The sequence below is a fragment of the Acinetobacter sp. TY2 genome, assembly GCF_046269225.1.
Taxonomy (GTDB): Bacteria; Pseudomonadota; Gammaproteobacteria; order Pseudomonadales; family Moraxellaceae; genus Acinetobacter.
In genome coordinates this window covers 114,887-172,557 of the sequence record NZ_JBJZOR010000001.1, presented here as the reverse complement: position 1 = coordinate 172,557, position 57,671 = coordinate 114,887, and the positions used below count along the sequence as shown (strand labels likewise).

Genomic DNA, 57,671 nt, shown 5'->3' with positions numbered 1-57,671 from the left:
CTCAGCGCTGAAATTAGCGTAAGATGTCCCATATCTTGAAAATCACTTCATCATTACGCCCTGTGTTTAGGTCGTTTTTCGCCTTTATCTTCATCATAGCAAACAGGGAATAATCGATGAATATCAAAAAATTTAGTACCATCACCCTCCTTTTATGGAGCTTTGTGATTGTATTTTTAAGTTCTGTCAGCACTACTGTTTTTTCTGAAAGTGCATTTAATGATAATTTTGCTTTTACCACGATGGCGATTGGTGTAATTGGCTTTTTAGTCAGTGGACTGTTTTTATTAGTCGATACCGTTCAAGATATCTGCAATCCGTAATTTTATTTTCTCACCAAGTTTTTCTGTAAATCTATAGTTCAGGCTTTAGTCATTCTGTATTCTGTCGTATATTGAAGCTCATTTTCACCACATGGATGCTGTGCAATGAGCAAACAATTCGCGGTCATTGGTAATCCCATTGAACACTCTCGCTCACCTGAATTACACCATCAGTTTGCTGAAAAAACTCATATTGATCTAAGCTACAAGAAACGTTTGGCTGAACTTGATGACTTTGAAGTCAGCGTCAAAGATTTTTTTTCCGATGCCAATGCCGTAGGGATGAACGTTACAGTTCCATTCAAAGAACAAGCCTTTGCTTTATGTACACATTTATCTGAACGTGCCACCATTGCTAAAGCCGTCAATACCTTATGGATGGAAAATGGTGAATTACATGGCGACAATACAGATGGTCAAGGTTTGGTTGAAGCCATTCATGCACTCGATTGGTCACTCCAAAACAGTCGCATCTTAATTATTGGTGCAGGTGGTGCAACGCGTGGTGTCATTTATCCACTTGCTCAAGCAGGCGTAACACACATCACTATTGCCAACCGTACACTTGCTCGTGCAGAACAATTGGTCAGTGATCTTCGGGATGCTGTTCCGCATATAGAACTTTCAGCTTGCGGACTAGATCAGTTACATGGCGAATATGATCTTATTATCAATGCAACCTCTGCAAGTTTAACAGGCGATACGCTTATCCTGCCTGAAACACTACAATTTAAATATGCTTATGAAATGGCATACGGCAAACCTTCAACTTTTATTGATCAAGCCAAAGCACGTGGCGTACCCACATCGGAAGGTTTTGGCATGCTTGTTGGACAAGCCATTGAGGCATTTTATATTTGGAATGGTGTTAAACCTAATTTAAAAGACTTTATTTAAGTTTTAAATTCCAATGAATAAAAAAGCACCTCATTTAAGGTGCTTTTTTATTCAATACTTCTATTTTGCTTTACTTAAATGAAGCACCCACCTTTTCAAAGGTTTTACGATATAAATCATAGTCAATAAACCCAACATCATCTTCTTTTAAGTTGTGAATGGTTTTCGCTGTTAATTGATTTTTACGTGTATCTTCATAAGCTTGAGCAAGAATTTTTGCAGTTTTATGCAGACTTGCTTTTTGCTCAGCATCTAAATCTCCTTCTTCAAAATCAGATAGAAATTCAGAAACATAATATTCAGTAAATGCGCTTTTCGCTGTTTTATGCTTTTGAACAAAAGTTTTCCACGCTTGGCGATCTTTCTGCCCTTCAATAGCATCGACAACAACACTATACACCGACTCACCTACGCGATCATTATATTGATCATTCAGCTCTAAATGATGCTTTTTCACCAAACGATCAAGTTCTTCTTTGACTTTGCCTTGTGGATTGTAAATCGATTCATCCGCATAGGCATAGGCATAAACACTGCCAATCTCATTTAGCTCGCTTGGGCTAAATAATTTAACAACATTAGGTTGTTCCGCACTCATTTTTACAATAAATACAGCCTGATAAGTTTTGCTATAAGATTTTGTTGAATCATAGACTTGAATTGCAAGATCATTCAGTTGTTGTTTTAAAGACAATGGGGTTACAGCACCTGAGGCTTGAGTTGTATCTACACCCAAAGATTTACTGAAACCGTTCACCATATTTTCAAGTGGTGAACCTTTACCAACTTCTTCAATTGATTTTGCCTGATTTAATTCAGTACGATTAATAGTTGTAGCATTGCCATAATTAAGAATATTCATATCTGTTTTAAACTTGAGTATCCCTGATGCCTTGGTTTTAAACTGAATATCATAATCAATACGAACTGCACGACCCTGCTTGTCTAATGCAACATCCATCAGCACAGGGTTATGACTGCCCTGACGTGCTAACTCTTTTTTCACATCAGCTTGATGCTGATCCCACAACACTTTAAAGGCTTTAGCATCTTTAAATTCTTTAGATGCATAAGATTCAAAGCGTTGATCAAGTTCTGTTTTTTCAGTCGAAAAAACCGTGTTTATAAATGATGGTGCATCTTCAGAGGTTACGCTTTGTGGTTTGTTCACTGTATTATGAACAAGTAGATCAATCTCATGCTCTTCCATACACGATTGAATATCTCCAATGGCAGGGCGTTTTTTCTGTACAGTCATTGCCTGACATTGCTCAGCACTTAAAGTACCTTCATCATCGGAAGAATCAGCTTCTTCTGTATCTGTCGAAGCAGCATTTATTGCTTCATTACACTCACTCGTACACATTGCAGCAGCATCGACAGCAGCACTACTTGCTGCAACAGCGCATTCACCTGCCGTTTCACAATCTGCCTCTTCATCATCTGCTGTACGATCATCATCAGAATTAAACTGTGCATTGACTAATTTATAGAGGTTTTGACTTGCACGGTATGCCTCAGCTTCTTGTGCACTCATCCCATAGGTTGACAATGAATCTGCGTCATCTGAAGAAGCATCTGCATATTCGGCAATTACATCACTAGAGGCTGCATCTGCTGTAACGTCGTTATTAGGAAATACACTCGACATTTTAGCTTGAAAATAGGGTTTATTTATTTGCTCATATAAACGTGCTTGTAAGAGCCATTCCTCAAGTGAAATTTTCAAACGAATTTTATCGACTGCACCTTGAGCCTTATCTTGTGCATTTAATGAAACTGTTTCGATATTTTGAGCATCTGCCAATAAATAAGGTAAAGCCGATGATTCTTTTAAATAGGAAACCAATGCTTTTACATCGAGCTTTTCAAGATCTTTTTTATATTTTGAAAAATCAATATAAGCGAGTGAATTCTGACTGTCTTTATTGACCATAAAAGGCATCAATGCAAAATAATTGGTGTAAAACTTATATGCATTAAAGTCGACGACCATGGGTACTTTGGCTTGTACCAATAAGGTTGGTTTTTCATACCTAACCGTCAAATTCATCGATGCCATTTTTTGCTTATAATGTACCGAACCATCATAGCTAAATTGCATTTCACTCAGCAATTTCATGACAAAACCTTCAATTTTTTTAGAACGTGAAGATGATGCCGAAGATGATTCGCCTAATTCTTCTGCTGCAATAGCTTGATAAAGCTGTTGCAATTGTACCGAACTTAAATTGATACGCTGTGCTCTGAGTACTGCTTGTACCTGTTTTTCAAGCTCAGGATCGGCAACTCTAGATTGATTTGAAATATTTTCTTTGCTTACGCTTGCATTATCAACCGCAAATTTAAACGTGCCATTATAATCATAACTTGGATAGTCAAACATGGCATTAAGACCATCGCTTGCCCGCTGATCAAGAGCATTGGTTGTTGCATTATTGGATTTAATGACGTGAGATGAACAAGCAGTTAAACTGAGTGCAAACAAACATAAACTTAATTTTTTTAGGCGCATAATATTCTTCAAATATCTTGTTTCTTTATAATTAAAATCTAAAAATAAATTTAGATCCACAATAAAAATCATTTTAATTTTATCAAAAAAGTTAAAAAAAACACTCTACATTTTGTATCTAATTCGCTTTTCTGACATTTTTTTTAGTTACAGTTATCAATGCATTCAACTCATTTAAATTGAATAATAAATCCATTGCTTAAAAGCCCATAACTATATTTGTATTCAGGATTACGACACATGCCAGCATATAAAGCGCCCGTACGAGATATCCGCTTCTTAATGAATGAAGTATTTGACTACGCATCACATTACAAAACACTGTCTAACGGTGAAAATGCCGATGCAGACACCATTAACATGATTATTGATGGTGCAGCAGACTTTTGTGAAAATGTACTTTCACCACTCAACCAATCAGGTGATGAAGAAGGGTGTCATTTTAAAGATGGTGAAGTGACTACACCAAAAGGTTTTAAGGAAGCTTACGATCAATTTGTTCAAGGCGGATGGCAAGGTTTGTCTTATCCTGAAGAATTTGGTGGTCAAGGCTTACCGATGTCTTTAAACCTCGTTAAATCTGAAATGATGGGGACTGCAAACTGGTCTTTCACTATGTATCCAGGTTTAAGTATGGGCTGTATGAACACCATCATGCAGTTTGGTACAGATGAGCAAAAAGCAACGTATATGCCTCATCTCACTGCGGGTACTTGGTCAGGTACAATGTGTTTGACTGAACCTCAGTGCGGTACCGACTTAGGACAAGTGAAAACTAAAGCAGAGCCAAATACAGATGGTACTTATGCTATTACAGGAACGAAAATTTTCATCTCTGCAGGTGAACATGATTTAACAGACAATATTGTTCACATTGTTCTTGCCCGTCTTCCAGATGCACCTGCAGGCACAAAAGGTATTTCATTATTCATCGTACCTAAATTCATTCCAACTGCAGATGGCGGTGTAGGTGAACGTAATCCTGTAACTTGCGGTTCAATTGAACATAAAATGGGGATTCGTGCTTCAGCTACTGCTGTGCTTAACTTTGATGCTGCAACTGGTTACCTCATCGGTGAAATCAACAAAGGTCTACATGCAATGTTTACCTTTATGAATACCGCACGTATCGGTACGGCTGTTCAAGGTTTGGCACATGCTGAATTGTCTTTCCAAGGTGCATTACCATACGCAAAAGACCGTATGTCTATGCGTGCCCTTTCTGGTAAAAAAGATCCTGAGCGTGTTGCAGATGCCATCATTCACCATGCTGATGTCCGCCGTATGTTGTTGACGCAAAAAGCATTTGCTGAAGGTGGTCGTTCAATGATTTATCACGCTGCACAGCTAGCGGATAAAATGACCGATGCCCTCCTTCAAGGCGATCAAGCGAAATATGATGAATATGATGACAAACTTGGTTTCTATACCCCAATTTTGAAAGGCTTCTTGACTGAAATGGGTTTAGAGTCTGCAAACTTAGGTATGCAAGTGCTAGGTGGTCACGGTTATATCAAAGAGCATGGCATGGAACAAATTGCCCGTGATGCACGTATCTCAACACTCTATGAAGGAACGACAGGTATTCAAGCATTAGACTTGATTGGTCGTAAAGTTTTACTTTCTTCTAAAGGTAAGGTAGTTCGTGAATACACTGCTGAAATTTTGAAATTCTGTGGTGTTCATGCACGTAATAAATACATGCGCCGTTTTGCATGGGATTTAACTAAAATCTGTGCACAGTGGAATGCTTTAACTGTACGTATCATGCTTGCAGCACGTAAGGACCGTGACATCGTATCTTCTGCTTCTGTCGATTTTTTGATGTTCTCTGGTTATGCGATGATGGCATACTATTGGGCACAACAAGCTGCTGTTGCTTCAGAAAAATTGGCATCGGGTGAGGGTGCTGAAGTTCCTGAATTCTATAAAGCAAAAATCAAACTTGCTGATTTCTATTTTGAACAATTGCTTCCACGTTCACAAGGTCATGCTGAATCTATGGTGAATCCATCTAAAACAATGATGTCTCTTGATGCTGAACACTTTAGCTTTGACTACTAAGTTGTAAGTTTTTAGAAAAAGCAAAAGACCGCCTAGGCGGTCTTTTTAAATTTAATAGATGAGCATTTAATTTAATCACATTATGAAATGGCAGCCCACAACATAGAAAGACCCGCAAAAAGTAACATTCCATCAAGTAATAAATTAAACACCCGTTCGGAAATATTCAAAACAAATAACTTCCCAAAATAATTTCCGAACATTAAAGATAAACCCACAAGAAAACCCGCAAGAATCACTTCTGATTTTAAAACGCCTAACGTACCAAAGGCTATACTTTTTGAAGCATACAATGCAAAAGAAGATGCTGCCTCTGTTGCCAGTAATGCTCCCTTGGTTAAACCAAAACCACTAAAAACTGGCAACAACAATGGACCTGTAGAAAATACCAAACCCGTCAAATAACCGAGTAATGCACCAGCAAGAACTAAATGAAAATTATTTAATTTTAAACCTTTACGTTTTGCAAAATGTCGCAATGGAATCAATAATATAAAAAACAATCCTATACATATATTGGACACTTTCGCAGGCATAACCCACAGTGTATTTGCGCCCAATACAGCAGCAGGAATACCGACACTCGTAAACAGCAAAAAAGCTTTTATATTTAGTTCATGTCGCCATAACATCACACGTGAAATATTTCCCATAATCGCAGCAATTGCCATGATTGGTACTGCCAATTTAGCCCCGAAAATATAAGCAAGTATGGGTAATAAAATAATAGATGAGCCAGTTCCGACAATACCGCTAATCATGCCTGAAAGTACACCAATCAGTGCCAACACCACATAAATCATGATCTGATTTTTTGTCCAAATATATTAAAGAAACTCTTCCAATACTGAATTTAGGAACACATGTCCTTTCTCGGTACATGCAATACGATTTGGATCATTTACCATCAATTTACGTTGTTGCAATGATGCCACTAACTCAGCAATTTCTGACAAATCCGTACCTGTACGCTCAGCATACAGTGAAGCGTCTACGCCATTGTTTAAACGTAAAGCATTCATCATAAACTCAAACGGCATGTCATCATGTTCAAGGCGTTTAAATTGCAGATTTTCCGCAGGTACTTTAGCTAAATAATCTTTTGGTAAACGCGTTTTTTGAAAACGATATACACCATCAACTTGTGTCACTTTTCCATGTGCACCTGCACCAATCGCCAAATAATCACCAAATTGCCAATAATTAAGATTATGTGCTGACGGTTTTTCCTTACGCCAAGCTGACACTTCATAATTGATAAAACCATTGGCTTTTAAATAAGTTTCACCCAGTTCTTGAATGTCTTCCAACACTTCATCGACAGGTAAAATTGGTTGTGTTCGGAAAAATACTGTATTCGGTTCAATGGTCAATTGATACCACGAAATATGCGTTGCTCCACTTTCTACAGCCAGTTTTAAATCAAGCAATGCCTGCTCTAAAGTCTGCTCAGGTAAGCCATGCATCAAGTCAACATTGACCCGCTTAAAGCCAGCTTCTTTTGCATTTTTAATGGCAGAAATAGCATCATTATTGCTATGAATACGACCAAGTTTTTGTAAATGTTCGGTGTTAAAACTTTGTACACCAATCGATAAACGGTTAATGCCTGCTTCTAAATAACCTGCAAATGGATCATGCTCTACTGTCCCAGGATTAGCTTCTAAGGTGATTTCGCAATCTTGCTCAAAAGATAATAATGCCTTGAGTTTAGCAAAAAGCCATTGATAACCTTTAGCAGAAATTAATGATGGTGTTCCCCCACCAATAAATACACTATGAATTTCTCGCCCTTGGGCAAAGTCAATTTGCGTTTTAAAGTCTTCGACCAATGCCTGTAAATATTCTTGTTCTAAATCCAGTGATAACTTTCCGTCAGGCACGGCATGTGAATTAAAATCACAATACGGACATTTCCGCACACACCATGGCATGTGAATATATAAAGAAAGTGGAATCAGTGCAGGATTTAAATCAGCCAAAGGACAGCTCAAAACAAAGAGATAATGCACAATTTTAACATGAGTTCTACATTCACATTCGCTCAACTTTCTATTTTGCTTTAGACTGAAAGCAAAATGATAAAAAGCAAAGGTATAAAATGATGAAAATTGCGAGCCAATTATTTTTCCTTTTACCCTTAGCCATGGGGATTGGGATTGCCATGACCTTTCAGACAGCAATCAATACACAATTACGTGAATATTTACATTCTCCACTGCAAGCCGCCCTTTTATCATTTTTAATTGGTACAATAGTGCTCGCCGTTTTAGTGATCATTCAAACGACCTTGCAAGCCGTATCTAAACCGAGTTTGCATGAATTAAACATGATCCCTTGGTACTTATGGCTCGGTGGCTGTTTGGGTGTATATGCAATTAGTATTAGCATTTACACTGCTCCAAAACTTGGATTTTTAACACTTTCTGGCTTAATTATTTTTGGTCAAATTTTAATGTCGATGTTGATCGATCACTTTGGGCTTCTAGGTTCAGAGAAAACCCCGATCAATTGGCAACGTTTTTTAGGTGGCGTGGTGATTTTTATTGGTGTGCTTCTCACTCTACAACGCTAACCCATTTATTTTCTAAGCACATTTAAAACGAGTATTTTCTGTGTCTGCATCGACCAAAGCCACAACTACCCGCTTTGAATTAAAGCAACTATTTCATCTAATGCTCCCTATTTTAGTCACTCAATTTGCCTATGCAGGTTTTGGACTAATTGATACCATTATGGCAGGACATATGTCCGCCGAAGACCTTGCAGCTATCGCAGTCGGGGTTGGGTTATGGATTCCTGTCATGTTGTTATTTAGTGGCATTATGATTGCAACCACACCTTTAGTGGCTGAAGCCAACGGCGCACGAACCCCTGAAAAAATCCCTTCAATTGTCCGTCAGTCACTTTGGATTGCCTTGATTCTCGGCATTATTGCAATGCTGATTTTACAAGCCACACCCTTACTACTCCCGTTATTTGGTGTCCCTGATTCTTTACTTCCTAAAGCAAGTCTGTTTTTACATGCGATTGCATTCGGTATGCCCGCAGTCACCATGTATTCAGCTCTACGCAACTACTCTGAAGCCTTAGGTTTTCCACGGCCTGTAACCGCCCTGAGCTTAGGGGCTTTAGTGGCACTTATTCCGCTAAACTTTATTTTTATGTATGGTTTGGGTCCTATTCCGCATTTGGGCAGTGCTGGCTGTGGTTTTGCAACGGCAATTTTACAATGGCTGATGCTTATTATTTTAGCGATCTATGTATTTAAAGCAAAACGCTATCAAAAAACTCAACCGTTGACGCATTGGGAAAAAATGAATCCCGTGCTAATTAAGCGTATTTTGAAATTAGGCTTACCAATTGGTTTAGCTATTTTCTTTGAAGTGAGCATTTTTAGCACAGGGGCAATTGTACTCAGCACACTGGGTGAAGTCACCATCGCCGCCCACCAAATCGCCATTTCCGTCACCTCTCAATTGTTTATGATTCCAATGTCTTTGGCACTTGCATTGACTATTCGAGTCGGAACTTATTATGGTGAAAAAAATTGGGTGGCTATGCGTAAAGTACAAAGACTCGGCTTACTCACTGCAACGGGTTTTGCATTTATTACCATGCTTCTGATGTGGTTACTACGTGCTGACATTGTCGCAGTTTACACCTCTAATTCTGAAGTAACACAAATCGCAATTTATTTAATTATCTTTGCGATTGCTTATCAACTCATGGATGCATGGCAAGTCAGTGCAGCAGGCTGTTTACGTGGCATGCAAGACACCAAAGGTCCAATGTGGATTACCATGCTTGCCTATTGGATTATCGCCTTCCCTGTCGGAATCTACTTGGCACGTTATACTGAAATGGGTGCAGCGGGTGTTTGGATTGGGTTGATTGTCGGTTTAAGTATCGCTTGTGTTTTACTACTCACACGCCTACGTATGAACAATCAACGCTTAATACAATCATCAAATTAAAAATAAAGCATTTAGCATTTAGCATTTAGCATTTAGCATTTAGCATTTAGCATTTAGCATTCAGCATTCAGCATTCAGCATTCAGCATTCAGCATTCAGCATTCAGCATTCAGCATTCAGCATTCAGCATTCAAGAATAGATAAGCTCAAAATTACTCCGCCTCCTTTTAAAAAATTAGAGGGAGGTAATTTTGAAATACTTTACAACTGACCTATTGCTACTTTTAAACCTGATGGAATGTCCGATTCACTTTCAACATCTTTCACAATCACTTGACCTACAATCACATCTACCCCATTAAACGTCATGGTGGGAGAACCATAGAGTTCATAGCCTTCATTTAAAGCTTTGGTCACTTTGGCACAGAAATTCACATCATCTTTACCTGTTAAATATCGGTACACTTTTGTCATTTGATTTTCCTCAGACACAATATCTGCTTATTCTACGCTTTTCTGCATGCTACATCTTTCGACTAAATACAATCAAAATATTGAAAAATAGCCAATGCGAAACAATATCTTAACAATTTGAAGTAGGCAGTCATGTAAATGTCACCTATGATCAAAACAATCATTATATTCTTCTTGTCGAAGGGCGCATCAGCATGTCAAAAAATGCAAGTACACCAGGCCGCCGCTTTATGAAGCTTGCGAGTATGACTGCAAGTATTGCGACAAAAACTGTTTCCAACTCCATTCGTAATTTTAATGCCGATGAAGACAAAAAAAATGAAGCTCGTAGTCAGCTTTTTCAAGATATTGGACTACAAATTGCTGATACCTTAGGCGAGATGAAAGGTGCGGCAATGAAAGTTGGGCAGATTGCCTCACAATATAAAGATATTTTCCCACCTGAAGTTGCAAGCGCGATTGCTAAACTACAACGCCAAGCACCAGCCATGCCCTTTGCTGAAATAAAACAACAAGTTGAAAGTGAGCTCAGACAGCCGATCAATAAAGCATTTACCCATTTTGAAGAGCAACCTTTTGCCGCAGCCTCGATTGGTCAAGTCCATAAAGCGATTTTACCCAATGGCACACCTGTCGTAGTAAAAGTACAGTATCCTGGTGTCGATACTGCCTGTGAAAGTGATCTTAAACAGGTTCGTTTAGCCTTACGCTTAATGGGTGTTTTAAAGGTCGATAAAAAACTCCAAGATCGCCTATTTCAAGAAATTCAACACAGTTTACATGAAGAACTCAACTACGAAATTGAAGCACAAAATCTTGAGGTTTTTCGTACCTTTCACCAGAGTTTAGACAGTAAAATTATTATTCCCAAAGTCTTTCCTGAACATTCAACACGGCGTGTTTTAACCTTAAGTTTTGAACAAGGTGAAAGTATTGAAACGGCCAGTACGTGGGACTTAACAATTCGTAATGATATTGGTCGTCGTTTGATTCAGGCATTGGGTCAACAAATGTTTTTCTTAAAGCGATTCCACTGTGACCCACACCCAGGTAACTTTGCTTTTCGTGAAAATGGCAGTGTAATTATTTACGATTTTGGTGGCGTAAAAACCTTATCGACTGACATTATTACTCACTTTAAATCATTGGTTAATGCTGCACGCAAACAAGATATTCCACGTATTGAAGATGAATTAACTGCACTTGATGCGCTCGCTGAAAAAAATAAATTTCCTGAAGATTTATATCAGCAATGGTTAGAAGTTTTATTGCGTCCACTGACCACACCTTATGATTTTGCAGAAAATTCAGCTCACCATGATGGGATGAAGCTCGTCAAGAAATCCTTCAAATATTGGGATGTTTTCAAACCATCACCAGATACATTGATGGTCAACCGAACCATATCAGGACAATATTGGAATCTTATTCATCTTAAAGTCAATGATGATTTAAACGATGTATTTGAAAGTTTAGTTCCATCCGAACAACTTAATTAAGCATATTTAAATAGATATATTTACATACCTTTTACAAAATGTTTGTACAACAAAACCTTATTTTAATATTTTTTTAAGTTAGCGAGACTAAATTATCTACATAGAAAGTCGTTATCTCATTCGACTTTTACTTAACACCTCTTAGAAGTCTATGCAAATATATCCTCCTGCTAGACTTCTTTTTTTATGTTTATTTTGATGCAACACTCTTCAAAATTATTTATTTTTCTTTTGAATACAATCACTCAGAAACCAGCTAAGTAACATCTCTTGACACATATATTGTTATATTATAACATTACAAAATCAACCCAATAAGAGATAAGAAATGCGTACAAATATCCATCCCGAATACCGTGAAGTTTTATTCCATGACACCAATGCTAATGCTTATTTTATCATTGGCAGCACACTCAACAGCAATAACACTCGTGAGTATGAAGGAAAATCATATCCTTACGTCAGCTTAGATATTTCGAGTGCTTCACATCCATTTTATACAGGTGAACAACGCCAAGTGAATAATGATGGTCGTATTGCAAACTTCAATAAACGCTTTGCACGTTTTAAACGCTAAGTATTATTCGATGTAAAGACAGAATACGATGAGTGAAATGAAGCATTCATTAAAAATATAGTTTGACTTTAAAGCCTGAATATCTCCCCAGATTCAGGCTTCTTTTTATTATTAAATATTGATTTTATAAAAGCGCTAAGCGGACTTTAAAAATATTTGAAATAAATAAAAACCCATCGCCAAACACAGCACACCCACGATCATACTCGACAGACTATACATGACAGCTATGTTCATTTGCCCTTGTCTGATTAACTGAAAAGTTTCCAAACCAAAACTTGAAAATGTAGTGAATCCACCAAAAATACCAACCATGACAAAAAGTCGAGTCTCATTTTGCAGTATAGGGTAGCGTTGACTTAAGGCAAAGAAGACGCCTGCAAGAAAACAGCCCAACACATTAATAGACCATGTTGCCCAAGGAAATAAACTCATTGGTCGCACAATGAGTAGCCCTGCACCATAGCGTAAGCAAGCACCTATTGCTCCACCACAAGCGACAAATAACCAATTCATTATATTCTCCACTTCATCAATTTCAGTTCAGCGGATAAGTCTTAATTTATCCACAAGTGATCAATTTCCAAATGCTTTCTTCAATTCCATCATTATGATTTTGTACAATTGAATCTATAGTTCATCACCACATTCAGCTATGATTCTGAGTGAAAAATAAAGGATGATGATTCAATTCATCTTCTCTCATCATAGATCATTCACTGGAGTATGCACATGTCACAGGAATTACTGAATCAACTTCAATCGGGCGAAGCTAAATTTTCCGATGTCATTGCTTTTATTGAAGCTCGTTATACACATACACCAACCGCATTTCAAAATGGTCAGCAACATAATGCAGCCACTGAAAACCAAGGTAGCGCAAAAGTATTTTCATTTGCTCAACTTAATGGACTTGATCAAACACAAACTTTAAGCCTATTTGCAGAACATTATGCGTCTGTATTGGCGACACCTGAAGCAACCGATCACCAAAACATTCGTCAATTTATACAAAATAGTTGGAATGGTATCAAGTTTGAAGGCACGGCTTTAGTTGTAAAATAATCTCATGCTGCTCCTCCCTTTGTTAAAGGTGAGCAGTATGACTGCGCAAGGGGAGGAATTAATAAAATTTATAACTTGATACAGCCACTTAAGGACGCTCCTTGTACTGAGGCAAACCATCACAAATAGTATCCCACTCTGCCTTATAGGCTGTGAAAATATGCATAACAGGCTTGTGTTCTAATGGTGTATCCAATGTTCCAATTCTTAAACGATAAGTATCGGGTGTCTCTGCTTTAATACTGATGATGGGCGAAGCACATTCACTACAAAAACAACGTGCTGTAGTTGGTGTTGATGCAAATTTTTTCAATAAATGTTCACCTTGAACAATTTTAAAATCTGCTTTTTTAATCGGAGCATTGGTAGCAAATGCCGTGCCATTGGCTTTGCGACAACGCTTGCAATGGCATTGAATTACTTCGCCAATTTCACCATGAATTTCATAGCGAATCGCACCGCATAAACAACTGCCTGTATAGATTTTTTCTTCGGACATTTTTATTCCTTCATCAATTGCGAACGCTTTTTAGGATACTAAAAAATATTCTACGCTCCATTACGATATAGATGATGATTGATCCAATTGTAAATATTGCACCACACCCTCACCTGCTGCACGACCTGTCGCAAAACATGCCGTCAACAAATAACCGCCTGTCGGTGCATCCCAATCAAGCATTTCACCACAACAGAAAACATAAGGATTCAATTTCAGCTGTAAATGTTGATTCAGTGCATTTTCACGTACACCACCTGCACAACTAATCGCCTCTTCAATTGGGCGAAAACCATCTAAAGTAATAGCTAAATTTTTAATTTGAAACGCTAATTTTTCAGGCTGTTGCCAAATGGATTTATCGACTAACTCTCGGACTAAATTGGCTTTTGCACTATCTAAACCAGCCTTACGCCAAACATTACTCATCGACTGTTTCTTTGAAGATTGTAATTTTTGCGTAAGCTGTTCAATACTTTGATCGGGCAACAAGTCCAAATGAAGTATCATCGGCTGCCCTACTTTTTGCAAAGTGCGCAATGCTCGACCTTGTTTATAAATCAGCCCACTTTCAAGCCCATAATGTGAGATGACAATATCACCTTGGGTTTTCTGTTGATGGTCAAGCCATGCATCTACACGCTTTAAAGGTTGCCCAAATACAGGCTGCATATAGCTTGACCACTTGCGCTCTACGCCAGCATTACTTGGTTGAAAATTTTCAATGGCATCAGCATTTAACCATTTTTGCCAAGCACCATCACTACCCAAGCGTGACCAAGACACAGCCCCACATGCTAAAACTATCGCATCAAATTTCTGCTCAAATTGTTGCTGATTTTTTTGATCTAAAATAGTGAGTTGATTGTCAGCCAAATTCATAATTTGATGCCTATAATGGAATTTTACGCCTTGTTCCATCAAGCGTTTTAACCAAGCTCGAAGCAGCGGTGCAGCTTTCATTTCAATGGGAAAAATTCGTCCTGAACTGCCTGTATATGATTCAATACCTAGACCTTGCATCCACGCTTGAATCCATTTTGCATCCCATTGTTCAACCCAAGGCTTTAACCATTCCACGTGGTCATAACGTTGAATAAACTGTGTAACAGGTTCTGCATGAGAAATATTCAAACCAGTTTTGCCTGCCATCAAAAATTTACGTGCAGCAGAAGGCTTTTGTTCAAAAACATGAATCTCTAGTTGAGTACTCTTAAGCTGACTCAATACTTCTGCAGTCATCAATCCAGCAGGCCCTGCACCAATAATGGCAACTTTTTTAATTTGCATCTGCTGGCTCAGAAGCTTGTGCATTTTGACCTTGTATAGGCATGAAATCATCAAAACGCGTGGTGTAACTTTCAGGTTTTGAAATAATCAATTGCTGACACAGCTCACCACGTTCTAAATATTTAATTTCAAAATGAGTTCTTGCCGATGTCGCAGGAATGACCTCTTTGACATAAGGTAATTTCCAAACATCAATGAGTTGCTTTTCTGCCTCGGCAATATATTCAGGAATATTACTCGCCAATGTCACCGTGCCATTCACCCGTAAACGTGAAACCAAAAACTCAAAAAATGGCATATTCAACCAACGCTGAGCGGGATTATGTGGCTCAGGGTTTGGATAAAGAATAAAAAACTGTTCGACTTGTGCAGGAAAAAGTGCATGAACAACCCATGGCACAGCATCCGCATGCATAGGTATTAAATTTTTTTGACCTTCAAGTTGATGTTGTTTTTGCATCGCTACAAATTTTTCACGTGTTCGCTCAATTGCAATCAATTGCTGTTCAGAATTTTGCTCTGTAAACAGTAAGGCATGCTTACCTTTTCCTGCACCAATCTCCACACAAATCGGCTGATTTTCAATAGAAATAAAATCACGAGGCGCATGCATACGCTGTGCTTGAAATTGACGAATCGGCATAATCAGATCAAACTAAGAGAAATCAAATGTAAGTCTAACAATTCCTGACTCGCTTTCCTATTTTTTCACTTATTTTTGGAGTATTTCATGTCTGTTCCACGTACATTTCCTTGCCCACGTTGTGGTGAACCATCTACTTGGGAAGGTAATGAATTTCGCCCTTTTTGCTCAGAGCGTTGCAAGATGATTGATTTGGGTGCTTGGGCAAGTGACGAATATAAACTTCCAACTGAAGATGCCCCGCAAGCAGAAGACAATTAGATTTTTAGTGATTTAAATTAAACAAATATACAAAAAACAACAATTCAATCACATTCTTAATGTAGTATATTTTACAGTTACATTAAAAAGTAGCTTTAAACTTTTTTGAAAAAGTTCATATTTTCGTCATCATTATAATTTATAACTCATTTTAAGCTGTATTAAATCTAATTCAAAAACTGCTTAAAATGACTTTAGGAGTATTATCATGCATATAAGTTTAAAAATTTTACTTTCCACTTTCATGCTACTTTCTATTTTTTTTGTAACGTTAGGTCTGTATAGCCTTGATCTATTGTTACTTAGCGTTGCTATTCTATTTATCGTTGCTTCCATATTAATTGTTCTTGAAGCAAAACAATCGTTACATAATCCATTTAGTCACTAAAAAAGATACAATCAGATGTACAAGATAAGCGATAGATATAAAATAGAAAGTAACAATATATAAAAATATACGTAAACATTTTTAATGTTGCCTAAGGACAAAAAACTTTTCATTAAATTGACAAAATACTTTTAGCTTTGTAAAAACAAAAAAAATAATAAAAAATATAATATCGCCCCTGATCTAAAAAGATTAAGGGCTTTTTAATTTTAACCCGCTTTTCCTGCAACAAAAGGGTTATGTTGTTTTTCAAAACCAATCGTACTCATTGGCCCATGCCCTGAAATAAACTGTGTTTCATCAGGTAAACTAAAACATTCACGATGTATTGATTCAATCAGTTGAGCATGATTACCTCGTGGAAAATCAGTACGACCAATAGAACCTTTAAACAACACATCACCTGTCCATAGAACACCATAATTTTTATTGTAAAAAACTACATGACCTGGTGTATGACCTGGTGCAAAACGAACTTCAAATTCTTCTTGCCCAAGTTTTAAGACTTCACCACCCTCTAGCCACTGATTGACAATGACAGGTTCTGGAATGGGGAAGCCATAACGAGCGGAGACTTCTTGAATCATATCCAACCAAAATTGATCTTCTTTATGTGGCCCAATCACAGGAACATTCCATATTTTAACCAATGCACCCACAGCTCCAGCATGATCTAAATGACCATGTGTCAACCATAGCGCTTTCACTGTTAAGCCCAATGCTTCAACTTCAGCTTGAAGTTTTTCAGCATCACCGCCCGCATCAATCAAAACAGCTTCTTTAGTTTCTGAATCCCAAATAATCGAACAATTTTGTTGAAATGCCGTGACAGGTACAATTTTAACTTGCAGCATACATTTCTCCTGCCACCTTGAAATAGAAAATCTTGAAATAAAAAATTTATGAAATGAGTGTCTGTTTCAATGCATCAAGCTGTGCTTGAACCAATGTACTCAATAATTGAATATGATCTGCTCGATCATTCAGTGCCGGAATATACGCATAGTGCTTTCCGCCCGCATGCATAAAAAGTTCAGCATTTTGTAAAGCAAGCTCTTCAAGTGTTTCCAAGCAATCTGCTGAAAATGCAGGACTCAAGACTTGCACAGAAGCCACACCTTGCTCAGCCCACTCTTGCAGTATTCGATCTGTATAAGGCTTAACCCATTCCTGTTTCCCAAAACGCGATTGAAAGCTAATAGCCCATTGCGTTTCATTTAAACCGAGTGCCTGTGCAACTTTTTTTGCAGTGATACGACAGCGCTCAGCATAAGGATCGCCTTTATCAGCATAAGGTTGTGGAATACCATGAAATGACATCAACAATTTATCAGCTTGACCATGTTCGGACTGATAATCTCGCACACTTGCAGCCAATGCTTCAATATATAAAGGATGTTGATAATAATCACGAATCAGACTTAGACCCGGTAAATTACGCTGAGTCTTCACCCAATCCGCTATCGCATCATATAACGGTGCTGTCGATGTTGCAGAATATTGCGGAAATAAGGGCAATAAGATGACATGATCATATTGAGCTTGTGTCGCATTCGCCAAAATGGTTGAAATCCCTGGCGTACCATACGTCATTGCAGGAACAATATTTATTTCAAATTCAGGATATACAGAAATAATTTGCTGTTGAAGCGCTTGAACCTGTTGATTTAAAATTAAGCGCATTGGAGAATCTTCAGTCCAAATCTGCGCATACGCTTGCGCCACTTTTTTAGGACGAAAAGGTAAAACAAAACTGTACAGAATGATCTTCCACAAAAATTTAGGAATCTCAATTACTCGACCATCTGACAGAAACTCTTCAAGGAATCGGCGAACACCAGAAGTGGTTGGTTCATCTGGTGTTCCCAAATTTGCAATCATCACCAAAATTTTAGGCTTTACAGACATTCTCTTAAATTCCAACACACTTTTAGACATCTAATATAGTACCTGATGCTCTATGGAACACGTACTTTATCAATATGATGTTTTCATCATCCCCGATTGATGAAAAGTTCAAAGAATCGGTGTGCGACGCCCAATTTGGCCATCACCTTCAATTAATTTTAAAGCTTTTGCGGTCATTTGCCAAAGCATACGTTGACGATCATCACGTCCTACAGGTACAACCCATTCATTTTGACGCATTTGTTGTTTAATGGTATGTAATGCGCGAATATTAATCTGTGCACGAGAAACAGCGTGCGCTCGAGGCATGACCCTCAAAGCATCATTGAGACCTGTATTATTCAAATGTTCATTGAGTACTTTTGAGAAAAATTCTTCAGGCATTTGTTCACGAAATTCGCTAGAAAGTACTTTCACCAATTCAAGCCAACTCATCTCACGCATTGGCGTTAATTCTCTAAAGTTACCATCCTGATAGGCATGCATGCGGTAATCAAAGCTAAAAATTTCATTGCTATACACTTTTGGTAAAGTCAAAAATGGATCAACTTCTTTTAAGCCATGTACGGTAGTTTGTTCTGAGCGAGCTTTAGCAAGTTCTGATTTTAACTTATCAATCTCATCTTGTAATACTTGTAAATTTTGTGGACGCACCCAACCAACAACTGGATAACGCTCTAACATTTGCGGCATATAAGAACGAACTGCTAACTCTAGATCACGTAATGTTTTATAAGTTACGACTTGTTCGACTTCTTTTTGTAGCTGATGACGGAATTCTTTAAACTTATCTTTCAATGCAGTCGTCTGATCTTGTAGATCATTTTGCCGTGTTTCAGGTGCATCATGCATAAAGACAATTATTGGTTTTTGTTTGGTGACTGCATAAATGTATTCAAGATGCATATAACCTACACCTGATACAGATTGCTCCCCATACTGGCTACCCAAGAGCAATAAAACATAATCGCAGTCATCAATTTGACGACGTGCAAAAGCAGTACTCAATGGCGTCCGTTGTTCAAGCCCCCATGAAAAAAAGCCCATTCCAATCAGAGTCTGAGTCACCACCATTCGTTCAGGCTGCATTTCTTTGCCTGATGTTGTAATAAAAACTTGATAACGCTTATCGAGCATAGGTAAACCCTTTTCTCTCTCACATCCTTAAAGTTCAAACCTTCCCCAAAGTCGATTTGATGGTTACATGCCCTACACTTATGAAAAGTAAAAACAAACATATGACCGAACTATTTTAGTTCAGTTTATCAACAATATTTTCAATTGACCACGTAATATTTTGTAAAATCATATGCCTAAGCACAGGTTGTAATACTGAGGCATTATTTCCACTCGTAAAACATCTTAATCTAATTTGATTATTTTGTAGCTTTTCTGATACTAAACTATTTTTAATTAAAATTCTTGAAGTTTGTCTTGCAACAGCATGTCCCGAATCAATCAAAGTGAATTGCTCAGGATACAACTGCTGAATTGTTTGTTTTAAAAATGGATAATGCGTACAACCTAAGACCAAATAGTCTGCGCCTTGATCAACTACAGGTTGTAGTATTTTTTTCAAACTATTAATACATGCTTCACTACTCTGCTCTCCTGCTTCAACAAAAGGAACTAAATCTAAGCAAGTGACAGGTAAAACTTGTACTCCCAAAGGCTCCGCAAAATGATGTACAACTTCTTTTATTAATTGACCACGAAATGTTGCAGGTGTTGCCAATACTGAAACAACCTTACTTTTACTCTGTAGAACCGCCGGTTTTAAGGCAGGTACTAAGCCGATGATTGGGAAATCATCGCCATAATGTGAACGCAAATAATCTAGGCTAAATGCTGAGGCGGTATTACATGCCACAACCGCAACTTTACAACCTTGTCGATAGAGCCATTCAATTGCATGCGCAGTCAGTTCACGAATATTTTGATCCGTCCGTGGGCCATACGGTACATGTGCTGTATCTGCATAATACAAAATACGTTCATTTGGCAGATATGTCGCAATCTCCTGAGCAACGGATAAGCCGCCTATTCCAGAATCAAAAATACCAATCGGTGCATCTGCTGAAGCCCGAGGCATTGGATTTTCTAAAGGATATAAAGGAAGAATAGCGCTCATTTGATCCACTGCATTTATGAGTCAACAATAATAAATTAAGCTTAAACCTCATGTGCCTAATTGCAAGTGCAAATCACCACTTTGTAACGATAATATGGCTCCACCTTGTTCATTTTCTAGTAGGCTTCCATATTCAACTAAATGAAAGAATACATTGCGCTGAATTAAAGCATTGATGCCAAAACGAATATGTACATAAGGTCGAAGCTCACCTTGATACTCACGCATAAAAATTGGATGCTCAGCATCAACTATAACAATGTCTTGATTGGTTGTCGTAACTTGTAAATACGTCTGTCCTTCAAGCTCAACTTGATCGACTTGATTAACCAACAAAGGCTCGTCTTCAACCTCAATTTCAATTTGCTCAACAGGCGTCTTTAAATAGAATATTCCATCTTCTTTCCAAAGTACTTTGGTGAATAAGTCTAGTAAAGGCTGACGCTTGATCAATTGACCTTCGTGCCACCACTCTCCATTGGCTTTTACCCTCAAATCCATTTTGCCACAATGCTTTGGCTTCCAGTCTGCTATAGGCGGTATTGACCTTTTGTGACTGACGTGTACATCTTTTAAGTATTGTGCAATGTTCGTTAAATTTTTATGATCAGAATCAGACTGATATTGCGCTTCTGAGCTTGAATTATTTTGATTTACCATGGTTTATACCTTGCTGACTTAAAAATAATACGACTCAGCCAATTGGCTAGATCAAGGTTTATAACTATACTAGCGCAAAATATATGAATGATATGAATATATATTCATATCAGTGAAATTTAGAACACTCACGGCAGCACCGATTTATTGTTTTTCAACTTAATAATCAATAAATGCATACGGTTGCCACCCCTTGAAATATGAGGAGTCCTACATGGAACACATCGAACGTGAAGCGATGGAGTTTGACGTAGTCATCGTAGGCGCAGGCCCTGCAGGTCTTTCTGCTGCGATTAAAATTCGTCAATTGGCTATTGAAAACAATCTTCCAGACCTTTCTGTCTGTGTGGTTGAAAAAGGCTCTGAAGTTGGTGCGCATATCCTTTCTGGTGCTGTACTTGAACCTCGTGCAATCAATGAACTTTTCCCAAATTGGAAAGAAGAAGGTGCACCTTTAAATGTGCCTGTGACTGAAGACAAGACTTATTTCTTAATGTCTGCTGAAAAGTCACAAGAAGCGCCACATTGGATGGTGCCTAAAACGATGCATAATGACGGTAACTATGTTATTTCATTGGGTAATGTTGTTCGTTGGTTAGGTACGAAAGCTGAAGAATTAGAAGTCTCTATCTTCCCTGGTTTTGCTGCATCTGAGATCCTTTATCATGCGGACGGTTCTGTAAAAGGCATCCAAACAGGTGATATGGGTATTGGCAAAGATGGCGAACCTACGCATAACTTTACACCAGGTTACGAACTTCATGCGAAATACACCATTTTTGCTGAAGGTTGCCGTGGTCACTTAGGTAAACGCCTACTTGCTAAATTTGATTTAGACAAAGATGCTGATCCGCAACATTACGGTATTGGTATTAAAGAACTTTGGGAAATAGATCCTGCAAAACATAAACCTGGTTTAGTGATGCATGGTTCAGGCTGGCCTTTAACTGAAACGGGTTCTTCAGGTGGTTGGTGGTTATATCACGCTGAAAATAACCAAGTGACTTTGGGTATGATCACGGATTTATCTTATGAAAATCCAAACATGTATCCATTTGCAGAAATGCAACGTTGGAAAACACATCCGCTGATCAAGCAATATCTTGAAGGTGGTAAACGTATTTCTTATGGCGCACGTGCAGTGGTAAAAGGTGGTTTAAACTCTTTACCTAAATTGACGTTCCCTGGTGGTTGCTTGATTGGTGATGATGCAGGTTTCTTAAACTTTGCAAAAATCAAAGGCTCTCACACTGCAATGAAATCAGGCATGCTATGTGGTGAAGCTGTATTTGAAGCAATTGCTGCTGGTGTAGAAAAAGGTGGTGATTTAGCTGTTGCTCGTGTCACTGAAGGCGAAGATCTCTTTGCTAAAGAATTGACTGCGTACACAGACAAATTCAACAATAGTTGGTTAAAAGAAGAGTTACACCGTTCACGTAACTTCGGCCCTGCAATGCACAAATTCGGTTTGTGGATGGGTGGTGCATTTAACTTTATCGATCAAAACATCTTTAAAGTGCCATTCACTTTGCATGATTTAGCACCTGATTTCAGCGTGTTGAAAACTGTAGATACTGCGACATTCAAACCGACCTATCCTAAAGCAGATGGTAAAATTACGTTTGACCGTTTGTCTTCGGTATTCGTCTCAAATACCGTACATGAAGAAAATCAGCCTGCGCATTTGAAATTGACTGATGCTTCTATTCCTGTAAACGTAAACTTACCAAAATGGGATGAGCCTGCTCAACGTTATTGCCCTGCTGGTGTTTATGAAATCATGGAAAATGATGATGGTTCTAAGCGTTTCCAAATTAACGCTGCAAACTGTGTACATTGTAAGACTTGTGATATTAAAGACCCATCGCAAAACATCACTTGGGTAACACCTGAAGGTGGTGGTGGTCCAAATTATCCTAACATGTAATCTTTATTGAGATAAAAATAAACCCGCTGAATGCGGGTTTATTAATTTCAATTCTGACTTTTTATAGATATTGACTCAATATCAAAGACAATCTAGCCTTTCTGTACCAAATAATGAAATTCTTTATTACCCTGCTCATCTAGTTTTTCTTCTTGCAATAACAACTCATGTCCAAGATGCATACAAAATTTAGGAATATCCCAAGACGTTGAATTATCCGTTGCAAAAACTTCAACAATATCCCCTGATTGAGATTTACGAATTGCCTGATGCAACATCATCACAGGTTCAGGACAACGTAAACCACGTGTATTTAACTGAATGCTCGGTGCAGGCAATTGTTCAGACATCATCAAACTCAAACTCAAACTTAATTTAGACTTTGTATATTTTAACACAAAGTCGATTTATGATGATCTGCTTATGATCTCAAGCACCAGGATGACGCAAGCATTCATCTTTCTCCTGTTTATTCGATAGACATCTGTATTTTCTTCGGTATGATAAAATTTACATTTTTGAAATAAGTATCTTCAGGAAAGATCATGCAAGACGAATCAGGCCCATCGTGGGGTATGCGCGGTTTACGTAAATGGTTAGGAACTGCGCCCGAAACCCGCGATGAACTGCTCAAATTGGTTCAGGATTCTCGTCGTTTTTTAGAACCTGATACTGTCGCAATGTTAGAAGGCGTATTAGACCTTCCTGCAACAAAAGTTCGTGAAGTGATGACGCCACGCACATCTATGGTTAGCTTACAAGAAGATGACCAAATCCTTGATATTTTACATGTTTTAGTTGAATCAGCGCATTCACGTTTTCCAGTCTTTTCATCAGACCAACCAGACAATGTTGTTGGTATTTTACTTGCTAAAGATTTATTACCATTTATGACTGATCCTTCAGTCAATGTCGACATTCGTAATTTAATGCGTCAACCGTTGTTTGTCCCTGAAAGTGCGCGTTCAGACCAACTGTTACGTATGTTAAAAAACACTCAAACGCATATTGCAATTGTGATTGACGAATATGGCACAACGTCAGGTTTAGTCACCTTAGAAGATATACTTGAAGAAATTGTCGGTGAAATTGAAGACGAACATGACAATGTCGATGAAGAAGCGCAATTTATTGTTCCTGACAATGACCATACCACGGCAAATACATGGATCGTTCAAGCACTTACACCAATTGAACACTTTAACACAGTTTTAGATGCAGACTTTTCTGACGATGAAGTAGAAACTGTCGGGGGATTATTGCTTCAGGAAATTGGATTGGTGAGTGATTTACAAGGACAAGTGATTGAACTTGAAGATTGGCAATTTACCATCATTGAAGCAGATGCCCGCACTATTCATCTGATTCGAGCTGTACGTAAATGAGAGCCTACTTTGACAAGCTGTTAAATTCTTCACAACAACAAAAACAGTTACCAATGATTTATCCCCTGATCATTTCATTGATCGCAGGTGCGGTGTTTAGTTTAGCACTAGCACCTTTTCATTGGTGGTGGCTTGCCATCTTGTCACCTGCTTTGCTCTATGCATGTTTGCATCAGCGTACACCAAAACAAGCCTTTGCGATTGGTCTAAGCTATGGCTTCGGCTTATGGTTTGTCGGTGCTTTTTGGCTATACACCTCTATTCATGTATATGGCGATACCAATGCATTCTTAAGTGTGTTGATGATTGCGATCATGGCATTGGTCATGGGTTTATTCAGTGCAGTTCAAACATGGTTTTACCGCCGTTTTTTCCCTGAAACCCCACTCACCTTTGCGCCAATTTGGGTTTTCTTTGAATGGGCTAAAACTTGGGTCTTTACAGGATTCCCTTGGCTCTTTGCAGGCTACGCCTTTACTGAACGCTTACTCGACAATTATGCGCCGCTGTTTGGTGTATTCGCCGTTTCATTTGTGGTAATTATTTTTGCATCTGCTTTGGTTGAGATTTTACGACGTAAATGGTTTTGGGCAATTCCTTCCGTACTGTTAATTTTAGGTGCTTGGGCTGCATCATCTATCCAATTTGTACAACCCAAAGCTGAAAAGCCATTATCGGTTTCATTGGTGCAAGGTAATATTCCACAAGATCTTAAATGGCTGACCGAATACCAAGTCAAAACAGTTCAAATTTATGTCAAACTCAGTCAAACGGAATGGGGACGTGATCTCATCGTTTGGCCTGAATCGTCTATTCCTATGTTTCAAACTGATGCGCCCGTACCTGAGCTCATTGAATACATGAAACAAATGGGGCAAAAACACAAAACTTCATGGGTTACAGGCATTCCATATTGGGACTTAAAAGAGTCAGAGCAAAATGGCTTCCCAATGTATTACAACAGCATGATGGCAATGGGAGATCAGGCTTCAGGTTTATATAAAAAACAACGTCTGGTACCATTTGGAGAATACATTCCTCTTTCAGGTTTACTCAGTTGGGTACTTCCTGCTTTGCAAAATGATCCCTCTATGAGTGGTTTCTCTCGTGGCGACAGCGATCAAAAACCTTTTAAAATTAAAGGACATAATCTTGCTGCCGCAGTTTGCTATGAAGTGGCATATCCTAATTTAACACGGCGTAATGCAGCACAAAGTGACTTCTTGGTGACCGTATCGAATGATGCATGGTTCACAGGCACCGCAGGTCCTTTACAACATCTGCAAATGGTACAAATGCGTGCCAAAGAAAATGGTCGTTGGTTTATTCGTGCCACCAATACAGGTGTAACTGCATTTATTGATCACAATGGTCATATTGTTAGTCGTGCGCCAATGGAAAAAGAAGCTGTACTACGTGGTGACTTACCTGCAATGCAAGGACATACTTGGTATACTCGTTTCAGTGATTGGCCGATTTTAGTATTCTCATTCTTATTACTTCTTTTAGGTTCATTCTATCGTCCTAAAGTGGTCGATGTTAGCTTTAAATCTAGACGCTAATAAAATTAAATTCTTAAAAAAACAAAGCAATGCTTTGTTTTTTTATACTTAAAATATGAAAAAGCTTTCAATAGACCTCAATCCTAAAGTAGTTTCGTGCCTAAGGGGACTATCGTATCGGGCACACATAATACAACATGCCCATCTTGATTATGAAAACCCGTAACTAAACATTCTGATTGAATCGATCCAATTTGTTTTTTTGGAAAATTTATCACAGCAACGACTTGCTTACCGATTAAATCATCAAGTTGATAAAAGTCCGTAATTTGCGCACTTGATTTTTTGACCCCAATATCTTCACCAAAATATATATGTAAAATATAAGCAGGCTTACGCGCTTTTGCAAAAACTTCTGCTGAAATAATTTCCCCGACTCGTAACTCTACTTTTAAAAAATCATCCCACTCTATATTTTGCATTATTTTTCGACCTTTTCATCTACCTGTTTTTTATACTATAAGGTGAGTACTCAATAAAATCCTGAATGAAAAATGACAAACAATCCCACAAAAAAGACAGTTTTTATTTTTCTAAATTTTAAACTCTTAGAATCAAAAAAGCCGAGATATTGCTCGGCTTTTGGCATCTTCCATCGAAAAGATTATAATTGTACAGCCAAATAAGAAACCATCACCGCAAGAAAAAGCATCGGAATATGGCGGTATAAATGAATAGAATATTGTTCTATTTTAGAGCTTAACTTTGTTTGAAGTTGCACGCTCATCATATTCAAGGCGCTATAAAAACTTAAAATCGCTAATGCACTAAATACGCTGACTGCCATAAATCCAATCATGATTTGGCTACTTGCATCTGCACCGTGTAACAGGTTTAAAAAGACCTGACTCACAGGCAATAAACTTAAGATTAAGAGTACAGATTTCAGCATTGACCAATGAAAAATGCTGATTTCATCTGATAATATTAATGCTTTCATCATATTCTCCCTGCCAAAGTGACTGTATTAATACTATTATGCAAGCTTTAAATTAAATAAAAAGTCTATTTTTATCCATACTTTAAGTTTCTTGTAACTATTAGCTATGGGAATAATTCTTATTATAACTATCAAATAACAATTTTTTAAATTTTATATATTTTTCAAAACTTTAGGATTATTTTGTGAATTAAGAAAGATTATCACTTCACTCTGCATTGATTTACTCAATTAAGCCAAGTGATAAATATTCTCTTATTTTTAAAATCAGTCCCTCTGCTATTAGGAGAAAGTTAGGAAAATGTTTTTATTTAAAATACTCGCATCTTCTTACTGAGCTTAATCTTCACCCTGAGTTATATATCGTACAAAAGGAGAAACTTAAAATTTAAATGAACTTAATATTCAAGTTTTTCCTTTTACACAAACTCTAATTATTACGGCTGATAATAAATATCAGCATCATTTCCTTCGCCACCTTGTTTACCGTCAGCGCCAAAAGAATATAAATCGAAAGTACGTCCTTCAGAACCTGGGATGACATATTGCAAATCATTTTCCCAACTGTCTTTTGGATATTTTCCACCTTTAATATAACCGCCTTGCACCCAATTTTTCGCTGTTGCAGGCTGAGTAATCAAGGCTTCTAAACCGCCTTCTTGCGAGTTTGGATAATGCCCATTGTCCAATTTATATTGATCTAGTGAACCAGCAATATTTTGTAATGCAATTTTTGTGGTATCGACTTTGGCTTTTTCACCACGACCCATTACGTTTGGCACAATCAATGCCGCAAGCACACCCAAAATAACAATTACAACCATGACTTCAATTAATGTAAAACCTGATTGTCTATGTGACACTTTCCGTTGCATTCAAATTCTCTCTTACACAATTCATTATAGGAATAGTTGGCTAAATCATATTATTCATATTGACGATTGGCAACATTACTGCAATCACAATCACCAAAACAATACCTGCCATAAACACGAGCATCAATGGCTCAAGCAATGCCAATAATGTTGAAATAAATGTGGTCACTTCACGATCTTGCATCACCGAGGCTTTATCGAGCATACGGTCTAGTTCACCTGAAACCTCACCACTTTTAATCATCTGTACCATCATTGGTGGGAAATAACCACAACGCTCAAGCTGTGTAGCCAAATTTCCGCCTTCTGTGACTTTTTCTGCTGCCAAATTAACGGCATCTCGAATGATCCAATTACTACTCACCGCAGCACCAATTTTTAAAGCATCAACCAAAGGTACACCTGAGCGTGTCAAAATAGACAAGGTACTTGCAAAGCGTGCAGCATTTATACCACGCGATAATTTACCAAATAATGGCAATTTGAGTGTTAAACGATCAAAGGTATAATGCCCTGCTGAAGTTCGTAGGAAACGCACCAATACAAATAGTCCAACAACTGAACCAACAATCAGAAATGGCCATGCTGCTCGAATGAATGCGCTGGTTTTCATCATCGCCACCGTAATCCACGGCAATGCTTGTTTACTTTGATCAAAGGTTTTGACAATGTCAGGCACGACATAAGTCATTAAGCCCATAATAATACCGAAAGACATCAGCATCAAAATAATCGGATAAATCATTGCACCCTGAATTTTTTTTTGCATGGCATAGCTATTTTCAGTGTAATCGGCAAGCTGATCTAAAATCAGATCCAAATGCCCTGAACGCTCGCCTGCGGCAATGGTTGCCAAATACAAATCAGGAAAACGTCCAATTTGTTGCATCGCCTGTGCGAGTGAATGTCCTTCTAAAACCTTTGATCGAACGGACAATAATAAATTTTGTACGTTAACTTTTTCACTTTGCTTAGCGACCGCTCGTAAAGCTTCTTCAAGTGGAATAGACGCTGCCACAAGAACAGATAACTGACGTGTCATTAATGCAAGATCATAAGCAGAAAATTTTTTTTGAAAAAAACCTGATGTTTTATTCTTATCTTTCTGTTCGACAGCCTCTACACTGACAGGAATCCACTCCTTATCACGAAGTTGCTGACGAATTTGACGTGCGGAATCGCCTTCCAACACACCTTTTTGCTGCTTGCCTGCAGCATCCATGGCAGTAAATTGATATGCGGGCATTACAATGCTCTAATTTTCCAAAAATGTAGGTCTAGCTGTTGCACTTGACCCTTAAAATCATTCATATTTGTATATAAATAACAGTTACACTCTAACATAAGCCCCAGCTGATCACTAAATATTTAAATAGGTACAATCGAAATTTATGCCACAGCCACGCTCTGATTTTACATCACCCATTTACCGTGTTCGAGTCGCTGTTCCGGTCTATTTACATGACTGTTTCGATTATCAAGTTACAGCTGATCAATATGATCAAGCTCAAATTGGGGCACGTGTAGCAGTATCTTTTGGTCGTCAACAACTCACAGGTATCATTACCGAAAAACTGCCCTTAGATACACCAATTAATCCCGCATTTAAACTCAAAATGATTACTGAGTTACTCGATGATCAGGCATTACTAAATGCGCCTATGCTAAAGCTTTTGACATGGTCAGCGCAGTATTACCAATTTCCGATTGGTGAGGTGATGCATGCCGCTTTACCTGCTATTTTACGCCAAGGTAAACCCTATAATTTACTTGCACGTAATTGGAAAGTGACCGATTTAGAGGCTGAAAATAAATTATCTAAAAATGCCATTAAACAACGTGAAGCCTTTAAAATCTTAAAGTTGCATCCTAAAGGCACACTCGAAAATATTTTAAATTTAAGTGGGATTGAAACTACAACGCTCAAAGCCCTTGAGAAAAAAGGCTTTGTACAATGTATACTTGAAGCACAAGACTTTACCCCAGAACCTGTACAACTTTCGCAAATGCCACTCACAGCGAATGATGAGCAAAAGAAAGCCATTCATAGTATTTTAAAAGCACACAATAAATATCAAGCTTTTCTACTTGATGGCTTAACAGGCAGTGGTAAAACTGAAGTTTATTTACAAATCATGCACAAGGTTTTAGAGCAAGGTAAACAGGTTTTGGTACTTGTGCCTGAAATCGGACTGACTCCGCAAACCATTAGCCGTTTCCAATCTCGTTTTCATTGTAATATCGCCTTGCTACACTCAGGTTTAAATGACACTAAACGCCTACAAGCATGGCAATATGCACAAACAGGTAAAGCCTCAATTATTTTAGGCACACGCTCTGCGATTTACACCCCAATTGCTAATTTGGGTTTAATTATTTTAGATGAAGAACACGACCTTTCGTTTAAACAACAAGAAGGCTTTCGCTATCATGCCCGTGATGTGGCTTTGTACCGTGGCTATTTAGAAAATTGCCCTGTTGTTTTAGGCTCTGCCACGCCAAGTATTGAGTGCTATCATCTTGCTGAGCAAAACAAACTCACGCGTTTAGAACTCAATCAGCGTGCTGGAAATGCCGTGATGCCAAAAATGCATTTGATTGATTTAAAAATTGCGAAAAAGCAACATGGCATCAGTGAGCAACTTATTTCAGAAATAAAGAAGCGCTTAGAGAAAAAAGAGCAAGTACTTATTTTTCTCAATCGCCGTGGCTATGCCCCTGTTGTGCTGTGCGAAAGCTGTGCGTGGCAAGCCAATTGCCCGCATTGTGATGCGCACTTTACCTTACACATGAAGCCTTATTCACATTTACATTGTCACCACTGCGGAACCATTAATCGTGTGCCTGATGCGTGCCCACAGTGCAATCAAAAAAATCTCAAACCGATTGGTTTAGGTACAGCAAAACTTGAAGAAGGTTTAAATGAACTGTTCCCCGATTTCCCTGTACTACGTGTTGACCGTGACTCCACCAGTAAAGTCGGGAGTTGGCAAAAAATTTACGACCAAATTCAAAAAAGTGAACCGACGATTTTACTTGGTACACAAATGCTCGCCAAAGGACACCATTTTCCCTATGTCACCTTAGTGGCTATTTTAGATATTGATGGCGGTCTACTCAGTGTTGATTTTCGTGCCCCTGAACGTACAGCACAACTGATTACTCAAGTATCAGGTCGCTCAGGTCGTGGCGATAAAAAAGGTGATGTTTATTTACAAACGTTAAGACCCGATCACCCCATGCTCAATTTATTACTCGAAAAAGATTATCGAGCATTCGCCAAACAGACTTTAAGTGATCGACAATTGGCACTCCTACCACCCTGTCGTTATGCCATTTTAATCCGTTGTGAATCTCGCAGTCAGGATGAAAATCAAAACTTTCTGAGTACGATGGCACAACAACTTCGACAGCAATCTGAAGAAGGTTTAATTGATATTTGGGGACCAATTCCTGCTCCAATGGAACGTAAAGCAGGACGTTTTCAAGCACATATGGTGCTACTCTCAACGCATCGGGCGAAACTACATTTTTATGTGCAACCATGGTGGCAACACCTTTTACACATTAAATCATCAACAATGAAAATTACCATTGATGTCGATCCGCAAGAGTTCAGCTAATTTTTTATGTTTAATTTGTAAAAATACAGCTTATTTTCTCCATAAATTAAATATGGTCTGAATTATTTTCAGGCTACAATCCTTCTTAATTTAAAAATAATATCAGGACACACTGCATGTCTTTGTTACTGCAAATTACGCTATTTCTTGGCGCTGCCTTGATCTTTGTTCCACTTGGTAAAAAACTTGGAATTGCCACCGTTCTAGGCTATCTCTTTACAGGTATTCTCCTTGGTCCAAACGTACTGAATATTGCCAATGATCCTGAATCAATTATGGAACTCGCTGAATTTGGTGTAATTCTATTGATGTTCCTCATTGGACTGGAGCTACGACCACAACGTCTATGGGAAATGCGTCAATCCATTTTTATCACGGGAACCTTGCAAGTGGTTGCAACAGGACTTGTACTGATGGGTACGGTCTTTTTGTTGTTTCAGCAATCGCTCTCTGCTAGTTTTGTCATTGGCTTTGCACTCGCTTTGTCATCAACAGCATTTGTCTTGCAATTACTCAATGAAAAACAACAACTCAATACCACATATGGTCAGCAAGCATTTTCAATTTTACTGTTCCAAGATATTGCGGCCATTCCATTACTTGCTGTCATTCCAATGCTTGCGGGTGCAAATGGTAACAGCACCCATCATGGTATCGCTTACTTTGCCTTAATTATTGCGGCATTTAGTGGATTATTCCTATTTAGTCGTTACATCATGCGCCCTTTTTTCCGTTTTGTTGCCAAAAGCGGTGCGACTGAACTCATCACCGCCGCAGGTTTATTTATTGTTCTAGGTGTCGTTTTATTGATGGATACCATTGGTATCAGCACAACACTCGGCGCATTTCTAACAGGCGTTTTACTTGCCGATTCAGAATTCCGTCACGAACTTGAAGCAAGCGTTGCTCCCTTCAAAGGCTTACTACTCGGTTTATTTTTTATGACTGTGGGCATGACGACTGAAATTTCATTATTAGTCGAACATCCATTGCTAATTATTGGTGGGGCAGCTTTACTGATTCTGATCAAAGCCATCGTAATGACCGGCATTGCACGCTATAAGAAGTACAATTGGAACACAAGTCTCATGATCGGAGCATGTTTGGCACAAGGTGGGGAGTTTGCCTTTGTGGTACTAAATGTAGCTCGGAGTGAAAAAGTTCTAACGACTGCTATTACTGAACCTGCAATACTGATTGTGACAATTTCGATGGTACTGACACCCATTGTCTTTTGGCTCGTTTCCGACAAAATTGTGCCTTATCTCAATAAAAATAATACACCTAAATATGATGAAATCCCCAACAGTCATCCTCTAATGATTATTGCCGGTTTTGGTCGAGTTGGACAAATCGTGGCACGTTTGGCACATATGCAACACTTCCCTTTTACCGCCATTGATAACAACCTACAACGCATTGATTTTGTCAGACGTTATAGTGGTACATTATATTATGGTGATGTTACACAACCAGACCTACTACGTTCAGCAGGGATCGAACACGCTAAAGTTTTTGTTTTAGCCATTGATGATGTAGAAGACAGTATCAATGTCGTGCGTCATATCAGCTTAAATTATCCAAATCTAACGTTATTGGTTCGTGCTCGTGATCGCTATCACATGCATTTACTACGTGATTTAGGCGTAAAGCATATTTGGCGTGAAACTTATCTAACCTCACTCGGTATGGGATATCGTGCACTCTGTGAATTGGGCATCAGTAAAGAAGCCGCGTATGACAGCGTTGAATTATTCCGTAATTACGATGAAGAATTACTTTCACGCCAACAACGTATTTATACAGATGAACAAAAAGTCTTTGAAAGTTATCGTGATTTTCTTTCTGAACTTGAACATTTATTTGAAAGCGATGCACAAGCCTCACAACTTGATCATGAAAAATTTGAAGACAATGTCGATTTAGATGAGTCAGGTTTAGAACGTAAACCCCCTGAACATTATCAAAAAGATCGTATTGACGTGACCCGTGAAACTGAAGAAAAACGCAATAATCTGAATTAATTCAATTTAAATATTGAAATGGGGTTCGGCGAAGTATTTTGCTGAACCTCATTTTTATATGCACAGATTTTCACTGCAATTTCCTCTATTATGGAGGCTTGTGATTTATAATATCGCCACCATCTAAACAGGGATTTGGAGAATTTTATGACTGATTTACGTCAACGTTTTTATATTGATGATAGCCCTGTGCGTGGTGAAGTTGTTCACTTAGAAGAGGCTTTACAAACCATCCTTGCACAGCGTGATTATGCCCCTGCCGTTCAAGTATTATTGGGTGAAATGCTCAGTGCAATTGCCTTACTAGCAAGTACTTTGAAAATCAAAGGTCGTGTAAGCTTACAAATTCAAGCGCAAGGGACGTTTAAATGGGCGATGGCTGAATGCAGCCACTTGGGCGAAGTTCGTGCACTCGCTGACTATGAAGAAGATCTTCGTTTTATGCAGGGTGATACAAGTCAGACTGTTCTATCATCACTCATGAATCCTGTATTATTCATCAATATTGATCCTGAACACGGTGAGCGTTATCAAGGAATTGTGGCCTTAGACAAACCGACTTTGGCTGAATGCTTGGTTCAATATTACGATTTATCTGCGCAAATTCCGACTCGTATTGTTTTAGGCAGTACTGCACAACGTGCAGGTGGTTTACTCATTCAATTGTTACCGCGCAACAATGAAGAAGAGCAACAGCAAATTGATGAAGATATTTGGCCGCGTTTAAAACTACTCACTGAAACGCTTAAAATTGCAGAATTAACTGACTTAAGTGCAGAAGAAATTTTATATCGTTTATATAACGAAGAAGAAGTTCGTTTGCCTGGCGTTGAAAAACTACAATTTAGTTGTACCTGTTCACATGATAAATGTGCAAATGCACTGATTCAAATTGGACTCGATGCTGTGAAAGAAACACTTGAACATCAAAACCCAATTGAAATGGATTGTCAGTTCTGTAATGCAAAGTATTCGTTCACTGCCAAAGAGTCTTTAAGCTTATTTGGTGAGCATTTAAGCTAATCTAAACAATTACTTATAGATATTTTTCTCAAAAGAAACATTGCATTCCCCCAAAAAAAGAGTGATCCTGTAATCACTCTTTTTTATTAAAAATGAATAAAAGACAAAAAATGGGGAAAATAATGAAACAAATTTACGCACTACTTATTAGCTCACTTTTTTTCAGCTCTGCTTTTGCATCAGATTTAGCTGGAAAATGGAAAACCGTAGATGATAAAACAGGTTTTTCACGTGCTGATGTGATGATCACAAAAAATGCCGATGGTACTTATAATGGAAAAATTATCACGATTCGTCCACTACCCGACAAACCACTTGAACCACGCTGTGTGAATTGTAAAGGCAGCCTAAAAAATGTACCGCTTGTAGGCTTACAGATTTTAACTGGCTTTAAAGCCAATCCTAAAACACCGAATGAATTTACCAATGGCACTGTACTTGATCCACTATCAGGTAATGTCTATAACGGCAAAGCCAAAATTACACCAAGAGGCAATCGTTTAACCATGCGTGGATATATTGGTGTGTCTTTACTTGGTCGTTCAGCAACATGGATTCGTATCGATTAATATATAGGCTTAGATATTCATCATCAAAAGCGCTTCGGCGCTTTTTTATAGCGGTCAACCAACTTTGAGTCAGCCGATCATGTGAAATATAAAAATAATTCCAAATAGTCAATCACTTTGACTTTTGATAATTTTATGTGATGTTTTAACTTATTATTTTTAAACATAAAATTGAAAAACATTCCTTTGTTGTTATAAAATTAGACTTTTTACTCTAATCTTATTTCATCAGGGAAATATGAAATGATTATACGAAATATCATAATGGCGAGCTTACTCACTTCTCTTTCAACATGGGCACTTGCAGAAACCGAAGACCTAATAATTGGCAAGTGGAAAACCATTGATGACCGTACTGGCTACTCACGTGCAGATGTCGTTGTGAAAAAGAATAGTGATGGCACATACACAGGTACAATTGTTGAAACTCGTACCGTACCAGGTCGACCAAAAATGGAAACCTGTACCAATTGTCCTGGTCATCTAAAAAATAAACCCTATATTGGCTTACCCTTTATTTATGGTTTCAAACAGAATCCAGATAATCCTTATGAATATATGGATGGTAAAATTCTCGATCCAATTGGTGGAAAAATATATAAAGGCAAAGCACGTATTGCTACAAATGGTAAGCATATGACCTTACGTGGCTATGTCGGTGTGTCAGTGATTGGTCGTAGTGTGACTTGGATCAAATATTAAACTTTATTCGAATTTCTCTTATCATAATTTATGTTATGCCCTGTTCATCAGGGTATTTTTGTTGTCATTATTAATCACCATCACTTAATTAAACTTTGAAACAATTTATTAACGTTTTAGCACTGTTTTCTTCTGCAAAAATCGCTTAAAACTTAAATAAATCAAAACAATCTATGGTGTAACGATGGCCGAAAATTTTTATGATGCATTAGGAGTAAAACGTGATGCGACGCCTGATGAAATAAAAAAAGCGTATCGTAAACTTGCCCGTAAATATCATCCTGATGTTAGCAAAGAAAAGAATGCCGAAGAGAAAATGCAGGCGATTAATGTCGCTTATGACACACTCAGCAATGAAGAAAAGAAAAAACAATATGACTTTGAACTTGATCATCCACAAGGATTTGCTCAAGGGGGCAATCAAGGCTTTGATGGTGCACAGTTCTATCGACAAGGTAGCACTTCGGGCTCACAAGATTTTAGTGGCTTTGAAGATTTATTTGGACGTTTTGGTGGTGGCTTTGGTGGTGGACGACAACAAGAATATAGTCAACGAGGCAATTATCAAAAACGAAGCTATCGCGGCGAAGATCAACATGCATCGATAGAAGTTGACCCTACTGTTGCCTATGAAGGCTCAACACAACACATTTCACTGCAAATTCCTACCTATAATGTTTATGGTGAACCAGAAGTTCAACGTAAAACTTTGGAAGTTAAAATTCCAAAAGGCATGAAAGCTGGTCAACAAATTCGATTATCGGGACAGGGGCAAGCGGGCAGTAATGGTGGTGAAAATGGCGATCTCTATATTGAAATTCAATATCGTCATACTGATAAGTTACGTATTGAAGGCGCAGATGTCTATTACACTGTGAATATTGCACCATGGGAAGCGGCATTAGGGCAAGCCATTGAACTGAATACCCCTGCGGGTACAGTCAAAGTGAATATTCCAAAGAATGCACGTAACCAACAACAATTGCGCTTAAAAGATAAAGGTATTCCAGCCAAAGTCCCAGGTCATTTATATCTCGTTTTAAATATTGTTCAACCTCTAGCAAATAGTGAAGCTGAACAACAAGCGTATCAAGATTTTGCACAAGCATTTTCAGACTTTAATCCACGTACATAAATATCGTTTGAAAACGAAATTTAAGATATATAGCCATATTTGATGATGACAAAAATTGCTCAGAAGGAAGAATATTATGACTACAATTCATTATCGTGAAATTATCTGTGAAGGCGCTCAAGATGTAGAAATTATTGATGAAACACTCAGTTTTGATCTACAACATTTTGCGCAAGCCTGCGGTCAAAGCCCAACATGGATACTGCAATTGCTTGAATATGAAATTTTACCTGCACGACCTGATGAACGGATCCATCAATTTTTTGGTGATGATGTCCTTAGAGCACGCCGAGCATATCGTCTCCAAAGGGACTTTGATGCGAGCTTTACAGCAGTTGCTATGATGATGGACTTACTTGACGAAGTTCAACTTTTACGTAAACAAGCTAAACAGATGCAGATACAACACCACTAATTCTTTTCAAATTGTTAAAGTCGGATGACAGTTCAATATTTAACCGTCATGATGTTTGTTCTGTCTTTCAGGTCTTATTTGAAGAGGTTACTCCGCTCCATGAATTCCAAGGTAGTGAATAAAAAAATTAAACATATGTTTCCTGAATATCAGGATCTTGTTACCACACTGCGCCATGATGATCCGCATTTTGCTCGGCTCTTTAACGACCACCATGAACTTGATCAGCATATTGCGCAGCTAGAACTCAATCCACTCAGTCATATTCAAGAAGATATTGAAATGCTGAAAAGGAAAAAGTTAAAACTGAAAGATGAGCTGTATCAAATCTTACAAAAAACAGCACCTCAGTAAAAATATACTTTCGATCCTCTACAGACGCTCATTTTAAGCGAGTCATTTTTTCGACTTCTTTGAGGGTCTGTTTAATGGGTTCATAATCAAGAAACCAGAGTAAATTGACATGCTGATTTTTATGTTGTTGTGCAAGCATGTCTATTACACTGCGCTCCCCACGCCCCATCAAATGACGTCGATAAAAATAAAGAATCAGCATTGCTGTCGAAAGAAGCATAACGATTAGCATAATCCAAAAACCAATCGGGTTTTTAAGTCCTGGAATAAATTCAAAATTCATTCCATACACCCCTGTGAGTAAAGTCAGTGGAGCAAATACAGCTGTAATTATTGCTAAAATACGCATATTTTCATTGGTTTGATTGGAAATAGCGGAGAAGTGTAAATCTATCGCAGACTGAATTGCATTATTTAAGCGTGCTGTATATTTTTGAATACGTTCCACATGACTGACTAAATCATTAATTCGAACTAATATGATGTCTTGTTTTCCGACTTTTTTTTTCGACTTGGCATGCCCGTGATTTTCAATAATTTCACCACGCAATTCTTGTAATACATCAATCTGCTCCTCACACAGATTTTCCACCTGTTGAAAAGCCATATTTTCTTGAAACAATTGTTGCCAACGGGTAAAACGACGATTACCCTGCAAAAGTTCTTGTTGCCAAAATTCAACGCGCTTACTCAGTGGTGCACGTAAATCAAGATAATCATCGACCATACTATTGAGTAGACGTAACTGTAAATCCAAAGCAGAAGCTGCCATTTTACGCGGCTTATTTTGCTCATCTACGGGTTTTGCAGCAATCGTTTGCACACGCGTTAAATAATTTTCTAAAGCACGATTTCCACGTTCTCGAATGGTGATTAAAATATTATTTGTGGTAATAAAACTTACAGGTGTTGTGGTCAACCCAAAGAGACGCTCATGTTCTTCAAGTGCATTGTCACCACTTATAATCTGATCTGTCGGTGTAATCAGTTTACGAAAGATTAATAAATCATAATCATCCATGGTATCAAAAGTACATGGATGCTCAATATTTTGAATGTCCTTGACATGTAATTCATTCAGTCGAAGTTGAGTGCAGTCATACACATCTTGTTGCCACTGCTCTAAGCGATGAATAACATCATCCCGATAACAATCGACCCATGTAAATTCAGGTTCAACGTTTACGATAGGCTGCAACTGAATATACATCTGTTGTGAAGCAGCATGTACGTAAAAATAATAAATCTGCATAAAGATACTCAGGTCATCGGTGGTCTTTTTTTTATTGAGTCATTATTCGTAAACAATTGCTCGTCTGCATTGTACTGTGATTTTGAAGTCAGCGTCACGCCCAAAGAGTAATGCTATTTATCATGATGCTTTCTTGTTTTGAAAAATAAAAAAAGCCTGCTTAATGCAGGCTTTCCTCTACAAATTAAAACAACGAACAATTAAAGTTGTTCGATGTCTTTCATTGTCAATTTAATACGACCACGGTTATCAACATCAGCAACTTGTACTTGGATGTCCTGACCTTCAGATAAAATATCTGTTACATTCGCAACACGTTCATTTGAGATTTGAGAAATGTGAAGTAAACCATCAGTACCAGGAAGGATGTTTACAAACGCACCGAACTCAACGATACGAATCACTTTACCTTTGTAAATTGTACCTGGTTCAATTTCAGCAGTAAGCGCTTGGATTTTAGCAACCGCAGCCATCGCAGCCGCTTTAGTTTCACCAAATACACGAACTGTACCGTTATCTTCGATATCAATTGCTGCTTTAGTTTCTTCAGTAATTGCACGAATTGTCGCACCACCTTTACCAATCACATCACGGATCTTATCAGGGTTGATATTGATCACTTGGAATGTTGGTGCATGCATTGAAATTTCAGGACGAGCACGTGAAATCACTTGGTTCATTTCATTGAGAATGTGCATACGACCTGCATACGCTTGGTTCAATGCAGCTTCCATGATTTCTTCAGTGATACCTTCAATCTTGATATCCATTTGAAGTGCAGTAATACCGTTTGCAGAACCTGCTACTTTAAAGTCCATGTCACCTAAGTGATCTTCATCACCCAAGATGTCAGAAAGAACTGCGAAACGTTCACCTTCTTTCACTAGACCCATTGCGATACCCGCAACTGGTGCTTTAAGTGGAACACCTGCATCCATAAGTGATAGTGAAGCACCACATACAGAAGCCATTGAAGATGAACCGTTAGATTCTGTAATGTCAGAAACGATACGAATTACATACGGGAAGCGATCAGCTGGTGGAAGAACGGCTTGAACACCACGACGTGCTAGACGACCATGACCAATTTCACGGCGCTTAGGACCAGACTCACGACCTGTTTCACCTACAGAGTATGCAGGGAAGTTGTAGTGCAACATGAAGTTGTCAGTTTTCGTACCCGATAATGTATCAACCATTAACGCATCACGAGTGTTACCCAGTGTAGTCGTAACCAATGCTTGAGTTTCACCACGTGTGAACAATGCAGAACCGTGTGCACGACCCAATACACCGACTTGTACGTCAATTGCACGTACAGTTTTAGTATCACGACCATCAATACGTGGCTTACCAGACAAGATGTTGTCACGTACTGTACGATATTTAAGGTCTTCAAATAATTCGTCAACTTCAGCAGCAATGCCTGTTTCGTCATTTTCAGGAACGAACTGAGCAACAGCTTCTACATGAAGTGCATCTAATGCTGCATAACGGTCTTGCTTAACAGCAATGGTATATGCTTCAGAGATCTTAGCTTCAAATGCATCTTTTAATTGAGCAAGAAGCGCTTCATTTTTAGTTGGAGCAACCCAAGTTGATTCAACTGCACCAGCAGCAGCAGCAAATTCTTTAATCGCTTGAATCACAATTTGCATTTCGTCATGACCGAAAAGCACTGCGCCTAACATTTGGTCTTCTGAAAGCTCTTTCGCTTCAGATTCAACCATAAGTACAGCCGATTCTGTACCCGCTACAACAAGATCAAGATCAGATTCTTTCAATTGTTCATGGTTCGGGTTAAGGATGTATTCACCGTTGATTAGACCAACACGTGCACCTGCGATTGGGCCTGCAAATGGAACACCCGCAATAGACATTGCAGCTGAAGCACCAATCATTGCTGCAATATCAGCATCCATAGTTTTATCAGAAGAGATAACCGTTGCTGTTACTTGGATTTCGTTATAGAAACCTTCTGGGAACAATGGACGAATTGGACGGTCAATAAGACGTGAAATTAAAGTTTCAGATTCAGATTGACGACCTTCACGCTTACCATAACCACCAGGGATACGACCCGCAGCATATTGCTTTTCTTGATAGTTAACAGTCAGTGGGAAGAAATCTTGACCCGCTTTTGCTTTTGGTTGAGCAACGATGGCAACCAATACAGTTACGCCGCCCATTGTGATTACAACAGTATTTGCTTGACGAGCAACACGACCTGTTTCAAGTACAACATTGTGTTGACCGTATTGAAACTCTTTACGAATAATATTAAACATTGACATATAATTTTCCTGTTTTTTCTTCTGGTGGAGACCCCTAAGGTTTGGCATTCATTTCACCCACTTTAGTGGACTTACATATAAATGACAAAGCTTAGAAGCCGACCTCACCAGACAAAATATATGATTTTTAAACACAAAGAAGGAGCGAATAGTCGCCCCTTCTCATTTATCTAGTCAAAGCTAGATAGACTTTAGTTTCCAGTAATACAGCACTTAACATGCAATAATCCGAAAATAAAAGTTTAAATCGAATTAACGACGTAAACCTAAAGCAGCAATCAATGCAGCATAACGAGTCGCATCTTTACCTTTAAGATAATCAAGAAGCTTACGACGTTGGTTAACCATACGGATTAAACCGCGACGACCGTGGTGATCGTGTTTATGTTCTTTAAAGTGACCTTGTAAATCATTGATTTGCGCAGTTAAAAGAGCAACTTGAACTTCTGGTGAACCTGTGTCGTTTTCAGCGCGAGCGAATTTTGCAACGATCTCTGCGCGATCTGTATTTGTTAAAGCCATTCGATTTCTCCGAGATGCTTATATAAAGTTTTGATACAAATCAAACCAATTCTTCAAAATTAATTTGACTGCCGTGCATCACTACAGCAGCGGACTATTTTAAAGGAAGTGCTCCTAGATTGCAAAGGATTGCATAAAATCTAGCTCAATCTCCCATAATTGATGCCGATAAAAGCATTTGCCATAATGCTATGCCATCGGGGCAATTCAGACACTGACTTTCTCTGTTCTGGCAGGCAAACTAACGATCAATAAAAAAAATGACATCGGATGTAAACGTGAAAATATTTTCAAGCAATACCTGTTATGTGCCCAAAGATTTGAGTGCTATTACCGATATTCAACATGAAGTTTCTGCAGAAGAAGGTGGAATGACTGTAAAGCAAGTTGAAACCATTTGGCGCAGTGTGGAGGATCTTTATAAAACAGGTAATTCACCACTCATTAGTCTGTGTCTACGCCGTCAAGGACAAATCATTCTTAATCGTAGTTTGGGCTATGCACAAGGGAATACATTAGATGGACTTTCCAATAATGCTCAAATTGCCAATGTAGATACCCCTGTTTGCTTATTTTCTGCCTCTAAAATGATTACCGCCATGCTTATTCATCTTCTTGATGAATCTGGTGAAATTAATTTATTGGATCCTGTGAGTCATTATATTCCTGAATATGCACAAAATGGAAAATACCGTGCAACCATTTTCCATTTACTCTCACATCGTGGTGGTATTCCACGTGTAGAAACTGAAGTTACGCCCGATTTACTCTTTGATAAAGAAAAAATTTTGCAAGAACTATATGCATCCAAACCACTTGCACCTGCGGGAAATCAGCTTGCATATCATGCCGTCACAGCAGGCTATATTTTAGGAGAAATCATTGAGCGAGTGACAGGACAAGATATTCGTCAGTTTTTACATGAAAAAATTGAAAAGCCAATGGGTATGCAATATTTCAATTATGGCTTAAAACCTGAATTTCGCCATTTGGTATCACAAAATGTGTCTACAGGTCTACATCCAACTTTAGGTACAGATCTGTATTTGAACCGTGTGCTCGGTGGCGGCTTACAAATGGCAGTCGATGTGACGAATGATCATCGCTTTATGGATACGATATGCCCAGCAGGTAATATTTATACGAGCGCTGAACAAGCTAATCGTTTTTTTGAAATGTTACTCAATGGTGGCAATTACCAAGGTCAACAAATCTTAAGTCCTCAAACCGTATTCCGTGCGACTTTACCCACATCTAAAACCACCATTGACCACAGTTTGCTTGTTCCAATGCGCTATGCACTCGGTCCAATGCTTGGTAGTAATCCTGTCGGTATTTTTGGTCCAATGACAGGTCAAGCATTCGGGCATCTCGGATTTTCAAATGTATTGTGCTGGGCTGATCCTGAACGGGATATAAGCGTATCGTTTTTAACAACAGGTAAATCTGTCGTCGGTACACATTTAGCAGCCACAGCAAAAGTACTGTATCGAATCGCTCGCGAATGTCCTAAAATTGAGAAAGATCAACGCCGCTCATTATTTGGTACGCATCATTTGGAAACAGACCCCGTTTAAAAATGGTCTTAAAATTCGATCATGTCCAATATTATTGAGCATCAAACGAAAAGCCCCTAATATTTCTATCAGGGGCTTTTCTTTGCGCTGTAGTTTTTTCTATTATTTTTATAATTGTTTAATTTATTGTTATTTTTATCGTTTGTGATTGTTCACATTATTTTGAGACATTCCATGTTCTTACTATGGCATTTCCTTATGTCTCTTATATTGCCATAAATAATTTTAGACGAAAGTCGTATATTACGTATCTTTGTGTAAGCAAAATCGTACAAAATGTAAAACCCATCACACTTTATGTAAATTTATAGCGAAATAATTCTAGACATAAAAAAGCCCTGTAGTCTCTCCCAAAACTACAAGGCTTAGCGGCTGTAAGTTTCCTCTTTCCTGCTTACTTGCAAGTTCGCAGTCTCACGACTTTAAGTTATTTTTATTGTGCGATTTATACTTAACATTCCGTGTTAAGTTCTTTATGAGATTGATCATCTCAAAAATGCTCAATTCGCTCTAGCGCCAATCGCCTGAATCCTTGTAAGCTATTTCGTACACAAGTGCATGACATTAAAAAAAACTTTATGGTCAATTTAGTTCTTTAATTTTATTAACCAATCCACTCAATCTTGATGTTTCAACATTCAGTGATTGTACAAAACTTTTTTTATCAACCAGTAAACTTACTGCCTTTTTTGCCCGTGTAATTGCAGTGTAAATTAGTTCCTGACTCAGCAATTTTTGTGATGCTTGATCTAAAACCACAGCCGTATGGGTAAATTCTGATCCTTGTGATTTATGAATTGTTAAAACAAAAGCTGTTTCGATTTCTTTTGGTAAACGTGTCGCAGCAATCCACTTATCTAAACTAGGAAAATATACTTCAAACTGATCGGCTTGCTCACGATGTCTGAAACAAATACCAATATCTCCATTGGATAGTCCAAGTTGGTAATCGTTATACCCCATCATCACAGGTCGTCCAACATACCAATCACCTTGTCGAGATAACGTTGGCAAGTATGCAAATAACGCTTTTTCCATCTCCTGATTTAAACTTCTCAGCCCCAATACACCATGACGAACTGCGGTTAAAATACGGTATTCATCAAAAGCTTTGGTAATCGTATTGAATAAATTATTTGTATCATCTTCTGTCTTTAAATAAGTAGCGATGCTTTGAAAGTAACTATGAAAACCTACACTTAATTTTTGATAATAACTCGCAACATCTAAACCTGTAACTTGATCAGGTAAATATTCAAGCTGAATCGTATCTTTTTGAATTGTATTTAAATCAATCTTTTGAATTTCACTTGCCACGACAATCCTGTTCTCAAACTGAGCCAATAATTCATTTTCATCTACATTGACTTTTTTTTGTCCTTTTTGCGCTTGAATAAATTTTGCCATTTTTCCAATCAAAGCATCATCACTAAAACGGCGACTTTTCACCAAATTGACACGATTAACGTGTAAGGCTTCAACGTGTTGTAAATCGGCAAGCACTGAACCAACATCAACCGAAGCCAATTGATTGGCATCGCCCAATAAAATCAAACGGCAATGATTTGGTACAGCTTCAAATAATAATGTCGCTAGACTTAGATCAAGCATAGATGCTTCATCAACCACGATTACATCATAAGGCAAAGGTTGACGTGCATTAAAACGAGGCATTTTTTGATTGCCTAAACCCAATAAGCGATGCAAAGTCATCGGGTTAAAAAGTTTAGGGTTTAAATTAAATGCCTTTAATTTTTCATCTGTTAATGAATTTTGTAATGCCTCACCCATACGTTGTGCTGCTTTTCCTGTTGGGGCTGCCATTGCAATCCGAATATTTGGAATGGCTTGATTTAAAACAGCAATAATTCGGGCAAGCGTATAAGTTTTCCCAGTACCAGGCCCTCCAGTAATGATACTGAAGGCTTGTTCTGCAACCATCGCCAATGCTTTTTTCTGTTGCTCTTCTTCTAATAAATCACTATTTTCAGAAATATTGACTGACTCAATTTTTTGTTGTTTTAATCGTCCGACTTGAATTGCTAAACGATGCTCAAGTTGCCAGTAACGGTACAAATAAAGAAATTGGTTATCTTCAATAAAAGGTGCAACTTGAACACGACCATCAAAGCTGCTTATCTGCGTATTTTTAATCATCAATGATTTGAAAGATGATATATCTCGCCCCGCAGCTGCAATACAGCTATCCCCTTGAGTCGTTGCCAATAAGATGTCTTGTGCCAACCGTATCGCTTCTGCATTTGGGTCTGTACCTGTGGAATACTGCGTTAAAACATATTTACTCCATGTCTCAATCCATTGTGGGACTTGACTCTCTAAATCTTGCTTATTTTCCACACAGTTATCCTCAGAGTTATCCATAAAGTTATCAACACACTTACCCACAAAACATATAAGTCGTAACTTTTTGTTTATTCAACCTTTTAAACCACAAATTATGCAGTTTCAGCCCGTTTATTCTCAATAAAATAACCAAGAATTGCATCGAGGCGTAGAATAAATTCTGTACTTGGTCTCCAATAATGATAGCCCTGCTCAGACTGCCCATTCATACCACGTAAATATAAATAAGTCGCTCCACCAAGATCTCGCTCTATTTGATAATCTTCAAGTTGAAGTTTCAAATAACGATGTAAAGCGACCAAGTAAAGTGATGCCTGCAACCAATAACTCGCTTGTGACATACTGCTTTTTACTGCCTCATCTTGATAATGCAGTTGGCTTGTACCCAAAAAATTACTCTTATAATCGGCGATGTGATACTTCTTGCCATCAAAAAATACCAAGTCAATTGAGCCTGTCAAATAACGTGCCGAATTGGCATGATTAAACTCAGGCATTGCAATATTTTCTTCTGCAAAGAGCTGATGAATCCGTTGAACAGTCAAAATATGATCTGACAGTGCCAAATAAAATGGGAACTCGGATAAGTGTTCATGTGCTTGCAATTGTCCCAGTTTAAAATCAGGAAAAATAGGCGTAGAGAGCACATCCTGTAACCATACACCAATCCACTCAATGATGATGTCCTCAAATTGCTCATCATTCGGGAATGCAGTTTGATATTTTTCAATCAACTCCGTTCGTAAAGACGCATAATTGTTTTTAAAACGGCGATGTATTTCTAGATGCCACAAGGCTTGATCATTAAAATCAATATGTTCAAAAATTTCATGTAAAAAATTCCCTGCCACTGTCCCTTTAGGAAAATTTGCTTTCATCCATGTAATAGGTTCAGAAATATGGTCTTGTGTAGCGGATAAAATTATAAATGCTTGCGTTTCAGTCTCATCATCTGCACTTCCCATTTTCTGTTCAGCAACTGCTAGAAAATCTTGCACTTGTGAACGGTTTAAATGCTGTGCCAAAGCGCTGAAACTCGTTTTACCCCGTGCATAAAACCGTTGTTTTGGAAATTCTTCCGCATGTAACTGAGCAATAGCTTCTGTTTTTTCTTTTTCCAAACGAAATGGACGCTCTTTCAGTAAAGGCTCAACAGCACTACCCACATGCTCAAATGCTTCTAGAGGATGACCTCGCCAAAATGCGAGTCCTGTAGTCGATTTAGCTTTAGTATCACTAAGCATGGCATACACACGATAACTCGCACGCGTTAAAGCCACATACCAAAGTCGATGATGTTCAGCTAAAGCACGTTCATTGTGCTGCTGAATGGCTTCAGGAGATAAAATACTGCTGTCATTGATCGCAACTGCACGTTGCTTTTGAGTCTGACCTGTTTGTGCATTGACGTGTTCAATAGTCGAAAAGTTCAGTGTTTTATTGATCTCTTTAAAATCTTTATCGGCGCCGAGTAAGAAAACAAATTTAAATTCTAATCCTTTCGATTGGTGAATGGTCATCAACTGGACGCCTGCCTCATTCGACAATTTACGCTCCATTTCCCATTCACGCTCCATTGGAGAAGTGAGTTGCTTTAAATACCAATGATATAAATTTTGTGCACCTTGATATTCCTCACTGTGTTGACTGAGCAATTCTGTAATATGGCGTAAATTCACTACTACACGTTCATTATCACGGCTTTGTGTTGCGACTAAGTTTGTCCATACCGCATATTGATTCAGTAAATATTGCCAAGCGGTGAGAAACCCTTGATTCAACCAAATTTCACGAATTTGATCGAACTGTTCAATATATTGACTCAAACCATCAGCATTTTGTTCTAATACAATCAATGCCTGTAAATTAAAACCAAAGAGTCGACTAAGCAAAGCTCGTTTAATTTTACCTTCATGGTATGGATGTAAAATTGCACCTAATACAGCACCAACATCCTGCGCAATTGAGCTTTCAAAAACACTTTTTTTCGATGGACGATTAGTACGAATACCTAGAAATTGTAAAGCCGATTGTGCCTTATCTAAGCCATCGTGATTTTTTGAAAGAATAGCAATATCACTTTCATCAATCGGGTGTTGTCCTGACTTTTCAGCAAAATATAAATGTCCTTGAACCCCTTGATTCAATAAATCACATATCTTCCAAGCAACTTGTTCTGCTTCATTTTTTTTATCTTCAAGTTGTAACCATCTTAATGGTTTTGGATTTGCAATGCCTTGATCCATCAAATCAGGATGTGGGCGACTACCTGCCTGTACAGGGGTATAAAAAACCTGTTCACCAAAATCGAGTTGTCGCTGAAATAATGTATCGACTACTTCAACTAGAGGCTCAACTGAGCGATGGTTATAAATCAGATTATACTCATGCCCATCTTTACCAAAAACATCCTGATGCGCCTTTAAAAAGGTCAGCATATCACCACCACGGAAGCCGTAAATCGCTTGTTTACGATCACCGACCATAATCATACAACCTTTTTTTACACGGTTTGGATGTCGCCAAATTTGCGCCAACATGTCATCTTGATCTTGGTTGGTATCTTGGAATTCATCAACAAGAATCAAAGGATATTTGGCATGTATAAAACTTGCAAAACGTTGCCCTTGCTCATCTTGCCCTTTTCCACTGTTTAACGCTTCAGCAAGGGTACGAATTTGTTGTGCAAACGTTGTTTCACCCTTTTGTTGCAAGACTTGTGGTAAACGTTTTCTGACTTCTTGCGCTAAGTAGTATTTTAAAAATGTATTGGTGCCATGCAATTGATTTTCGAAGACCTCAATATCTTCATAAATTTTTAATAATTGTTGTATAAGTGGATGATTATAAAAATCTGATTGTATATTTTCAGGTGCTGCTTTTTTAAAAATTTGTTCTTCTCGTAGAACTTTGATTAGTGTCGCAAAATCTTCTTTTGCCGAATTTAAATGCGTACTTAAATAATGTTTTGCATCATGCTGTTGTAAGGTTGCAATAATTTCAGGAAAACTTTTGGCAAAAATTCGATTGAAACGTCCACCGCGAAATTTCGTTCCATTAATTTGCTTATAGTATTCGCCATTTTCCAAATAGTACGCTTCTAAAGTTTGCAATTGCTCAGGCTGAATCTGTGCCAATTGCACCATTGCTTGCTGAAAAATATCAGCATCTGCACTGGAAAATTGCGGTTCAATAAACTGTGCTGAAGCAAAATTTAAAGTTTGCTCAACCGTTGCAACATAATAGTCAACAGCATGCAGTTCTCCTGCAAACATTAAACTATCGATAATATTTTGCGGTTGTGCCTGAATCCATTCACGCAATACATCATGAATGAGCTGATGACTATAACTTTTTGCATCATCGGTAATTTCAGCACGTTCAATTTTGCCACTTTCAAAGGCAAACTCACGTAACAACTTCTGGCTAAAGCTATCTAGCGTCCCAACAAATAAATCATCAAGTTGATCAATCACCAACTTTAAACGCTCACAAGCGTGAGCAATTTTCGTTGCAAATGTTCTCAGTAATTTAGAAAATAATGGATCAGATTCTTTCGCTGCTTTGGCTAAAACTTCTTGTTCGGTTAAATCGCGACAAGCCTCAAAATAACGTAAAGATTCTTGTAAACGTATCCGAATACGACTTTTTAATTCAGCCGATGCTTTACGGGTAAATGTTGTTGCAATAATATCTTTAGGCAAATATTTTTCTAATAATATGCGCACCATTAGGCTCGATAAGGTATAGGTTTTACCTGTCCCCGCCGATGCCTCAATCCAATGTAGACCTGTAAACGTCATGTCTTCAATGGGCTGAATAGATACCTTTTTATTCATCTTCATTTGTGAATTTACGGAAGATACGTGTTCGTTCATGATTACTCCTCCGCAACCTGTTGATACTGATAAATAGGGCTATACAATGCATATGCGAAATGATCACACGCATGTTTTAATAATGCTGTTGTATCTTGTTCTTGTAAAATAAACTGCCAATCACGATGTTTACGACTCCACTCCATTTCAGTCAAATCGTAAGGTAAGAAGGCATCACTTTTCGTCCATTCATTTTGTAAATCGGAAAAATTTTCCATCGTCATATTTCCAACATCACCATCTGACCACTTTGGCTCTTTACCCACCTCAGCTAACTTCAACATGAGTGCCGACGGTAAGACTAAAGGTTCAGACTGTCCGTAAGCATAGGCTTTAAACCAAGCCAACAGATGTATTTCAGCCTCTTTGGAGCTCAAACCTTCATTAATGAGAGTGACATCACTAAACACCGCAATTCTTTTTAATACTCGTGATTGATCATCATCCAAAGCCAAATAACTTAGCCACAATAAATATTCCAACCAAACTTTAGTACGACGTTTTCCACGGGCACTTGACGCATCTAAACTGACCCAATGCTGTCCTTGTCGTTCCAACTCGTTTTGTTTAGGAATGGTAATATTCATCACTAAACCATCTTTAACAGTCCATTGACGTTGCGTAGTTTCAGTCACTTTTTCAGCATACCGATATAAACGATCTTTAAGTCGATCTTGTTCCACCACACTCATTTGCCATGCGCTGTTTTGAACTTTCCCTATCGGTAATTGGTCTTGTAACAGTGCTTGATCTGCTTGGTGAAGTTGATCTTGAGTATCTTGTTTTTGTAAGAAATCACGAATTTGATATTTGGCTAAACCATCTAAAACTAAAGGTTCATTCAATGCAGGTAAATCTTGGGCACGCAAATTTTCCACGCCTAAGGTTTTCAAATATAAACGGGCAGGAAATGTCACATCCTGAATCCATTGTCCTGCATCCAAAACCGTAATGCTTTCTTGCTCGTCTAAACTTGGATAAGGGACATTTGCCCATGCTTGTCGCTCAGATAATTGTTCAGCCTGACGAATTTGCTGTGCGACGTTAAACCACTGATCACGATATCTTTGCTGTTCAACCGTTTCAAAGCCTTTAAGATCAAATGGTTGCAAAGTATGGATTTGATATAACGATTGTACCTGTTCAGCCATCTCCACGCCTTGCGGTTTAATCATTTGATAAGGCTGAATAGTTTCTTGATCAGATTCTGCTTGAGCATGAGTTTCTTGAATAGCTATTTCTTGAACAAGACTTTCTATAGTGCTCGCTTCTGTCCGCTCAGATTTTGTAATAAACGCAATATGGTTGATCAACTCTTGTAAAACACTCGATGGATCACGTACTTCGCCATCACTGACATCAAAGCCATTATAAAACAGCCATAAATTTTCTTGTGCCAACAATAAGGCATCTAAAAATGCACCTTGATCATCATCTAAACGAGAACGATCACCCAACTGTGGTTTTAAAATTTCCATTAAATCGAATGGTAAATGCACACTTCGATTTGGAAATTTACCACCATCTAAGTTCAACATCACAATGAGCTTGTAAGGCAATGGACGAATCTGTCCAATTTGGCTAAAAGTAATCTGACCTGTCGGCAAAGCTTGATCCATTTGCCCATCAAGTAAATTTTCAATTTCATTAAGCAAATAAGGCAAAGGTAGATAGAGCTGTTTGAGTTCTTTCGCCTCAGTTTCATCTTGTGTATTTCGATACGCCAATGTCAGCATACGTTCTTGTTTTTTGACAATTTCACGTACTGATTTTAAAATTTCAACACCCGATTGTTCAAATTCAGCAAGCTCTTTCATCAGTAAATTCAACCATGCTTCAACATGACATTGAATGGTCGTATTGTTAGCCAATTCATGCGCAATCATCCAATCACGGCGATGATCAAAATCATGATAAATCTGAATCAGTTTTGCAATCAGTTCAAAATCACTCGGCATCACTTGTGCATAACTAAGCGTTTCATCAAAAATAATATGTTCAGGAATAGCGATACCCAATGCCAAACGATCTAGCGCATATTTAAAGGTAAAACGAAAATCTTGATCGTCCTGACTTAAACTGCGTTGTAAATGTGCTGCATCCAAACCTCGTTTAAAGCCTGCGCTAATTAGTAAGTCAACCATGCGATCTGTATTGTTTACATCTAACTCATAACGAATTTGTGTGGCATTTAAATTCAGCCAATCTGCAAAGTCTTCAACACTGAAACGTCCATCAACCAAAGTCATACGACCTAACACAGCTCGCCATGCATTGCTTGCATCAAGTTGTGTTACGCCTGCAATTTTCACAGGTAAATACACACTGTCCTGATTAGGTATATGTGGAAATACACTGCGAATGAGCGGTTCTATCTGTTTTAAATCAGGTGCTAAAATTAAAATATCACTGGGTCTACGAGGCTGTTCTGTTGTGCCTTGGGCAAGCCAATGAATCATTTGATCTTTGAGAACTTCAAGCTGACGTAATCCTGAATGACAAACATTGATTTGAATGGAATGATCAGTCGGTGCAATCCTATATGCATGCTCTTCAGGTTCAACTAAATATAAAATATCGGACTGAAGTTTGGTGAGCAAATTGATTGGTTCTTCATCGACAAAGGCATCGACCCACTGCCCTTCCTCACCTGAAGAAAGATTGGATAAAATTGAAAAATGGTCACGAGCTTGTTTACCAAACCGTGTCAGTAATGGATGACGAGATTCTCGTGTCTCAGCATTAAAGTTAAGCGTAAATTGTTCGAAAAATTGATTGATCTCAACATCTGTTGCTTTTGGATTTTTGGCAATAAAACGCTCTTTCACTCGTAAATCGTATTGTTTTTTCCAATTTGGATCGACACTATCTGCCCAATATTCTTGTGATGGGTTGTAGTGTAAAATCACCACATCAATATATTGTCCAAGTCGTCTTAAAAATTGTAATTGGCTCGGTGGCAAGTCCAATAAAGTAAACACTGTCAGCCGACTCGGCAATTTTTTTAATGCCTGTGGACGTTGTAACTCATCATCTAAAGTCGCCCAAAAATCAGTATCAATACTGTGTATATCAATAAAATCATCATGAAAAGTATGTTGCCATAACCAGCGTTGCCAACTTTCTAATTCTTCCGCCTGATTCAGCGTAAATACCGAGATTTCATCTTTTTTAAAAAATTGGTTTTCTAAATTTAAAGCTTGATTACGCCCCCACTGACCTAGCCAATTGCCTGTACAAGTACATTCATGACCTTCATTTGCACAATTTTTCTGACAGCCCCCTCTATAGAGCATGTAATTGCCGAATAGTTTTGATACTTGCTCCGACACCCAATACAACATACTTTGTTTTTTCAGTTGCTTTTTAAAGCCATGCTCAAGTGCTGAAGCTGAATCATAAATCCGTTTCACAATGCCAAACAATGGATGATCTAAAGGCAATTGGTTTTCATCGCTATCAATATGATTTTTCAGCGTTTGATAAATACGCCACTTCATAATCAGACGAGGAATATTTGCTTTACGGACTTTGTCTTTATTTTCTAATATTTGTTGATAGGCAAACCATTGAAAACCACGAATACGATGATGAAACTGATTATTGGCACTAATACCTTGTTGTTCTGAAATTTTTTGTGTCAGCCACTCCTGCACAGCAGGGCTCGGTACAATAAAATGTTGGGTTTTTAAAACAGTAAATGGATTTTTTGAGGGTTGAGCCGTATTTTGTAAGAGCCCTTGTACAAGCACATCTATACGTTGGCTTTGAATTACATGAATCGCCATAGTCCCTCAACCGTCTGTTTTAATGATTTATTGAAATGCACAAAAGCATAAACATTCGCCTCTATACAACGACTTCATACTATGGCATTTTTACTGCATTATTGGTACATAACTTCACAATTTCAAGCTTACACACTGCTTCTGTAGAAATATGATAAAAATCTTGATAAATAGGTAATTACTTTATGAAAATTGATAAAATTCCAGACTCGATTGATCCACATTTAAACCTTGAAAACATTCGTACAGAATGCTTAGAGCTTGTTAAAAAACGTTCTTACGTTTCGGCAGGTGTTGCTGTTATTCCTATCCCCTTTTTTGATGTGATTATTGATATCGGTATGTTGTCTTTACTCATTCCTGAAATTAATGCACGTTTTGGACTCGCACCTGAGCAAATTAGTGTGTATGACCCTGAAACTAAAAAAGTGCATTGGAATGAGCTACGTAAACGTGGTTTTGAGTTTTCAGGTTTAGTGGTCGCACGTACTGCGGCAAAAGCATCGCTCAACAATTTAGCTGCGAAAGTCATTACTAAGCAAGTGACTAAATTTATTCCACTGGGCGGTTCAATTATTGCGGCAAGTTTAGGTTATATTGTGATGAAAAAAGTCGCTGAAGTTCATGTAGATGAATGCTATAAGTTAGCAAAAGGGATTCAGCAAAAGCAAAGTGCGAGCGTGGTGAAGTATTCTTAGTCGTATTTTAGATATTTTAAAACAATAGAAAAGCGGATGATAAGTCCGCTTTTTACTATTTTACTGAAAAAAAAACAAAGTGCCTTTCTTTTCACTTAAAGAGAGGTTACATCTACTCTCCCCCCTTAGTTAGTAGTTAAATTCCTTACCCCAGAAACCATATAGACACAAAAAAACAGGGATTTTCAAGATATTAATCAGCTTTTAACTGCTTTAAAATTGCCTTAAGCACCTGAATACGAGCCGAATATTTATCATTGGTCGCAATCACATGCCAAGGGGCGCAGTCGGTATTGGTTCGCTCTAACATATCTGCGGCTGCATTCAGATATTCATCCCAATGCCCACGGTTACGCCAGTCTTCTGGGGTAATTTTAAAACGCTTATGCGGTGTCTGCTCACGAGCTTTAAAACGAGCTTCTTGCTCCTCTTTTGAAATCGCTAACCAAAACTTAATCATCACATGCTGATTTTCAGTTAAATCTTTTTCAAAACGATTGATTTCATCATAGGCACGTTGCCATTCCACCGGATTTGCAAAACCCTCAATACGCTCGACCAATACCCGTCCATACCAACTCCGATCAAAAATGGTAATTTTTTCTTCAGGCTGAATTTTTGTCCAAAAGCGCCATAAATAAGGTCTGCGAAGTTCATATTTTTCAGGGGCCGCAATGGTATGAATATCATATTCACGAGGATCAAGTTTTTTCACAATACGCTTAATTGCACCACCTTTACCCGCTGCATCCATGCCTTCAAAGCTAATGACGATATTTCGAGGATCATTTCTTAGTGCATCTGAAACTTTTTTAGTCAGTTTTTTTAACTCAGTTTTATAATCTTCTGCCGATAAAACATCATGAGCAGGATTCAATAAAACTTCAGGTGTGATTGTTTGTTTCCATTTCGTCCGTACAGATGTGCGATGTCGAGGTAACTCTTTTAGCGCACGTAAAATATGTTGAGCAAATTGCTGATCACGTACCGTTTCATCTTCACAATCAATAACAAACCAATCATTTGTAAATTGTTGACGTAACTTTTGTACAGTATCGTATTGCTTTTTATTACGCCAATCTAAACCATGTAACTTATGCCAACGCTGTTCTGAAGCATCCATTTCATCTAAACGTTTTTGTAAACTTTTCCAAGATAAATCAAACCAAACTTTAATGACTTCAACATGATTATTTTTCAAATCTTGTTCATAAGTACGCATACTATCGACATAAGCATCAAAAAGTGTGTCATCGAGTGGACGTGAAACGTGCATCGTGGTCGCTAATAAATCGCTGTACCAATTGCCAAACATGACTTGGATCTGCCCTTCTGCAGGAATAAAACGAACATACGGTTGCCAAAAAGTTTGTTTGTCTGAAAATAGATGTGCAGGATCAGCTTTAACACGCAAATAGCGAGGGTCAACCCATTCACGCAACTGTTTTACCGCCTCACCTTTACCTGCTAATTCAATTCCACTAACCAAAATAACTAAACTTTTCCCATTTTTTTGATCACGACTATTTTTTAAAGCATACTGAGCTTCAATCAAATCTACCGATAAACTTTCTTCATCACGTACAGCAAAATCTAATTCTTCTTTCATCATTTTTTCACATATATTTTGATATTGATTTGAGTATAACCTGATCAGATTACATCATGATTTTTTTTATACAGAGTCAATACCTTGCTCAAATTAATCAATATTTATGGCATTTTTTCTGCATTGTTTTGTTTTTTTGTCATAGAGATACCGTTAAACTGCCTTTATTCTTGATCAAAACAGATTCTCGAGCTTTATATGTCTAAACTTGCTGCACTAGATCAACTCTTAGAACAATATCAGCAGTTGAGTTACCACACCGACCCTATATTAAAAAATCGTTTACATGAAGCACAGACATGGTTAAAAACCCGTATTCAAATGACGCATCAGGACTTATTTAATCAAAAAGAAAATGTTCTGATGGCACAATATTTTCTTAATCGTTTATATGGTGGTCCTGAGTTTGATGACTTAGCTGTACAAATTGAACGCTTGTTAAAATACGCGCATAAAGCTGAAAAAATCATTCCTGAAAATGCCATTAAAACAGGCTTAAAATCTGTTGGACTTGCTGTTTTAGCCATGCAGCTTGATGAACAAGTCGCAGCACAACTTCTGAAAGATTATCCTGCAGATCAAGTCATTGATAATGAAATGATGCGTCAAACACTTATTAAACTCGATCAATATGACGCCCGTTTAGATCAACTCTCTTTACTTGATGACCTTGGTGGCGCACTCGATAAATATATGCGTTCATTCATCATGCACACTGCTTTTAAAATGTGTAAAGGTGCTGCAAATAAATATCGTTTTGAATTGATGTATGACTTTATTGGTGAGGGTTTTATCGCAATGAAACCTATGAAATCTGCTGCAAATTTTATTCATACATTCACGGTAAAAGAACGGGAAATTGTTGAAAAAGTTCATGCGGGCGAACCCAACCCATTTTATTAAATGTTGAAATCACATCCAATATATACCGATCTTTTCGATCGGTTTTTGTATATTATTCATAACAATTACGTGCAGAAGACTGCAAATTTTTGCAGAATCTGTCATTATGCAAAATAAGATCAGATTTCCCATTTTTGTGTTCAGGAGTGACTCAAGTGTCGAATGAAAACCAACAGCCAACCGCACCTGTAGAGTCGGCAACCAATACAGACAAACAGAGTCCTTTTTTAACTGAACCATTACCGCAAGGTACTCCACAAGGGCAACAACAATCTTTACAACAAGCCCATGTTGATACACCTGTTTCAGGTACAGTACCTAAATACAATCTGCCACGTGGCGCAAACACGGGCAATGTCGGTGCAACCACTCACTTCGGTTATCAGACTGTAAGTAGTGATGATAAAGCTCAAAAAGTTGCCGAAGTATTCCACTCAGTGGCAGCAAAATACGACATCATGAATGACTTAATGTCATTTGGTATTCATCGTTTATGGAAACGCTTTGCAATCAATATGTCAGGCGTTCGTCGTGGTCAACACGTACTTGATATCGCAGGCGGTACGGGTGATTTAGCCAAAGTATTTAGCCGTGAAGTTGGTCCTACAGGTCACGTAGTTTTATCTGATATTAACGAATCGATGCTCAATGTTGGTCGTGATCGTCTGATTGATGCAGGCTGTACCAATGTCGATTTCGTTTTGGCAAATGCTGAAACTTTAGAGCCATTTGCAGACAACAGTTTTGACTTACTCACCATCAGTTTTGGTCTACGTAATGTGACTGATAAAGATGCTGCACTACAAGCCATGTATCGTGTACTTAAGCCAGGTGGTCGTTTACTCATTTTAGAATTCTCTAAACCTGTGTTTGAACCATTCTCTAAACTTTACGATATGTATTCATTCACGGCATTGCCAATCATGGGTAAAATCATTGCCAATGATGCTGAAAGTTATAAATATTTAGCTGAATCAATTCGTATGCACCCTGACCAACGTACCCTTAAAGGGATGATGGAAAATGCGGGCTTCCAAAACTGTGACTACCACAATTTAACGGGTGGTATCGTTGCGGTTCACCGTGGTTTTAAACTGTGATTTTCACATTTTAATGATTAACAATAAGGTTGCATTATGTG

The 57,671-nt window shown here is 38.1% G+C and carries 50 protein-coding genes (1 of these 50 cut by a window edge); 25 read left to right on the top strand and 25 right to left on the bottom strand.

The features are described from left to right. Positions 1-116 precede the first annotated feature (116 nt). Positions 117-323 (top strand): hypothetical protein, encoded by a 207-nt coding sequence (locus ACK1JC_RS00810; protein ID WP_409509953.1) that lies wholly within the window; start codon positions 117-119, stop codon positions 321-323. A gap of 105 nt (positions 324-428) precedes the next feature. After that, positions 429-1,220, top strand: coding sequence for a shikimate dehydrogenase (gene aroE / locus ACK1JC_RS00805; protein WP_409509952.1), 792 nt, complete (start codon positions 429-431; stop codon positions 1,218-1,220). A 70-nt stretch (positions 1,221-1,290) separates the two neighbouring features. On the opposite strand, the gene ACK1JC_RS00800 is transcribed toward aroE, so the two are convergent. Beyond that, positions 1,291-3,735 (bottom strand): hypothetical protein, encoded by a 2,445-nt coding sequence (locus ACK1JC_RS00800; RefSeq protein WP_409509951.1) that lies wholly within the window; start codon positions 3,733-3,735, stop codon positions 1,291-1,293. Positions 3,736-3,975: 240 nt separating this feature from the next. Here ACK1JC_RS00800 and ACK1JC_RS00795 point away from each other — a divergent pair, with 240 nt between their 5' ends. After that, positions 3,976-5,799, top strand: a complete 1,824-nt coding sequence (locus ACK1JC_RS00795; RefSeq protein ID WP_409509950.1) for an acyl-CoA dehydrogenase C-terminal domain-containing protein — start codon at positions 3,976-3,978, stop codon at positions 5,797-5,799. An 80-nt stretch (positions 5,800-5,879) separates the two neighbouring features. On the opposite strand, the gene ACK1JC_RS00790 is transcribed toward ACK1JC_RS00795, so the two are convergent. Both ACK1JC_RS00790 and hemW read right to left on the bottom strand, forming a co-directional pair. Beyond that, positions 5,880-6,602, bottom strand: coding sequence for a sulfite exporter TauE/SafE family protein (locus tag ACK1JC_RS00790; protein ID WP_409509949.1), 723 nt, complete (start codon positions 6,600-6,602; stop codon positions 5,880-5,882). Positions 6,603-6,626: 24 nt separating this feature from the next. Beyond that, positions 6,627-7,781 carry a radical SAM family heme chaperone HemW gene (hemW, locus tag ACK1JC_RS00785; protein WP_409509948.1) on the bottom strand — a complete coding sequence of 385 codons (1,155 nt, stop codon included), beginning with the start codon at positions 7,779-7,781 and terminating at the stop codon, positions 6,627-6,629. A gap of 119 nt (positions 7,782-7,900) precedes the next feature. Here hemW and ACK1JC_RS00780 point away from each other — a divergent pair, with 119 nt between their 5' ends. Both ACK1JC_RS00780 and ACK1JC_RS00775 read left to right on the top strand, forming a co-directional pair. Next, complete coding sequence (locus ACK1JC_RS00780) at positions 7,901-8,374, top strand: DMT family transporter (RefSeq protein ID WP_409509947.1); 474 nt, start codon at positions 7,901-7,903, stop codon at positions 8,372-8,374. Between the two features lie 100 nt (positions 8,375-8,474). Beyond that, positions 8,475-9,776 carry an MATE family efflux transporter gene (locus tag ACK1JC_RS00775; RefSeq protein WP_409510015.1) on the top strand — a complete coding sequence of 434 codons (1,302 nt, stop codon included), beginning with the start codon at positions 8,475-8,477 and terminating at the stop codon, positions 9,774-9,776. Between the two features lie 201 nt (positions 9,777-9,977). On the opposite strand, the gene ACK1JC_RS00770 is transcribed toward ACK1JC_RS00775, so the two are convergent. Next, positions 9,978-10,190 (bottom strand): DUF1737 domain-containing protein, encoded by a 213-nt coding sequence (locus tag ACK1JC_RS00770; protein ID WP_409509946.1) that lies wholly within the window; start codon positions 10,188-10,190, stop codon positions 9,978-9,980. Between the two features lie 194 nt (positions 10,191-10,384). Here ACK1JC_RS00770 and ACK1JC_RS00765 point away from each other — a divergent pair, with 194 nt between their 5' ends. Together ACK1JC_RS00765 and ACK1JC_RS00760 are read left to right on the top strand one after the other, a co-directional pair. Then, complete coding sequence (locus ACK1JC_RS00765; protein WP_409509945.1) at positions 10,385-11,689, top strand: ABC1 kinase family protein; 1,305 nt, start codon at positions 10,385-10,387, stop codon at positions 11,687-11,689. 328 nt (positions 11,690-12,017) lie between these two features. Beyond that, positions 12,018-12,266, top strand: a complete 249-nt coding sequence (locus tag ACK1JC_RS00760) for a type B 50S ribosomal protein L31 (protein WP_409509944.1) — start codon at positions 12,018-12,020, stop codon at positions 12,264-12,266. A gap of 135 nt (positions 12,267-12,401) precedes the next feature. Here ACK1JC_RS00760 and crcB read toward each other — a convergent pair whose 3' ends face one another. Next, entirely contained in the window at positions 12,402-12,782 is a 381-nt protein-coding gene (crcB, locus tag ACK1JC_RS00755; protein ID WP_409509943.1) for a fluoride efflux transporter CrcB, read from the bottom strand. 216 nt (positions 12,783-12,998) lie between these two features. On the opposite strand from crcB, the gene ACK1JC_RS00750 reads away from it, so the two are divergent. Continuing rightward, positions 12,999-13,331, top strand: coding sequence for a HopJ type III effector protein (locus ACK1JC_RS00750; protein WP_409509942.1), 333 nt, complete (start codon positions 12,999-13,001; stop codon positions 13,329-13,331). Between the two features lie 88 nt (positions 13,332-13,419). Here the strand turns inward: ACK1JC_RS00750 and ACK1JC_RS00745 are convergent, their stop codons facing one another. The 3 genes from ACK1JC_RS00745 to ACK1JC_RS00735 are packed head-to-tail and all read right to left on the bottom strand — an operon-like array spanning position 13,420 to position 15,769. Further along, complete coding sequence (locus ACK1JC_RS00745) at positions 13,420-13,830, bottom strand: GFA family protein (protein ID WP_409509941.1); 411 nt, start codon at positions 13,828-13,830, stop codon at positions 13,420-13,422. Between the two features lie 60 nt (positions 13,831-13,890). After that, positions 13,891-15,120: a TIGR03862 family flavoprotein gene (locus ACK1JC_RS00740; RefSeq protein ID WP_409509940.1), complete on the bottom strand. Its 1,230-nt coding sequence runs from the start codon at positions 15,118-15,120 to the stop codon at positions 13,891-13,893. Then, positions 15,110-15,769 carry an SAM-dependent methyltransferase gene (locus tag ACK1JC_RS00735; protein ID WP_409510014.1) on the bottom strand — a complete coding sequence of 220 codons (660 nt, stop codon included), beginning with the start codon at positions 15,767-15,769 and terminating at the stop codon, positions 15,110-15,112. Before ACK1JC_RS00735 ends, ACK1JC_RS00740 begins: the two co-directional genes overlap by 11 nt. An 81-nt stretch (positions 15,770-15,850) precedes the next feature. Between ACK1JC_RS00735 and ACK1JC_RS00730 the strand changes: the two genes are divergently transcribed. Next, positions 15,851-16,024 (top strand): DNA gyrase inhibitor YacG, encoded by a 174-nt coding sequence (locus tag ACK1JC_RS00730; protein ID WP_409509939.1) that lies wholly within the window; start codon positions 15,851-15,853, stop codon positions 16,022-16,024. A 597-nt stretch (positions 16,025-16,621) separates the two neighbouring features. Here ACK1JC_RS00730 and ACK1JC_RS00725 read toward each other — a convergent pair. From ACK1JC_RS00725 to ACK1JC_RS00705, 5 genes are all read right to left on the bottom strand, one after another. Then, positions 16,622-17,266, bottom strand: coding sequence for an MBL fold metallo-hydrolase (locus ACK1JC_RS00725; protein WP_409509938.1), 645 nt, complete (start codon positions 17,264-17,266; stop codon positions 16,622-16,624). Positions 17,267-17,312: 46 nt separating this feature from the next. Next, a complete protein-coding gene (gene hemH, locus ACK1JC_RS00720) occupies positions 17,313-18,320 on the bottom strand; it encodes a ferrochelatase (protein ID WP_409509937.1) in 1,008 nt (335 codons plus the stop codon). Positions 18,321-18,428: 108 nt separating this feature from the next. Next, on the bottom strand, positions 18,429-19,457 hold the full coding sequence (locus ACK1JC_RS00715; protein ID WP_409509936.1) for a DUF4062 domain-containing protein: 1,029 nt from the start codon (positions 19,455-19,457) through the stop codon (positions 18,429-18,431). Positions 19,458-19,572: 115 nt separating this feature from the next. Continuing rightward, positions 19,573-20,451, bottom strand: coding sequence for a glutamate racemase (murI, locus tag ACK1JC_RS00710; RefSeq protein ID WP_409509935.1), 879 nt, complete (start codon positions 20,449-20,451; stop codon positions 19,573-19,575). Positions 20,452-20,499: 48 nt separating this feature from the next. Further along, positions 20,500-21,111 (bottom strand): DUF1285 domain-containing protein, encoded by a 612-nt coding sequence (locus ACK1JC_RS00705; protein ID WP_409509934.1) that lies wholly within the window; start codon positions 21,109-21,111, stop codon positions 20,500-20,502. A 214-nt stretch (positions 21,112-21,325) separates the two neighbouring features. On the opposite strand from ACK1JC_RS00705, the gene ACK1JC_RS00700 reads away from it, so the two are divergent. Further along, positions 21,326-23,038 (top strand): 4Fe-4S dicluster domain-containing protein, encoded by a 1,713-nt coding sequence (locus tag ACK1JC_RS00700; RefSeq protein WP_409509933.1) that lies wholly within the window; start codon positions 21,326-21,328, stop codon positions 23,036-23,038. Positions 23,039-23,130: 92 nt separating this feature from the next. Here ACK1JC_RS00700 and tusA read toward each other — a convergent pair whose 3' ends face one another. Next, on the bottom strand, positions 23,131-23,388 hold the full coding sequence (gene tusA, locus ACK1JC_RS00695; RefSeq protein WP_409509932.1) for a sulfurtransferase TusA: 258 nt from the start codon (positions 23,386-23,388) through the stop codon (positions 23,131-23,133). 195 nt (positions 23,389-23,583) lie between these two features. Here tusA and ACK1JC_RS00690 point away from each other — a divergent pair, with 195 nt between their 5' ends. Further along, on the top strand, positions 23,584-24,423 hold the full coding sequence (locus ACK1JC_RS00690; protein WP_409509931.1) for an HlyC/CorC family transporter: 840 nt from the start codon (positions 23,584-23,586) through the stop codon (positions 24,421-24,423). Next, a complete protein-coding gene (gene lnt / locus ACK1JC_RS00685) occupies positions 24,420-25,985 on the top strand; it encodes an apolipoprotein N-acyltransferase (RefSeq protein ID WP_409509930.1) in 1,566 nt (521 codons plus the stop codon). The genes ACK1JC_RS00690 and lnt overlap by 4 nt, the downstream gene beginning before the upstream one ends. Before the next feature lie 83 nt (positions 25,986-26,068). Here lnt and ACK1JC_RS00680 read toward each other — a convergent pair whose 3' ends face one another. The 4 genes from ACK1JC_RS00680 to gspF form a co-directional block, all read right to left on the bottom strand. Then, complete coding sequence (locus ACK1JC_RS00680) at positions 26,069-26,407, bottom strand: tRNA-binding protein (RefSeq protein ID WP_409509929.1); 339 nt, start codon at positions 26,405-26,407, stop codon at positions 26,069-26,071. Positions 26,408-26,589: 182 nt separating this feature from the next. Continuing rightward, on the bottom strand, positions 26,590-26,925 hold the full coding sequence (locus tag ACK1JC_RS00675) for a hypothetical protein (protein ID WP_409509928.1): 336 nt from the start codon (positions 26,923-26,925) through the stop codon (positions 26,590-26,592). Between the two features lie 437 nt (positions 26,926-27,362). After that, a complete protein-coding gene (gene gspG / locus ACK1JC_RS00670) occupies positions 27,363-27,800 on the bottom strand; it encodes a type II secretion system major pseudopilin GspG (RefSeq protein WP_409509927.1) in 438 nt (145 codons plus the stop codon). Between the two features lie 40 nt (positions 27,801-27,840). Continuing rightward, the gene (gene gspF, locus ACK1JC_RS00665) at positions 27,841-29,046 is read right to left on the bottom strand and encodes a type II secretion system inner membrane protein GspF (protein ID WP_409509926.1); all 1,206 of its coding nucleotides are present in this window, start codon (positions 29,044-29,046) and stop codon (positions 27,841-27,843) included. Positions 29,047-29,191: 145 nt separating this feature from the next. Between gspF and ACK1JC_RS00660 the strand changes: the two genes are divergently transcribed. From ACK1JC_RS00660 to ACK1JC_RS00625, 8 genes are all read left to right on the top strand, one after another. After that, entirely contained in the window at positions 29,192-31,423 is a 2,232-nt protein-coding gene (locus ACK1JC_RS00660) for a primosomal protein N' (protein WP_409509925.1), read from the top strand. A 116-nt stretch (positions 31,424-31,539) separates the two neighbouring features. Continuing rightward, positions 31,540-33,447 carry a monovalent cation:proton antiporter-2 (CPA2) family protein gene (locus ACK1JC_RS00655; RefSeq protein ID WP_409509924.1) on the top strand — a complete coding sequence of 636 codons (1,908 nt, stop codon included), beginning with the start codon at positions 31,540-31,542 and terminating at the stop codon, positions 33,445-33,447. A gap of 147 nt (positions 33,448-33,594) precedes the next feature. Beyond that, positions 33,595-34,470 carry an Hsp33 family molecular chaperone HslO gene (locus tag ACK1JC_RS00650; RefSeq protein WP_409509923.1) on the top strand — a complete coding sequence of 292 codons (876 nt, stop codon included), beginning with the start codon at positions 33,595-33,597 and terminating at the stop codon, positions 34,468-34,470. 122 nt (positions 34,471-34,592) lie between these two features. Next, positions 34,593-35,039, top strand: coding sequence for a DUF2147 domain-containing protein (locus tag ACK1JC_RS00645; RefSeq protein WP_409509922.1), 447 nt, complete (start codon positions 34,593-34,595; stop codon positions 35,037-35,039). A 264-nt stretch (positions 35,040-35,303) separates the two neighbouring features. Then, on the top strand, positions 35,304-35,741 hold the full coding sequence (locus tag ACK1JC_RS00640) for a DUF2147 domain-containing protein (RefSeq protein ID WP_409510013.1): 438 nt from the start codon (positions 35,304-35,306) through the stop codon (positions 35,739-35,741). Between the two features lie 184 nt (positions 35,742-35,925). After that, the gene (locus tag ACK1JC_RS00635) at positions 35,926-36,876 is read left to right on the top strand and encodes a DnaJ C-terminal domain-containing protein (protein WP_409509921.1); all 951 of its coding nucleotides are present in this window, start codon (positions 35,926-35,928) and stop codon (positions 36,874-36,876) included. A 76-nt stretch (positions 36,877-36,952) separates the two neighbouring features. Further along, positions 36,953-37,291, top strand: a complete 339-nt coding sequence (locus tag ACK1JC_RS00630) for a chaperone modulator CbpM (RefSeq protein WP_409509920.1) — start codon at positions 36,953-36,955, stop codon at positions 37,289-37,291. Positions 37,292-37,390: 99 nt separating this feature from the next. Next, entirely contained in the window at positions 37,391-37,645 is a 255-nt protein-coding gene (locus ACK1JC_RS00625; protein WP_409509919.1) for a YdcH family protein, read from the top strand. A 28-nt stretch (positions 37,646-37,673) separates the two neighbouring features. On the opposite strand, the gene ACK1JC_RS00620 is transcribed toward ACK1JC_RS00625, so the two are convergent. The 3 genes from ACK1JC_RS00620 to rpsO form a co-directional block, all read right to left on the bottom strand. Next, positions 37,674-38,897: a magnesium transporter CorA family protein gene (locus ACK1JC_RS00620; RefSeq protein ID WP_409509918.1), complete on the bottom strand. Its 1,224-nt coding sequence runs from the start codon at positions 38,895-38,897 to the stop codon at positions 37,674-37,676. A 200-nt stretch (positions 38,898-39,097) separates the two neighbouring features. Next, the gene (gene pnp, locus ACK1JC_RS00615) at positions 39,098-41,185 is read right to left on the bottom strand and encodes a polyribonucleotide nucleotidyltransferase (protein WP_409510012.1); all 2,088 of its coding nucleotides are present in this window, start codon (positions 41,183-41,185) and stop codon (positions 39,098-39,100) included. Between the two features lie 258 nt (positions 41,186-41,443). Beyond that, positions 41,444-41,713: a 30S ribosomal protein S15 gene (gene rpsO / locus ACK1JC_RS00610; protein WP_409509917.1), complete on the bottom strand. Its 270-nt coding sequence runs from the start codon at positions 41,711-41,713 to the stop codon at positions 41,444-41,446. A 278-nt stretch (positions 41,714-41,991) separates the two neighbouring features. Here rpsO and ACK1JC_RS00605 point away from each other — a divergent pair, with 278 nt between their 5' ends. Further along, entirely contained in the window at positions 41,992-43,290 is a 1,299-nt protein-coding gene (locus ACK1JC_RS00605) for a serine hydrolase domain-containing protein (protein WP_409509916.1), read from the top strand. A 582-nt stretch (positions 43,291-43,872) separates the two neighbouring features. On the opposite strand, the gene recD is transcribed toward ACK1JC_RS00605, so the two are convergent. From recD to ACK1JC_RS00590, 3 genes are all read right to left on the bottom strand, one after another. Then, positions 43,873-45,648, bottom strand: coding sequence for an exodeoxyribonuclease V subunit alpha (recD, locus tag ACK1JC_RS00600; protein WP_409509915.1), 1,776 nt, complete (start codon positions 45,646-45,648; stop codon positions 43,873-43,875). 98 nt (positions 45,649-45,746) lie between these two features. After that, complete coding sequence (locus tag ACK1JC_RS00595) at positions 45,747-49,499, bottom strand: UvrD-helicase domain-containing protein (protein WP_409510011.1); 3,753 nt, start codon at positions 49,497-49,499, stop codon at positions 45,747-45,749. A gap of 35 nt (positions 49,500-49,534) precedes the next feature. Then, positions 49,535-53,320 carry an exodeoxyribonuclease V subunit gamma gene (locus ACK1JC_RS00590; protein ID WP_409509914.1) on the bottom strand — a complete coding sequence of 1,262 codons (3,786 nt, stop codon included), beginning with the start codon at positions 53,318-53,320 and terminating at the stop codon, positions 49,535-49,537. Positions 53,321-53,505: 185 nt separating this feature from the next. Here ACK1JC_RS00590 and ACK1JC_RS00585 point away from each other — a divergent pair, with 185 nt between their 5' ends. Continuing rightward, a complete protein-coding gene (locus ACK1JC_RS00585; RefSeq protein ID WP_409509913.1) occupies positions 53,506-54,018 on the top strand; it encodes a hypothetical protein in 513 nt (170 codons plus the stop codon). 193 nt (positions 54,019-54,211) lie between these two features. Here the strand turns inward: ACK1JC_RS00585 and ACK1JC_RS00580 are convergent, their stop codons facing one another. Next, complete coding sequence (locus ACK1JC_RS00580; RefSeq protein ID WP_409509912.1) at positions 54,212-55,630, bottom strand: phosphate--AMP phosphotransferase; 1,419 nt, start codon at positions 55,628-55,630, stop codon at positions 54,212-54,214. A gap of 195 nt (positions 55,631-55,825) precedes the next feature. On the opposite strand from ACK1JC_RS00580, the gene ACK1JC_RS00575 reads away from it, so the two are divergent. From ACK1JC_RS00575 to ACK1JC_RS00565, 3 genes are all read left to right on the top strand, one after another. After that, complete coding sequence (locus ACK1JC_RS00575; RefSeq protein ID WP_409509911.1) at positions 55,826-56,530, top strand: FFLEELY motif protein; 705 nt, start codon at positions 55,826-55,828, stop codon at positions 56,528-56,530. A 155-nt stretch (positions 56,531-56,685) separates the two neighbouring features. Beyond that, positions 56,686-57,630, top strand: coding sequence for a bifunctional demethylmenaquinone methyltransferase/2-methoxy-6-polyprenyl-1,4-benzoquinol methylase UbiE (gene ubiE, locus ACK1JC_RS00570; protein ID WP_409509910.1), 945 nt, complete (start codon positions 56,686-56,688; stop codon positions 57,628-57,630). A gap of 36 nt (positions 57,631-57,666) precedes the next feature. After that, on the top strand, positions 57,667-57,671 hold the 5' end (the start) of the coding sequence (locus tag ACK1JC_RS00565; RefSeq protein WP_409509909.1) for an SCP2 domain-containing protein. The gene runs 661 nt beyond the window's last position; 5 of the gene's 666 nt are visible here — the first part of the coding sequence; its start codon is at positions 57,667-57,669; the stop codon falls past the right edge of the window.

Excerpts from the sequence above, each read along its gene's own strand:
- ACK1JC_RS00760 (WP_409509944.1), top strand. The coding sequence starts at position 12,018 with ATGCGTACAAATATCCATCCCGAATACCGTGAAGTTTTATTCCATGAC.
- ACK1JC_RS00620 (WP_409509918.1), bottom strand. The coding sequence starts at position 38,897 with ATGCAGATTTATTATTTTTACGTACATGCTGCTTCACAACAGATGTAT.
- tusA (WP_409509932.1), bottom strand. The coding sequence starts at position 23,388 with ATGTCTGAACAATTGCCTGCACCGAGCATTCAGTTAAATACACGTGGT.
- ACK1JC_RS00595 (WP_409510011.1), bottom strand. The coding sequence starts at position 49,499 with ATGAAGATGAATAAAAAGGTATCTATTCAGCCCATTGAAGACATGACG.
- ACK1JC_RS00640 (WP_409510013.1), top strand. The coding sequence starts at position 35,304 with ATGGCGAGCTTACTCACTTCTCTTTCAACATGGGCACTTGCAGAAACC.
- ACK1JC_RS00745 (WP_409509941.1), bottom strand. The coding sequence starts at position 13,830 with ATGTCCGAAGAAAAAATCTATACAGGCAGTTGTTTATGCGGTGCGATT.
- ACK1JC_RS00770 (WP_409509946.1), bottom strand. The coding sequence starts at position 10,190 with ATGACAAAAGTGTACCGATATTTAACAGGTAAAGATGATGTGAATTTC.
- ACK1JC_RS00625 (WP_409509919.1), top strand. The coding sequence starts at position 37,391 with ATGAATTCCAAGGTAGTGAATAAAAAAATTAAACATATGTTTCCTGAA.
- ACK1JC_RS00650 (WP_409509923.1), top strand. The coding sequence starts at position 33,595 with ATGACTGATTTACGTCAACGTTTTTATATTGATGATAGCCCTGTGCGT.
- ACK1JC_RS00675 (WP_409509928.1), bottom strand. The coding sequence starts at position 26,925 with ATGAAAGCATTAATATTATCAGATGAAATCAGCATTTTTCATTGGTCA.
- aroE (WP_409509952.1), top strand. The coding sequence starts at position 429 with ATGAGCAAACAATTCGCGGTCATTGGTAATCCCATTGAACACTCTCGC.
- ACK1JC_RS00810 (WP_409509953.1), top strand. The coding sequence starts at position 117 with ATGAATATCAAAAAATTTAGTACCATCACCCTCCTTTTATGGAGCTTT.
- ACK1JC_RS00705 (WP_409509934.1), bottom strand. The coding sequence starts at position 21,111 with ATGGTAAATCAAAATAATTCAAGCTCAGAAGCGCAATATCAGTCTGAT.
- murI (WP_409509935.1), bottom strand. The coding sequence starts at position 20,451 with ATGAGCGCTATTCTTCCTTTATATCCTTTAGAAAATCCAATGCCTCGG.
- lnt (WP_409509930.1), top strand. The coding sequence starts at position 24,420 with ATGAGAGCCTACTTTGACAAGCTGTTAAATTCTTCACAACAACAAAAA.
- ACK1JC_RS00750 (WP_409509942.1), top strand. The coding sequence starts at position 12,999 with ATGTCACAGGAATTACTGAATCAACTTCAATCGGGCGAAGCTAAATTT.
- ACK1JC_RS00780 (WP_409509947.1), top strand. The coding sequence starts at position 7,901 with ATGATGAAAATTGCGAGCCAATTATTTTTCCTTTTACCCTTAGCCATG.
- ACK1JC_RS00765 (WP_409509945.1), top strand. The coding sequence starts at position 10,385 with ATGTCAAAAAATGCAAGTACACCAGGCCGCCGCTTTATGAAGCTTGCG.
- ACK1JC_RS00690 (WP_409509931.1), top strand. The coding sequence starts at position 23,584 with ATGCAAGACGAATCAGGCCCATCGTGGGGTATGCGCGGTTTACGTAAA.
- ACK1JC_RS00580 (WP_409509912.1), bottom strand. The coding sequence starts at position 55,630 with ATGATGAAAGAAGAATTAGATTTTGCTGTACGTGATGAAGAAAGTTTA.
- hemH (WP_409509937.1), bottom strand. The coding sequence starts at position 18,320 with ATGTCTGTAAAGCCTAAAATTTTGGTGATGATTGCAAATTTGGGAACA.
- ACK1JC_RS00630 (WP_409509920.1), top strand. The coding sequence starts at position 36,953 with ATGACTACAATTCATTATCGTGAAATTATCTGTGAAGGCGCTCAAGAT.
- ACK1JC_RS00660 (WP_409509925.1), top strand. The coding sequence starts at position 29,192 with ATGCCACAGCCACGCTCTGATTTTACATCACCCATTTACCGTGTTCGA.
- ACK1JC_RS00635 (WP_409509921.1), top strand. The coding sequence starts at position 35,926 with ATGGCCGAAAATTTTTATGATGCATTAGGAGTAAAACGTGATGCGACG.
- gspF (WP_409509926.1), bottom strand. The coding sequence starts at position 29,046 with ATGCCCGCATATCAATTTACTGCCATGGATGCTGCAGGCAAGCAGCAA.
- ACK1JC_RS00740 (WP_409509940.1), bottom strand. The coding sequence starts at position 15,120 with ATGCAAATTAAAAAAGTTGCCATTATTGGTGCAGGGCCTGCTGGATTG.
- ACK1JC_RS00655 (WP_409509924.1), top strand. The coding sequence starts at position 31,540 with ATGTCTTTGTTACTGCAAATTACGCTATTTCTTGGCGCTGCCTTGATC.
- ACK1JC_RS00680 (WP_409509929.1), bottom strand. The coding sequence starts at position 26,407 with ATGCAAAATATAGAGTGGGATGATTTTTTAAAAGTAGAGTTACGAGTC.
- ACK1JC_RS00590 (WP_409509914.1), bottom strand. The coding sequence starts at position 53,320 with ATGGCGATTCATGTAATTCAAAGCCAACGTATAGATGTGCTTGTACAA.
- ACK1JC_RS00795 (WP_409509950.1), top strand. The coding sequence starts at position 3,976 with ATGCCAGCATATAAAGCGCCCGTACGAGATATCCGCTTCTTAATGAAT.
- ACK1JC_RS00730 (WP_409509939.1), top strand. The coding sequence starts at position 15,851 with ATGTCTGTTCCACGTACATTTCCTTGCCCACGTTGTGGTGAACCATCT.
- ACK1JC_RS00645 (WP_409509922.1), top strand. The coding sequence starts at position 34,593 with ATGAAACAAATTTACGCACTACTTATTAGCTCACTTTTTTTCAGCTCT.
- crcB (WP_409509943.1), bottom strand. The coding sequence starts at position 12,782 with ATGAATTGGTTATTTGTCGCTTGTGGTGGAGCAATAGGTGCTTGCTTA.
- gspG (WP_409509927.1), bottom strand. The coding sequence starts at position 27,800 with ATGCAACGGAAAGTGTCACATAGACAATCAGGTTTTACATTAATTGAA.
- ACK1JC_RS00800 (WP_409509951.1), bottom strand. The coding sequence starts at position 3,735 with ATGCGCCTAAAAAAATTAAGTTTATGTTTGTTTGCACTCAGTTTAACT.
- ACK1JC_RS00715 (WP_409509936.1), bottom strand. The coding sequence starts at position 19,457 with ATGCTCGATAAGCGTTATCAAGTTTTTATTACAACATCAGGCAAAGAA.
- rpsO (WP_409509917.1), bottom strand. The coding sequence starts at position 41,713 with ATGGCTTTAACAAATACAGATCGCGCAGAGATCGTTGCAAAATTCGCT.
- ACK1JC_RS00790 (WP_409509949.1), bottom strand. The coding sequence starts at position 6,602 with ATGATTTATGTGGTGTTGGCACTGATTGGTGTACTTTCAGGCATGATT.
- pnp (WP_409510012.1), bottom strand. The coding sequence starts at position 41,185 with ATGTTTAATATTATTCGTAAAGAGTTTCAATACGGTCAACACAATGTT.
- ACK1JC_RS00700 (WP_409509933.1), top strand. The coding sequence starts at position 21,326 with ATGGAACACATCGAACGTGAAGCGATGGAGTTTGACGTAGTCATCGTA.
- ACK1JC_RS00725 (WP_409509938.1), bottom strand. The coding sequence starts at position 17,266 with ATGCTGCAAGTTAAAATTGTACCTGTCACGGCATTTCAACAAAATTGT.
- ACK1JC_RS00775 (WP_409510015.1), top strand. The coding sequence starts at position 8,475 with ATGCTCCCTATTTTAGTCACTCAATTTGCCTATGCAGGTTTTGGACTA.
- ACK1JC_RS00575 (WP_409509911.1), top strand. The coding sequence starts at position 55,826 with ATGTCTAAACTTGCTGCACTAGATCAACTCTTAGAACAATATCAGCAG.
- ACK1JC_RS00585 (WP_409509913.1), top strand. The coding sequence starts at position 53,506 with ATGAAAATTGATAAAATTCCAGACTCGATTGATCCACATTTAAACCTT.